Below are 57,494 nucleotides of genomic sequence, written 5' to 3'. Positions count from 1 at the left end.
AGGCATAGGCCTCGCTCAACAGCACCGCTGCATCGACCTTGCCGGCCGACACCGCCGCCGCGCCGACTTGCGGGTTGAGGTTGGCGATCTTGAAGTCGTCGAGCTTGAGGCCCTTGCTCGCCAGGAAGTTACTGAAGGCAAACTCCCAGGGGCGGCCACGGTGCAGGGCCAGGCGCTTGCCCTTGAGGTCCTCGATGCTGTTGGCGCTGGAGCCGGCGGGCACCACCAGGTAGATGTTATTGCCGCTGCCGCCGGGCACGATCAACTTGCCCGGCACGCCACCGGCTCCGGCGATCACCGAGGGCAGGTCACCGCGCACGGCGAAGTCCAGGGTGTTGTTGCTGAAGCCTTCGTTGATCTGCGGGCCGGCGCCGGCGTGGGGCAGGGCGATCCATTGCAGCTTGACCCCGCGCTCGCGCAGTTGCGTTTCCAGCCAGCCATCCTCGATCACCCGCCCGGCGATCCCACCGAATACCGGCTTGCCGCCCTGGGTGTAGGCGACGATGGCGATTTTTACCGAGGCTGGCGGCTGCGCCAGCGCGAGCGTGCTGACCAGCACAGCGAACAATGCGGCGATCCATTTATTCATCGAAATTCCCCTGCCAATTTGAAGACCTGCCCTGGTAGAAGCCCGGCTTGCCGGCGATGAGGCCGTTGAGCCTTGCAGCGTTTAACCGCACGCCATCGCCGGCAAGCCGGCTCCTCCAGGGGAGGGTGTTGGCAGGGAGAGAGCAGATTGCATGCCAGCGTCGCTCGAATGCCCTCAGAGCCCCAACAACCGTGGCCTGTAGCGTTTGGCGCGGGGCGCTGGCGCACGCCCGGTTGTTGATGGATAGACAGGCAACTGCTGGCCGGTTGCTGCTCCAGCAGCAGCCGTGGCGTGCAGTGTTGGTATATGCTAAATGGGAATATATAAATACGAATTAATAATTAAATGGTCTAGAAAACTTCATGCACTATTGAGCACGCGCTTTTATTGCCAGGAATGCACCATGTCGTTGATCACTCATCCCAATGCCCGCGAATTGACCAAGTCGGTGCGTGCCACCGTGCTGGTGTTCAAGGACCCGCGCTCCCAGGAATTGCTGGCGCGGATCGAGCGCCTGGCGCCCAGCGAGGCCAATACCTTGATCATTGGCGAAACGGGCACCGGCAAGGAACTGGTGGCGCGGCACATCCATAACCTGAGCCGGCGCGGCCGCGAACCGTTTGTGGCGGTGAACTGCGGGGCCTTTGCCGAAACCCTGGTGGAGAGCGAGTTGTTCGGCCATGAAAAAGGTGCGTTCACCGGCGCCACCACCCATAAGGCCGGTTGGTTCGAAGCGGCCAACGGCGGCACGTTGTTCCTCGATGAAATTGGCGATTTGCCGTTGAACATGCAGGTCAAGTTACTGCGGGTGTTGCAGGAGCGCGAAGTGGTGCGCCTGGGCTCGCGCACGCCGATCCCGATCAATGTGCGCCTGGTGGCCGCCACCAACGTCAACCTGGCCGACGCGGTGGTCGCCGGGCATTTTCGCGAGGATCTGTTCTACCGCCTGCACGTCGCGACCATCCGCCTGCCGCCACTGCGCGAACGCCCCGGCGACATCCTGCCCCTGGCGGAGTTTTTCCTCGAAGAACATTGCCAGCGCCTGGGCTACAACCGCGCAAGCCTGAGCCCGGAAGCCGAGCGCAAAATGCTCGAGCACAGCTGGCCGGGCAACATTCGCGAACTGGAGAACGCCATCCACCACGCCTTGCTGGTGTGCCGCAACCAACGGGTGCAGCCTGCGGACCTGCACCTGGTGGACATGCGCTCGTCCGGCATCCGCCAGGACGAAGCCAACCACGCCCTGCCGGCCCCCAGCGGCCCGGTGGACCTGGAAGCGGCGCTCAATGCACTGTTCGAGCAGAACATCCCGGACCTTTACGAGCACATTGAAGAAACCGTGTTTCGTGCAGCGTATCGCTACTGCCATGGCAACCAATTGCAGACCGGGCGCTTGCTCAATATCAGCCGCAATATCGTGCGGGCGCGGCTGGAGAAGATAGGGGAGTTGGGCAAGCCGGCGTTGCTTGAGGGGCAGTGATGAGGTTGGGCTGCCTGGCAGCCGAACCTGTGGGAGCGGGCTTGCCCGCGATGGTGGTATTGGTTGACTGACCGCTATCGCTGGCAAGCCCACTCTTGCAAGGGGGATGCAATTTTGCATTCCCCCAACCCTCAGAAATCGGCAATAAACTGCACCCCACCCACCACCGCTCCACGGGTTTGCGTCACCCCACCCGGATATTTCACATATTGCAGGTTAGGCCGCACCATCAGCCACTGGGTGGCCTGCACGCCGTAGTTGACCTCGTAGCTGTATTCGCGCCGCTGCTCAGGCAGATCCCCTATGCCCGTCACACCCGTGCGTGCGTTGAGTGCCTGGGTGTTGTCGGTATAGCGGTCACTGACCTTAAGTTTCGACGCACCGACGCCAAAAGTGTCATGCGGCCGCGCGTCGAAGGGGCCTCGGTAGATCAGGCCGACCTGCACCAGGCTCTTGATCATGCTTTTGTCCGGGTCGTTCATGGCAAGGTTGGCAAACACGTTGAGCCCGCGTTTGTCGTTGCCATCGACAGTGGTCAGTTGCTGTTGGCCCGACAACCACCAGCCGGCATTGCTCGAATACATCCGGTAGGGTTTCTGGCTGCTGGCTGCATAGTTGCCGTCAGCGTCCTTGAGCATGTCCTGGGTGTCGGCATTGGCGTAGTAGTAGCCGGCGTGGTATTCCGAACTCAGGCCGCCGATGCGCCCCTTCCAGATGGCTTCGACAGGGAAGCTGGTGCCTTGGGAGCCGCTGATGAACGGCTTGAAGCCATTGCTCGCCTCGGCGTTGCCAGGGTTTTTGTCGTAGGCGCCAACCTGCACCGCGAACACGTCGGTGAACTGGTATTTGGCACGCACCGCCCATTGGCTGATGGGGAAACTGTTCCACACGCCATTCCAGTTGCCTTCCTGGGAACCGCACAGGGTCACGTTCTGGAACTCGCAGGGGAACTGGTCAAAGTCCTCGCCATGGCCGAAGCGCCCCAGTTTCACGGCCAGCTTGCGCGCGAAGAACTTCTGCTCGTACCAGAACTGTGACAGGCGCCAGGCATTGCCGCCGCCGAACACTTCCATGGTCGAGGTCAGGCCGGTGGCGTCGGGGTGATGTACGCGGTCATTGGTAATGTCCTTGCCATGGCGCTCGCCGATGCCGATGCGCAAGGTTGCGTCCTGCCAGCCCCAGAGTTTTTGCAGGTCCATGGTTACGCCGAGGATCAGTTGATCGCTCCAGCGCGCAGTCATATGGGAGTCATAGCCGCCGCCGAGGTTGGAGCCCACTTCGCCGACGTATTTGAGGGTGAAGTCATAGCCCTGTTCGGCGAGCCGCGGGCGCAGGCCGTTCCAGTCGCCGAGCATGGCCGGGGAGGCAGGGTCCAGCAGGCCGGCGCTCAGGGCGCAGGTGGAAACCGTGCTGCATAGCAGGGCCAGGGGGAGGTTGATGCGCATGAGTGCTCCTTGGTTTTATTGTTGTTATCCGGGGTAAAACACAAATTCCAGGTACACACAGACCTCCAGTGTGGGAGAGGGCTGGCTCGCGATGGCGGTGGTTCAGTGATGAATCGGCTGACTGACACACTGCTATTGCGAGCAAGCCCGCTCCCACATTGGATCTTTGGTGTGTGGGGGCGGTGTCGGGGGTTACTGCAAGTTGACGAACAACCCGCCATCCACCAGCAACGAGGCGCCGGTTACGTAGCGCGCCATGTCCGAGGCCAGGAACACGATCGGCCCGGCGACGTCGTCCGGTTCGCCCAGGCGGCCCAGGGGTGTGCGGGAGGTCATGTAGGCGAGTTTTTCTGCGTCAGCCAGGTCTTGCTTGTTGATGTCGGTGGCGATGGTGCCCGGCAGTACCGAGTTGCAGCGAATGCCATAAGGCCCCAGGGCGATGGCGCAGGATTGCATCAACGAATGCAGGCCGGCCTTGGTCGGGGTGTAGTGGGTCTGCATGCCGCCACCTACCAGGGCGCTGATGGAACTGACGGCAATGATCGCGCCGCCACGGCCCTGGTTCTTCATCTGGTTGGCCGCCGCCTGCACGGCGAAGTAGGCGCCGTTGAGGTTGGTATTGACCGTCTTGAGGTAGACCTCGCGCGGCATGTCGAGGAACGAATGGAACGGGCAGATCCCGGCGTTGTTGACGAACACATCGACACTGCCGAAGGCCTCGACTGCCCCCGCCACCAGCTTGTCGCCGGTGTCCGGGTCGGCGGCATCACCGCCTACTTCAATGGCCTGGCCACCGAACGCGCGGATCTCCTCGATCAACGACAGCGCGGCCTGGGTGCCTTGCGTGCTGGCGCTATGGCCGATCACCACACGGGCGCCCTGGCGTGCACATTCGCGGGCGGCAGCGCGGCCGATGCCACGGGAGGCGCCGGTGATGATCACGGTTTTGTCTGCTAGCAACATGGGAAATCTCCTGGAAAAAATATAACGCTGTTGTAGGAGCAAGCTCGCCCCGACAAAAAGGCATTGCGGCCTCAGCCGAGGTAATTACCGTAGCCAACCATGGCAATGGCGCCGAGGATCACCGCGATCCCGGCCACCAGCACGCCCTTGTTGGCCGTGCTGGTGCCGTGCCATTCGCGAAAGTAGAGGCCCCAGCAATTGGACACAATGATGATGAAAGACATGTGCAACACCCACGAGCTGGCGTCGTTCTGCAGGCGGCTTTCGCCCATGCCGTAGAAAAAGAATTGCAAGAACCACAAGGTCCCGGCGCACGCCACCAGCAGGTAGTTGCGCAATAGCGGGGCGTTGCGGTCGGTGTAGTTGTGGAACGTGCGGTTGCGCCAGTTCAGCCACAGGCACCAGATGCCGTTGGTGGTCAGGCCACCCCACATGATCACCATGAACGTCACGTTGTTCTGGAACAGGCTGTTGGCGCCATGTTCCACGGCGGCGGCGGCCAGTGGGCGCCCGGCGGAAATACCGTAGCTGAAGCAGGCGCTCAACACCCCGGAAATCACCGCCACCAGCATGCCCTTGCCCAGGGCGAACTCGCTGACGCTGGCGAACTTTACCGCCTGGGACACTTCCCGTTCCTTGATCAGCCCGGCCTTGCCGCACACTGCGATGCCGATCAGCGACACGGCCACGCCCCACAGCACCCAATGCCCGCCTTGTGAGGCAAGCATCGAGGTCAGGGTGCCCTCTGTCTCGTGGGTGAACAGGTCGCGGTACAAGGCGGGCATCAGGGCGCCGAGGGCCGAGGTCAGGCCCATGATCAGCGACATGCCCAAAGACAGCCCCAGGTAGCGCATGGTCAGGCCGAACGTCAGCCCGCCGATGCCCCACAGCACACCGAACATATAGGTCCAGAGCAGGGTGCTGGTGTCGGCGTTGCGCAGGATTTCGACCCAGCCGGGCACGGTCAATTGCGCGGCAATCAGCGGCACGATCAGCCACGACACCAGGCCGCCGGTGATCCAGTAGCTTTCCCAGGCCCAGCCACCAACTTTTTTGTAGGGGATGTAGAAACTGCCGGAGGCAAAGCCACCGATCAAATGCAGAATCACACCGAGGAGAATGATTTCCACGTGTTCGAATCCTTTTTATTGTTGTGATGAGGAGCCAATGGCTCAGTCGGGCGTAAGGCTGAACATCGGTTCAAGATCTACGCTGACCGGTGCGTTATCCGCGTGGCTGGGCATGATGTCTTGCATGTATTGCCACCAGCGTTGCATCAGCGCGGTACCGGGCAGGGCATCCAGGCCGTGCTCGTCGGTATGGGTCAACACGGCGAACAGCGCGTTGGTGGACGCGTCGAGGAAGATCCGGTAGTCCAGCACGCCGGCATCGCGCAGGGCCTGGGCCAGTTCCGGCCAGATCTGCTCATGGCGCCGGCGGTACTCGGCAGCCATGCCGGGGTTGAGGTTCATGCGAAAGGCACGGGTCGGCATCAGAGGCCTCCAGGTGGCAGTGTCGGGCTGTAGATACGCACGGCGTTGTGCAGGAAGAATTTTTCCTGCACGGCCTGGGGCTGATCAGCCATGCAGCGTTTGACCAGGCCCAGGGTGGTGGCGAAATCGGCCAGGTGGTCGCTGTTGGGCCAGTCGCTGCCGAAGAAGCAGCGGTCTTCGCCAAACGCGTCCCACAGCACGGCCAGGCGGTCGTTGTAGAACGCGGTGTCGACGATCAAGCCGTCGGGCCCGTGCTGGGGGATTTCTGCCAGTTTGGCGAACACATTGGGCCGTTCGGCCAAGCGCAGCAGGTCGGCGTGGTAGGCCGCTTCCTGGCCCGCAGGGACCTGGGCATTGGGCAGGTGATCGACAATGATGCGCAGCTGCGGCAGGGCGTCGCTCAGGTGCAGCAGGCCCTTGATCAATCGTGGCTCAGGGTTGGCGCTGTCCAGGCACCGCCCGCAATCGGCGAGCTGGCGCAGGCCGTCGATGAACCCTGGACGGGTTTGGTCCACCAGCAAATCACGCTGCCACAGGTTGCCGTAGCGCAGGCCCAGGAACAGCGGCTCGTAGGCGAGCGCGGCAAGGTCGCCGGCAAATTGTGGGTGCAGCGGGTCGAGATTGCCGACAAAGCCAAGCATCCGAGGGTCACTGCGCAGGGTTTGCAGCAACCAATGGTTGTCGTCGCGCCACGGGCTGGCTTCCACGGCGATTGCGCCGATCACCTGGTGTTCGGCGGCCAATGCCCAGTAATCCTCGGGCAGATGCGCGGCGTACAAACGGTTGCCCGGCTCGGGCCACGGGATGCCCTGGGGGCGGCGTGGGTCGAACAGGTGCAGGTGGCTGTCGATGATCGGGCCGTTGTAGAGGTTGGCAATGCTCATTGTGTAATCCTTGTTGGAAGGGGTGGTTGTTGGGGCCGGCACTCGCGTGTCGGCGCCCGTTGCCCCACCTCAGCTCTGCAGGTACACCACATGGGTATGGGTGTATTCGTACAGGCCGTGCTTGCCATCGGCGCCGCCGATCCCGGATTTGCGCACGCCGGCATGGAAGCCCTGCATCGCCTCGAAGTTCTCGCGGTTGACGTAGGTTTCGCCAAAGGCCAACTCGCGCACCGCATGCATGGCCTTGCCCAGGTCACGGGTGTAGATCGAGGAGGTCAGGCCATAGTCGCAGTCGTTGGCCAGGGCGATGGCTTCGTCGAGGTCGTCGATGATTTGGACGGGCAGCACCGGACCGAAGATTTCTTCGCGCATGATATCCATGTCGGCGCGGCCACCGGCCAATACCGTGGGCTGGAAGTGAAAGCCTGCGCCGAGGTCGGCAATCTGTCCGCCCGTGACCAGGCTTGCGCCCTGGGCGAGGGCGGTGCGCACCTTGCGGTTGACGTTGTCCAGGCCCTGGCGGTTGATCAGCGGGCCCATCTCCACATCGGCCTGGGCCAGTGGGTCGCCGTAGCGGGTGGCGGCCATCGCCGCGCTGATGCGCTCGATAAACTGGTCGGCGACGCTGCGCTGCACGTACACCCGTTCGGCGCAGTTGCATACCTGGCCGCTGTTGATGATCCGCGAATCACGGATGGCCTTGACCGCCAGTTCCAGGTCGGCATCGGCCAGGACAATCGCCGGCGCCTTGCCACCCAGCTCCAGGTTGAGCTTGGTGATGTTGGGTGCTGCGGCGGTCATGATCCGCGAGCCGGTGGCGACGCTGCCGGTAAAGCTGATCATGTCCACGCCCTTGTGGGTGGTGAGGGCGCCGCCGACCTGGCCGTCGCCACACACCACGTTGAACACCCCCGCCGGCAGGTCGGTCTCGGCCACCAGCCGGGCGAATTCAAAGCAGTTGTTCGGCGTTTCTTCGCTGGGCTTGATCACGATGGTATTGCCGGTCAACAGCGCCGGGGCCATCTTGCGGGCGATGAGGAAGAACGGGAAGTTCCACGGCAGGATCCCCGCTACCACGCCCAGGGGCTTGCGGAACAGGAAGATGTTTTCGTTGGGCCGGTCGCTGGTGATGATCTCGCCTTCGATGCGGCGCGCCCATTCGGCCATGTAGTCGAGGTAGTCGGCGGTGAAGTTGACTTCAACCTCAGCCAGACTGCTGATCTTGCCCTGTTCCAGAGTGATGGTGCGGGCCAGGTGGGCGACGTTTTCCCGCAGCTTGGCGGCGATGCGCCGCAAGTGCCCGGCGCGTTCGATGGCCGGTTTGCGCGCCCAGTCCTGTTGCGCGGCGCGGGCGGCGGCCAGGGCCTGGTCGACATCCTCGGCAGTGGCGGCCGGCACTTTGGACAGCAGCGCGCCGGTGGCGGGGTTGAGCACGTCGATGTGGGCGCTGCTTGGGGTAAAGCGGCCGTTGATGAAGTTCTGGTAGACCGGAACGGATGACATGGCAGGCTTCTCAGTAAGTGCGCGACGGCGCTTTCGCGTCGGCGGCAGGGCGGTAGCGGGCAAGGGTGCTCAGGGCGCTCTGGCGCAGCAGGCTGATATCGATCGCCACCGCAATGAAGCGACAGCCCCACGCCTGGTAGCGGCGCGCGTCTTCTTCATTGGGCGCGAGGATGCCGCAGGCCTTGCCCGCCGCCAGGGTGGCGTTGACCGCGTGCTGGATGCGTTCCTGCACTTGGGGGTGGCCAGGGTTGCCCGCATGGCCGAGGCCGATGGACAGGTCGGCGGGGCCGATAAAGACCGCATCCACCCCTTCGACTGCGGCAATCGCCTCGACGTTTTCCACGCCTAGGCGCGACTCCACCTGCACGATCAGGCACAGCTCCTGGTGGGCGGTGGTGAGGTAGTTCTCGACGCCATCCCAGCGCGTGGCGCGGGTCAGGCCGCCGCCCACGCCACGTATACCGTGGGGCGGATAACGCATGGCGCGCACCAGGGCCTGGGCCTGCTCGGCTGTTTCGACCATGGGGATCATCAGGGTCTGCGCGCCGATATCCAGCAGTTGCTTGATCAGGTTGGCATCGCCGCTGACCGCACGCACCACGGGCGCGGTGTTGTAGGGCGCCACCGCCTGCAATTGGCTGAGCACACTGGGCACGGTATTGGGCGCGTGCTCGCCGTCGATCAGCATCCAGTCGTACCCGGTACTGGCGACGATTTCCGCGCCGTAGCCGCTGGCGAAACCGGCCCAGATCCCGTATTGGCTGGCGTCCTGGCGCAGGCCGGCCTTGAACGCGTTATGAGGCATGTGCATGGCGAGGCTCCTTAGCGGTTATATGGACGATGCAGTTGGCAATCAGGGTTCAGGTCTACGCCGAAGCCTGGCTTGTCGAGCAACGACAAACGCATGCGGCCATTGACCGGGACCGGTTCGCCGAGCAGTTGCGGGTGGAACATCGGCACCACTTCATCGGCCTTGGGCGCCATCATCAAAAATTCGGCAAACGGGCTGTTCTGGCGGGTGGCGACGAAGTGGTAGCTGTAGACCGAGGAACCGTGCGGCACCACCATGGCGTTGTGCGCATCGGCCAGGGCGGAGATTTTCACCAATTCGGTCAGGCCGCCGCACCAGCCCACATCCGGCTGGATAATGTCGCAGCAGCCCATTTCCAGGAGCATGCGAAAGCCCCAGCGGGTCGCTTCGTGTTCGCCGGTGGTGACCAGCATGCCCTTGGGCACGTTATTGCGCAGGGCCGCATAGCCCCAGTAATCGTCGGGGGACAGGGCCTCTTCAATCCATTTCAGGCCGTATTCGTGGGCGCCAATCGCCAGTTTGGTGGCGTAGTTCAGGTCCAGGCTCATCCAGCAGTCGAGCATCAGCCAGAAGTCCGGGCCGACCCGTTCGCGCATGCTCGCCAGCTCTTCGAGGTTCTTGCGCAGGCCTTCCTCACCTTCGGCCGGGCCGTGGTGCAGGGGCATCTTGCCGCCGATAAAGCCCATCTTCTGCGCCAGGTCCGGGCGCGCGCCGGTGGCGTAGAACTGCAATTCATCGCGCACCGCGCCGCCGAGCAATTGATGCACCGGTTCCTGGCGGATCTTGCCGAGCAGGTCCCACAGCGCCAGGTCGACCCCGGAGATGGTGTTGATCACCAGGCCCTTGCGCCCGTAGTACAGGGTGGACTGGTACATCTGGTCCCAGATTTTCTCGATATCGGTCACCCGCGCGCCCTCAAGGAAGCGCGCCAGGTGTTTCTCGACGATATAGGCCGCAGGCTCGCCGCCGGTGGTCACGGCAAACCCGACAGTGCCGTCGCTGGCTTCTACTTCCACGACCAACGTGCCGAGCACGTTGATGCCGAAACTGCGGCGGCTCTGGCGGTACTCGGGGTATTTGCTCATGGGTGTGGCGATGTGGTCGTCGATCCAGTGGCCGTCGGCCTGGTCGTGGTAATCCGCGCCGCCGCCACGCAAGACAAAGGCGCGCACGTGTTTGATGGTGATGTTGCCCATGGTGTGACTCCTGGAGTTAAACAGTGGCCGGCGTGTTCGACGCTGTGTGGCCGGGGGAGTGGATACCCAGCACCAGCAATGCAGCCAGTACCGTGGTGGCAGACAGTAGGTACAGGCCGGCTGCCGGGGAGTGGAAGGCGGTTTCCGCCCAGTTTTTCAGGACCGGCGCGATAAACCCGCCCAGTGCGCCAAAGGAGTTGATCAGGGCAATGCCCGCCGCCGCCGCGCTACCGGCCAGGTAGCTGGAGGGGAAGGTCCAGAACACCGGCTGCACCGCGATGAATCCGCTGGCGGCAAAGCACAGGGCGAGCATGCCCAGCAACGGGTTGGCGAAGGTGACCGAGCAGGCGATGCCGGCGGCGGCCATCACCAGGGTCAGGGACGCGGTACGCCGGCGCTCGCCGCTGCGGTCCGAATAACCGGGGATCCACCACGCGGCGAACAGCGCGCAGACCCAGGGAATCGCCGAGACCAACCCGACCATCAGGCCGACCTTGGTGCCGAGCAGGCCACTGACCTGGGTTGGCAGGTAAAACACCACGCCGTAGACACTGGCCTGGATCAGCAGGTAGATCAGGCACAGGTACAGCACCGACGGCTGGCACAGCACGCCGAGCAGGCTGCGGCCATGGGAGCCTTTGTGCTGGTCTTCTGCATCCAGCAGGTCCTGGATCTGGCGGCGCTCTTCAAGGCTCAGCCACTTGGCGTCGGCGGGGCGATTGTCCAGGTACCAATAGGCCCAGATGCCCACCGCCGAAGCCATCAGGCCTTCCACGGCGAACAACCACTGCCAGCCGTGCAGGCCGACGAAACCGTCCATTTCCAAGAGCAGGCCAGACAGCGGGCTGCCAAAAATAAAGGCCAGCGGCGCGCCAAAATAGAAGAAGCCCATGGCCTTGCCACGCGCGGCCTGGGGAAACCAATAGGTGAGGTAGAGGATCACGCCGGGGAAAAAACCGGCTTCGGCCACGCCCAGCAGGAAGCGCAGGATGTAGAAGCTGGTTTCGTTATGGGCAAACACCATGGCCGCCGAGACCAGGCCCCAACTGACCATGATCCGGCACATCCACAGGCGGGCGCCGACGCGATGCAGGATCAGGTTGCTCGGTACTTCGAGCAACGCGTAGCCAACAAAAAACACCCCGGCGCCAAAGGCGAAGGCGGCGTCGCTCAGACCGGTGTCGGCCTGGAAGGCTTGCTTGGCGAACCCGACGTTGGCGCGGTCGAGGAAGGCCATGATGTACATCAGCAGCAAGAAGGGCAGGAGCCGCCAGGAAATCTTGGCGAGCAGGGACGCGGGCAGGGTGGTCATCTGGAAATCCTTTTGTAAGGCTTTGTTCTTATGGGCCGGACTGTACGGCGGCCGAGCAATGCGCTACAAATCGAATCTCGCTTACAAGCGATAACCTCAGGGTATCGATAACAAGGAAAAAAATGAGTAGTCCGCTGATTTCCCGCAGCCTGTTCAACCGCCTGCGCTACAAGCATCTGCATATGCTGGTGGCCTTGAGCTCCAGCCAGAACCTGCACCGTGCCTCCCAGGCCCTGAACATGTCGCAGCCGGCTGCCACCCGCATGCTGCGCGAGATCGAGGACATGTTTGCCTGTGACCTGTTCGAGCGCCTGCCCCGTGGCATGCGCCCGACGGCGCTGGGCAAGGAGTTGATCCGCTTTGCCGAATCGGCCCTCAGCGGCCTCGACCGCTGCGCCGAAGACCTGATGGCGCGCCAGCAGGGCGGTTATGGCTACCTGGCAATCGGCACCATCATGGGCGCCGCGCCGGACCTGGTGATGGACTCGATTGCGCAGATCAAATCCCTCAACCCGCAACTGCGCATCCGCATCATGGGCGACACCAGCGACCAGGTGATCCAGTTACTGGAACAGGGGCGCATCGACCTGGCCATCGCCCGGCGCAACGCCGCCACCGACAGCGAACACTACAGCTTCGAGCCGCTGGGCAACGAGCGCTTGCTGGTGGTGGTGCACGCCGGGCACCCGCTGGCGCAGCGTGCGAGCCTGCCGTTGGCCGAGTTGGTCAGCGACTGGCCGTGGATCCTGCAACCGGAAAGCAGCCCGGCACGCATCGGTTTTGACGAAGCGTTGCAGCACCTGGCCCTGCCGCTGCCGGCGGACATCATTGAATGCAGCTCGGTGTATTCCATGCAGCAACTGATCCAACTGACCGACGCGATCATGGTGCTTTCCGAAAGCGCACTGCGCGATTACCTGAAGATGGGCCTGGTGGTGCAGTTGCCGGTGGAGCTGGAGGTGACGCTTGCGCCATTTGGCATCTTGCTGCGCAAGGGTGAACCGGTGAGCCGTGAGTTGGGGTTGTTTATAGATTTACTGCGTTACAAGGCCAGGGCGCTTGATTAACCGCCTCCGCCCGTCTATCCGGGAAAAAGAACATGGTATGCGCCAGGGATATTAAATAGAATGAATCTCATTTGAGACTTACTCGCGCCGCCCAGGGTTCGCTTGCCATGAATGATGCTGTATCGCCAACGATCACCGCCGAACCCAGCCTGAGCACCTTGTACCGCGACCACCGCAGCTGGCTGGAAAGCTGGCTGCGCCGGCGCCTGGGCAATGCCTGGGATGCCGCCGACCTGAGCCAGGATACGTTCCTGCGGGTACTGGCCAGCGCCCAGCCGGTGGCGCAATTGCAGGAACCACGGGCCTATCTGGTGACAGTGGGCAAGCGCCTCCTGGTCAATTTTCATCAGCGCCGCAGCCTGGAGCAGGCGTACTTGAATGCCCTGGCACGCTTGCCCGAAGACTGCGCTCCCTCGCCGGAGCATCGTTGGTTGCTGCTGGAAACCCTGCACGCCCTGGACGAACTGCTCGACGGCTTGGCGGCCCCGGTGCGCCGGGCGTTCCTCTGGAGCCAGCTCGAAGGCCTGGGCTACCGGGAGATTGCCGAGCGTCTCAAGGTTTCGGAACGTACGGTCAAGCGTTATATGGCCCAGGCCTACGAACATTGCCTACTGGTGGAACTGTGAGCCGCACCGCACCGGATGTAGCGCGGGCAGCCGCGCAGTGGTTGGCGTTGCTGGAATCCGGCACGGCCGGCGAGCGTGACCATGACGGTTTGCAGCAATGGCGCGACAGTCACCCCCAGCACGAACAAGCCTGGCAAAAGGCGCAGTTGCTGCGCCAGCGGTTTGCCGAGTTGCCATCCTCCCTGGCCATGGCCAGCCTCGACCGCCCGCAACCTGGCCGGCGCGCGGTGCTCAAGCGCGCCCTGGGCGTGGCGGCACTGGTGCCGGCGGCCTGGTTGCTCAGTCGCCAGTTGCCCATCGACGTGTGGCGTGCCGACCTGCATACCGCCACCGGCGAGCGCAAACGCGTGCCGTTGGCCGATGGCAGCGCCCTGCAACTGAACACCGCCAGCGCGGTGGATGTGGACCTTCCTCGGCGACGCCTGACCCTGGTCGATGGCGAGATGGCGCTGAATGTGCCTGGCCCGTCGGCGCTGACCGTACACACCCGCTATGGCCAGGTCATCGCCAGCCAGGCCGAGGTTTGCGTGCGCCAACTGGCGGACGCGTGCCTGGTGTCGGTGCTCAAGGGCCAGGTGCAAGTGCAAGATGGATCCGGGCGTAGTACCTGGCTGCACAGCGCGCAACAAATACGCTTACAACCGTCGGGGTTAGGCGCGCCGCTGCCGTTCGACGTGCTGCAACTGGGCTGGCGCGATGGGGTGCTGACCGCGCAGAACCAAGGGCTGGGCGATTTCCTGCGCGAGCTGGATCGCTATCGCCCGGGCGTGCTGCGTTGGGACCCGCGCCTGGAAACCCTGCGCGTGACCGGCAGTTTCCGCCTGGACGACACCGACCGCATCCTCAGCCTGCTGGCCACCACCCACGGGCTACACGTGCAGTTTCGCACCCGTTATTGGGTCACGCTGGCATCGCGCAAAACCCCGGTTTGACCACCCCCCAATGTGGGAGCGGGCTTGCCCGCGATCGCGGTGCATCAGTCACCCCATGTATCGACTGACACTCAGCCATCGCGGGCAAGCCCGCTCCCACAGGGTAAGACCGTGTCCCTTTTTTTCGTCTCGCCTGTCATCCAAGGCAAGTGAACGAAAACAGAGAGCCTTTTAATGCCCGTCGTCCCGCCATCGTTGTTGCGCCTGAGTCTGGTGCTGAGCCTGAGTGCCAGCCCGTTGTTCATTCCTGTGAGCTGGGCCGAGGACGCGGCCCGGCGCAGTTACCAAGTGCCCGGCGGTAGCCTGGGCAGTGCCTTGACCCGATTTGCCGGGTTGGCCGGGGTCAATCTGTCGGTGGACCCGGCCCTGGTCAGTGGCCGCCAAAGCGCCGGGATCTCTGGTGAGTTTGCCGTCGAGGAAGGTTTTGCCCGGCTGCTGCAAGGCTCAGGCCTGCAATTGCAGGCAGTGGGGGAGCGTGCCTACACCCTGATCCCCGCCCCCCAGGGCGATGCCTATCAGTTGCCAGCCACCTCGATTCTTGGGCTGGCGAACACACCCGTCGCCCAAACCTACGCCGGTGACCAGGTCACGCGCAAAGGTGCGCAGGGCATGCTCGGCGACGGCGATTTTATGGATACGCCGTTCAACCTCACCTCCTATACCGCCAAGGCCGTGAAAAACCTGCAGGCGCGCACCCTCGGCGAGATGGTTGCCAGTGACCCTTCGGTGCGCATCACCAACCCGGCGGGTGGGCGTTTCGAGCAGTTCTCGGTGCGCGGTTTCAGCTTGTTCAACAGTGATGTGTCCTACGGCGGCCTGTACGGCGTGCTGCCGACCTACGCCATCGACATGGAAATGGTCGAACGCGTCGATATCCTCAAGGGCCCCGGTGCCTTGCTCGGTGGCATTGCGCCCCGGGGCAGTATCGGCGGCGGGATCAATATCGAGCCCAAGCGCGCCGCCGACACACCGCTCACCGAGTTCACCGGCAGTTATGCCTCGGCCGGGCAGTTCGGTGGCGCGGTGGATATCGGCCGGCGGTTTGGCGATGAGCAGCAGTTTGGCGTGCGCTTCAATGGCGTGAAGCAAGCCGGCGATACCGAGTGGGACCATCAGGAGGTCGACCGCGAAATGACGGTGATCGGCCTCGACTATCGCAAGGAGCGGGTGCGCCTGTCCCTCGACCTCGGGCGCCAGGAACGCACCGCCGACGCACCCCAGGAACGCGTGGAGATCGCCAAGGGTAGCGTGATGCCCAAGGCCCGCGATATCCGCGACAACTTCGCCCAGTCCTGGACTTATTCCCATACCAAGGACACTTTTGGCGCGGTGCGTGGCGAGTTCGATGTCAGTGATTCACTGATGGTCTACGCCGCTGCCGGCGCACGCAAAGGCAACTACGACTTCCTGCGCCATGGCGTGCAGGCGACCCAGAGCAATGGCGACTTCACCGTAGTGCCGCGCAGTTTCCGCCGCGACGAATACGTCAAGACCGTCACTGTCGGTGCGCGCAGTTGGTTCGACACCGGCCCGGTGGGGCACACCCTCAATGTCAGCCTCAATCAGTTCAACATGGATTTCGACAATGCCGGCGAGCGCTACACCCCCGGCAAGAGCAATCTCTACCACCCGGTGGTCTTGCCCCACCCAGGCCAGGCTGTGCGCTGGGACACCAGCACCCACACCGAAAACCGCTTCACCAGCCTGGCCCTGGCCGACACCCTGGCGTTGTTCGATGAGCGCGTGCTGCTGACCCTCGGCGCGCGCCTGCAAAAGGTCCAGGTCACCTCCTGGAGCAACGGCATCAAGGATCAGCCGGAGTACGACGAACAGGCGACCTCGCCGGCCCTGGGCCTGGTGGTGAAAGTCACCGACCAGTTGTCCCTGTACACCAACTACATGGAGGGCTTGAGCCAGGGCGAGACCGCGCCTTCGAGTGGGGTGCGCAATGAAAACGCGATCTTCCCGCCGACCAAGAGCAAGCAGGTGGAAGTCGGCGCCAAGTACGACATGGGCAGCTTTGGCCTGACCGCCAGCGTGTTCCAGATCAAACAGCCGGCCTATGGCATCGACAGCCAGGGCTTCTTCAAACCCAACGGCGAGTTGCGCAACCAGGGTGTGGAATTGAACGTGTTTGGCGAGCCCCTGGCGGGCGTGCGCCTGCTCGGCGGGGTGATGCTGCTCGACAGCGAGCAGACCAAGACCGCCCAGGGCCTGACTGACGGCAAGCGCGGCACCGGTTCGCCGATTGCCAACGTCAACCTGGGGGCCGAATGGGACATCCCGCGCCTGCAAGGCCTGACCCTGACCGCCCGGGCGATTCACACCGGCGCGCAGTACCTGGATGCAGCCAACCAGCAGAAGATCGATGGCTGGGAACGCTATGACCTGGGGGCGCGCTATACCTTCAAGGTCAAGGAAAACCCGGTGACCCTGCGCGCTACCGTGGAGAACGTGCTGGACACCACCTATTGGGCCTCGGCTGCAACCTCCAGCGACAGCGCGCCTGGCCTGACCCTGTCTACGCCGCGCACATGGCTGGTGTCGGCAACAGTAGGTTTTTGACCAAACCCATGTAGGAGCCGGCTTGCCGGCGATGGCGTCCTTGAACTCAGCACATGATTCACGGGCCCCATCGCCGGCAAGCCGGCTCCTACAGGGTTTTTCATATATCTATATGGAATAAATAAATAGTTATTTATTCCTTTTGTTGTTGGTGGGAATGGCGCATTTTGAGGGCCTGCGCATTCGTGCGGATTGACCCAACCGTAAAAGGAAAACCGACATGACCATCAAAGCGATCAACGTGCGCAACCAGTTCAAGGGCGTGATCAAGGAAATTCTGCTGGGCGAGGTGGTGTCCGAAATCGACGTGCAGACCGCGTCCGGGATTGTCACTTCGGTGATCACCACCCGTTCGGTGCGCGACCTAGAATTGAAGGTGGGCAGCGAAGTGATTGCCTTCGTCAAATCCACCGAAGTGTCCATCGCCAAGCTCTGAACCCAAACTTGCGCATACCTTTATAGGCGCCGGCAAGCCTGCGCCTACACGGGTGTTCAGCGGTTTTTCAGGCTGCGTTCCAGGCGTGAAATACCTTCTTCGAGCAACGCCCGCGGGCAGCCGAAGTTCAAGCGCACGAACTGCTGGCTGTCATCGCCAAATTCCACGCCTGCACTCAAGCCTACCTTGGCCTGCTCCAGGAAAAACCGCTGCGGGTCTTCCAGGCCCAGGGCGCTGCAATCGAGCCAGGCCAGGTAAGTGCCTTGCGGGGCATGCATGGTCACCCCCGGCAGGCGTTTTTGCACTGCATCCAGCAGGTAGTCGCGGTTGCCTTGCAAGTACGCCAGCAACGCCTTCAACCATTCACCGCATTGGCTGTACGCCGCCCAGGTGGCTTCCAGGCCTAGGGGGCTGACACTGTCGACCATGCCGCAGCGCGCCTTGTTGAAGCGCTCGCGGATGACTGGATCCTGGACAATCGCAAAGCAGGTCTTCAGGCCGGCAACGTTGTAGGCCTTGCTGGCCGACATCAGGGTAATGGTGCGCCGCGCGATCTCTGCGCTCAGCGATGCGGTGGGGATATGCCGGCGCCCGTCAAAGCACAGCTCGGCATGGATTTCGTCAGAGATAATCAGCGTGCCCTGTTCCAGGCAGGCAGTGGCCACCGCCAGCAATTCCTCGCGGGCGAACACCTTGCCCAGGGGGTTGTGGGGGTTGCTCAACAGCAAGGCACCGGCACCTTTCAAGGCCTGGCGCAATGCGGGCAGGGGGGTGAGGTATTCGCCCTGGGCGCTCAGTTCAAACGGCACTTCGATCTTCGGCAGGTTCCAGTTGCCGGCCGCATGGCGCAGCGGCGCGTAGTTGGGAGTCTGCAAGACCACCGACTGGCCCGGTTGGACGAAGGCGTGCAGGGCCATGTTGAAACCCGGCTCGACGCCCGGCAGGAATAACAGTTCATCGGGCTGCACGCGCCAGGCGTACTTGTCCCACAGGTCGCTGATTATCGCTTCGCGCACTTCTGGCCGGGCAACGCTGTAGCCGAGCATTTGCTGGTCCAGGCGCGCGTGCAGGGCCGTGAGGATCGCCGGTGGGGCGGCGATGTCCATGTCGGCAATCCACATCGGCAAGACGTCTTCGGGGTAGCGGCTCCACTTGGTGCTGCCGGTGCCGAGGCGAGGGTGGATCGTGTCGAAATCAAAGCTCATGGGGGCGCTCGTGTCAGGAAGGCGGGCGAAGAATCGCGTCGATTCTAAGTCAGCCGGCCTGATAGGTCATCAACTGCTCCTCGCACAGGATGCGGATGGTGCGCCGTTGCACCTCGATCAGGCCGGCGTCAACCAAACGATGCAGAATCCGCGAAAACGTCTCTGGCTGAATCCCCAGTTTGGAGGCTACCAGGCGCTTGGGCACTTGCAGCACCACATCTCCGCTGGCCAGATCGCGCTCCTGGACCAGGAAGTTGATGACCCGGCGACTGGCATTGGCCAGGCTCAGGGTGTCGATGTCCTTGAGGCGCTGATGCAGGTGGATGCTCATGGTGCCGAGGATCGCCAGGCAGATCTGCGGCTGGTCCTCCAGGGCCTTGCGGTAATGATGGCCCTCGATACTCACCAGCACGCTGTCCTTGAGCGCCGTGGCACTTACCGGGTAGGCCTTGGCCTGGCTGAACAGCAGGGCTTCGGCAAAGGTCTGGCCGGGGCGAATGACCTCCACCAGATGTTCCTGGCCTTCGCCGGTGACCCGGTGCAACTTGATCTGGCCGCTGACCAGCAGGAAAAACCGCTCGGCGGGGTCGCCCTGGTGCATCAAGGTGATGTGGGCGGGCAAGCGCTTGAGATTGGCCAGGGTGCAGATGTCCTGGAAAATCTTCTCCGGCAACGGGCTGAACAGATGATGCCGGCGTAGGGTTAAAACGATGGATGGGTGGGTCAGCATGGCGTACCTCCGCTCCCGTCCATGGTAGAGCGTGAGGCCTGTGGGGCCTATGCCTCGTTGGAGGTAGCCCCGTGGAGGCAGTGGCCCTGCAGCAGTGCCGAAAATGCATCGCGCGCCGGATGGCAACCTGCGTTGGCATGCCAGTAAAACCGGTTGTCGATGCGCTTCAGTTCCGCGAACTCACGGCCTTGCCAGTTGGCGCCCTGGCGATATTGCTCGTAGATCCCCCGGGGCACCAGCGCGGCGCCGCTGCCGGCACTGACACAGCCGATAATCGTGCCGTAGCTGGCGATGCTGATGGCGTGGGTGATATTGGCGCAGCGGCCTCCGGTGATGGTGATGGTGGGGACGGTGAGTGGGGGCGTTGACGGTGAAAGCGAGGCGGCCTTAGAGCCGACCTGATCTTCAAATTGCACGCGTGCTCCTGTGGGAGCGGGCTTGCTCGCGATGGTCGTTAACGATGAAAAATGAATGCCTGACACTCTGATGTTTTCTTGCGGGCGCCATCGCGGGCAAGCCCACTCCCACAGGGGAATGGCTTGCCCGCCGGGCCTGGGCCAGGCTCCGAGTGGTGGGGCAAGAGCGCTTTGCTTCCTTTGGCGCTCTTCCAAAGTGAGCCGCCGTAAGGGCGGAACCAATAGTAGCCGTGACCGCAGCAACGGATATGTACACAACCCTGAGAATCACTAAAGAGATGTGTAGATACCTATGCTGCGATGGCGGTGCATCAGTCCCTACCCAGCCTGACGCAAATGCTCCATCGCCCAAACCGCCGCTTCCACCCGCGAGCGCAGCCCCAGTTTGTGCAGCAGATTCTTCACATGCACTTTCACCGTGCCCTCGGTAATCCCCAGCTTGTGCCCGATCACCTTGTTGCTATAGCCCCCGGCAATGGTCTTCAACACCTGCCGCTCGCGTTCGGTCAGTTCCACCGCCGCGTGGGGCTGGGGCGAGCGCAAGGCCTGGGCCAGCACCCGGGTCAGGCCGGGGCTGATCACCAGGGCGCCGTGCAGCGCATCGCGGATGTACTGGATCAGCAGTTCCGGCTCCATGTCCTTGAGCAGGTAGCCGTTGGCATCCAGGCGCAGGGCGTCGCGGATGTCGTCTTCGGCATCGGACACGGTAAACAGCAAGACCTTGCCGCCATAGGCCATGGCCCGCAGCTGGCGCAGGGTTTCCAGGCCGTTCATCTGCGGCATGTTGTTGTCCAGCAGCACCAGGTCCGGTTGCAGCGACTCGATCAGGCCCAGGGCTTCCTCGCCATTGCCGGCTTCGCCCACCACGTGCAGGTCGTCTTCCAGTTCGAGCATCTGGCGCATGCCGTGGCGCATCATCGGGTGGTCGTCGACGAGCAGGATGCGGTGGCGTACAGATGGGGTGATGAGCGCCGTGTTCATGACAAGCTACCTTCTGGTAAAGAGTGCCCGAGGAATTCCGGGCGAAACAGCAAGTGCACCCGGGTGCCCTGAGGCTCGCGGGAGGAAATGTCCAGTTGACCGTGCAGGCTGCGGGCGCGTTCGTCCATGATGGTCAGGCCGTGGTGTTCGCGCTGGTCCACCGGCTCGCTGAAGCCGCGGCCATCGTCTTCAATGCTCAGGCTCACGGTTTCGCCGTTCTGGCGCAGTTGCAGCCAGGCGTTTTCGGCGTGGGCATGGCGCAGGCAGTTGGACAGCGCTTCGCGGGTTACCTGTAACAGGTGGATCTGTTCACTGGCCGACAGTTGGAAGGCCAGGGCATCCACATGCAGGTGCACCTGGAACTCGCCACGCCGCGAGAACTCCTCGGCGGTGTCTTTGAGCTCCTGGACCAGCCCGGCATCGTGGATTTGCAGGCGAAAGGTGGTGAGCAACTCACGCAATTGCCGGTAGGCGTTGTTCAGGCCTTCGCGCAGTTCACCGGTGACGGTTTCCAGGGTGGCCTTGGGTTCGTCGCGGCGCAGCAGGGTCTGCATGCGGCTGACTTGCAGCTTCATATAGGACAGGGCCTGGGCCAGGGAATCATGCAGCTCGCGGGCGATGATGGTGCGTTCGTCCAGCAGCAATAAACGGTGGTCCTGCTCGCGCTGGCGCTTGAGGGACAGCGAGGTGCCAATCAGGTTGGCCAGGGCCTGGATCAGTTGTTGCTCCCAGGCTTGGGGGGCATGGCCGTCGACAAAATGCGCCTTGAGTTCGCCCAGTTCCGCGCCCTGGTTGCTGATGCTGAACACCTGGGGCGGGGCCACGTGGTGGCGCTCGCAGGTGGCGCAGTCACCGATGGCGCAGACGTTGCGGCTGTTGCCGCCATGCAGCGCGAGCATCTGCTGCGCCGGGGCGAGGAAGTGCCCTTGCAGGCACAGCGACAGGCGCAGGCCCGGCAGGCGTTTCTGGAAACGCCGGATCAATTCGTCGAGGCCTTCGGCGTTGGCCAGGCGCGTGGCCAGGCTGCGGCTGCTCTCGTAGAGCAGTTCCAGGGCGGCGTTGGCCTGTTGCAGGTTGAGGGTTTTGTGCTGCACCTGGCTTTCCAGGGTGCGATGGGATTGCTCGATGGTTTCGGCCAGGGTGTTGAAGCTCAGGGCCAGTTGCCCCAGTTCGTCCTGGGAGCGGTGATTGACCCGGGTCTGGTAATCACCCTCACGAAAGCGCCGGGTGGCGTCCACCAGTTCCTTCAAGGGCGTGACCACGCCGTACTGCAACTCATACAGCCCCAGCAGCAGGATGATCAGGGTGCTGAACAGCGCCAGGCCCTGGATCAGCTGTTGCCAGCCTTGTTTGTGCTCACTCTGTTGCTGCAACAGGCTGACGAACTGGTTCAGTTGCTCGACAAAGGCCGGTGCGCGCTCGCGAAAGAGCGCGCCGTCGCCGCGCTCGATGGCCGGGCGCAGTTCCTGGTTCCAGTGTTGCTGGATCTGCCGGTAGCTCTGTTGCAGGGCGCTGTGGGGGCCGTCTTCGAGCACCGCTTTCAAGGATTGGCTGTCCAGGCGCCGTTGCAGGCTCTGGGTGATGGCCAGGATCTCGTCGGCGGGGGCGTGGTCGGCGAGTTTCCAGCTCAGGTGGTAGGTCTCCATGCGCACCGAGCCTGCGGTGTTGATGGCCGCGCCGTCGCCCTGACTGAACCAGGCGATCAGCCCGGCGCTCAGGGAACTGGCCAGGGCCAGGATCGCAATCAGGATCACCGCGACACCGGCGCGTGCGGGCAGGGAGCTGCGCAGCCAGTTAAACATCACGGCGTAATCGAAGGGGTAAGGACAACAGCATGGCGGCACCTGGCATAGGAAACAGTATTGGATTCTGCATTCCCTGGCGCACTACCTCTAAAGAGTTGCCGGCGAACCCTCCCACGGGAAAAAGCCGGCACAAGAGACCAATCCATTGATAAATAAAGACTTTCTCTTGTTATTTGGTCTACCTCTTAAGAGGTAGATGGGCCAAGCATAGGCCAATACCCCCCAGGTGGACGTTGATCTGGGTCAAGTTCCTGGAGGACGTCGCCCCTAACCTGCGCTCATGGAATCACTTCTGGGAGCGCAAACCGTGACTCAACCCCGTGTAAGACAGGGCCTGGTGCTGGGCATGAGTACACTGGCCTTCACCGTGTGCTTTATGGTCTGGATGATGTTCGCCGTGCTCGGCGTGCCGATCAAAGAGCTGCTGCAACTCAACGAAACCCAGTTCGGCCTGCTGGCCGCCACCCCGGTACTGACCGGCTCCCTGGTGCGCCTGCCCCTGGGCCTGCTGACTGACCGCTTCGGCGGGCGCATCGTGTTCTTTGTCTTGATGCTCGCCTGCGTGCTGCCGCTGTACCTGATCACCTACGCCACCGCCTTCTGGCAATTCCTCGTGCTGGGGCTGTTTGTCGGCCTGGCCGGCGGCTCGTTTTCGGTGGGCATCGCCTACGTCGCCAAGTGGTTCGACAAGGACAACCAGGGCTTTGCCATGGGCGTGTTCGGCGCTGGTAACGCGGGGGCGGCGGTGACCAAGTTTCTGGCGCCGGCGCTGATCGCCCTGGGTACCTGGCACCTGGTGCCAAAGGTGTTCAGCGCAATCTTGTTTATCACCGCGCTGCTGTTCTGGTTCCTCACCAGCGAGAACAAGGCCCACCGCAGTGCCGGTGGCGCCACCTTGCGCGAACAACTGCTGTGCCTCAAGGACCCGGCCGTGTGGCGCTACTGCCAGTACTACTCGATTGTGTTCGGTGGCTACGTGGCCCTGGCGCTGTGGGCGACCAAGTACTACGTGCAGGAATACGGCTTCAGCCTGCAAAGCGCTGCGCTGTTGGCCGCGTGTTTTTCCCTGCCCGGTGGCGTGCTGCGCGCTGTGGGCGGCTGGATGTCCGACCGCTGGGGCGCACAGAGCGTGACCTGGTGGGTGTTGTGGGTCAGTTGGATCTGCCTGTTCCTGCTCAGCTACCCGCAGACCCAATTGCAGGTGCAGACCGTCAACGGCCCGCTGGATTTTCATATCGGCCTCAATGCCACCCTGTTCACCGTGCTGCTGTTTGTGATGGGCATCGCCTTCGCCTTCGGCAAGGCCTCGGTGTTCAAGTACATCGCCAATGACTACCCGCAAAACATGGGCGCGGTGTCCGGCATCGTCGGCCTGGCGGGCGGCCTTGGCGGCTTTGTCCTGCCGATCATGTTCGGCGCCCTGGTGGACCTCACCGGCGTGCGCTCCTCCTGCTTCATGTTGATGTACGGCGTGGTCTGGGTATCCCTGACCTGGATGTACTTCAGCGAAATCCGCAAGCAACCGCTGCTTGGTAAAGCGGCGGCCCAGCCTCTCCAAGGAGAATCTGCATGACTATCGCGCAAAAGCCCGACTCGGGCCCGGTGATCCACGACTGGCGCCCTGAAGACCCGGCGTTCTGGGGCGCCAGCGGCAAGCAGACCGCAACCCGCAACCTGTGGATCTCGATCCCGGCGCTGCTGTTAGCCTTCGCTGTGTGGATGGTGTGGAGCACGGTGATCGTGCGCCTGAACGCCATCGGTTTCAGCTTCACCACTGACCAGCTGTTCTGGCTGGCGGCGTTGCCGGGCCTGTCTGGCGCCACGTTGCGCGTGTTCTATTCGTTCATGGTGCCGATCTTCGGTGGCCGCCGCTGGACGGCCCTGAGCACCGCGTCGCTGCTGATTCCATCACTGTGGATGGGCTTCGCGGTACAAGACCCGAGCACCTCCTACAGCGTGTTTGTATTGATCGCGCTGCTGTGCGGCTTCGGTGGCGGCAACTTCGCCTCGAGCATGTCCAACATCAGCTTCTTCTACCCCAAGTCCCAGCAAGGCACGGCCCTGGGCCTGAACGCCGGCCTGGGTAACCTGGGCGTGTCGGTGATGCAGTTCTGCGTGCCGCTGGTGATTACCTTCGGCGTGTTCGGCCTGCTCGGCGGCCAGCCACAGACCCTGGAAGATGGCAGCCAGTTGTGGTTGCAGAACGCCGGGTTTATCTGGGTGCCGTTCATCATCACCGTGACCCTGTTTGCCTGGTTCGGCATGAATGACCTGTCCAGCGCCCGCGCTTCGTTCAGCGAGCAGGCGGTGATCTTCAAGCGCAAGCACAACTGGCTGATGTGCTGGTTGTACCTGGCCACCTTCGGTTCCTTCATTGGCTTTTCGGCCGCCTTCCCGATGCTGATCAAGACCTCGTTCCCAGACGTCAACGCCCTGAAATTCGCCTTCCTCGGCCCGCTGGTAGGTGCCCTGGTGCGCCCATTGGGCGGCTGGCTGGCCGACAAGCTGGGCGGTGCGCGGGTGACCTTGTGGAACTTCGTGCTGATGATCGTGATGGTGTTCGGCGTCCTGCACTTTTTGCCCCTGAACGGCGAGGGCGGCAGCTTCTACGGCTTCCTCGGCATGTTCATGCTGCTGTTCATCACCACCGGCATCGGCAACGGCTCCACCTTCCGCATGATCCCGGTGATCTTCCGCACCCAGCATGAAAAAGCCAGCGCCGGCAAACCCGCCGCCGTGCGTGAGCAAGCCCTCAAGGATGCCAGCAAGGAATCGGCCGCCGTGCTGGGCTTCAGCTCGGCCATGGGTGCCTTCGGTGCGTTCTTCATCCCCAAGACCTTTGGCTCGTCCATGGCCTACACCGGCAGCCCGGCCATGGCGTTCTACATGTTTGTCGGCTTCTACCTGACCTGCATCGTCGTGACCTGGTGGTGGTATGCGCGCAAAGGCGCCGAGACCCCCTGCTGAGTCGACCCCGAATTCAAACCTTGCGTGGGCGGGGCACAGAACCCCGCGGCAAGCCTGAGAGGAAAGCACCATGAGTCATTTACTCGATCAACTGCGGTTCTTCAATCGCAAGCAAGACGAATTCTCCGAAGGTCACGGCGAGACCCGCAAGGAGTCCCGCGACTGGGAGAACGTCTACCGTTCGCGCTGGCAGTACGACAAGATCGTGCGCTCCACCCACGGGGTGAACTGCACCGGCTCGTGCTCGTGGAAGATCTACGTGAAGAACGGCCTGATCACCTGGGAAACCCAGCAGACCGACTACCCGCGTACCCGCAACGACCTGCCTAACCACGAGCCGCGCGGCTGCCCCCGTGGCGCGAGCTACAGCTGGTACATCTACAGCGCCAACCGCCTGAAGTACCCGAAGATCCGCAAGCCATTGCTCAAGCTGTGGCGCGAGGCGCGCCTGACGCTGTCGCCGGTCGAGGCCTGGGCGAGCATTGTCGAGGACAAGGCCAAGGCCGACTCCTATAAAAGCAAGCGTGGCATGGGCGGCTTCATCCGCTCCAACTGGGATGAAGTCAACGAAATCATCGCCGCGTCCAACGTCTACACCATCAAGCAATACGGCCCGGACCGCATCGTCGGCTTCTCGCCGATCCCGGCCATGTCCATGGTCAGCTACGCCGCAGGTTCGCGTTACCTGTCGCTGATCGGCGGCGTGTGCCTGAGCTTCTATGACTGGTACTGCGACCTGCCGCCAGCCTCGCCGATGGTCTGGGGCGAGCAGACCGACGTGCCGGAATCGGCCGACTGGTACAACTCCAACTACATCATCGCCTGGGGCTCGAACGTCCCGCAGACCCGGACCCCGGACGCGCACTTCTTCACCGAGGTGCGCTACAAGGGCACCAAGACCGTGGCCATCACGCCTGACTATTCGGAAGTAGCCAAGCTCACCGACCTGTGGCTCAACCCCAAGCAGGGCACCGACGCGGCACTGGCCCAGGCCTTCAACCATGTGATCTTCAAGGAATTTCACCTGGATAAACCGAGCGCGTACTTCACCGAATACGCCAAGCGCTACACCGACTTGCCGGTGCTGGTAATGCTCAAGCCCATGACCGGCTTCGCCCCGGGCGCAGGCTTCCAGCCGGACCGCTTCCTGCGCGCCTCGGACCTGGTGGACAACCTCGGCCAGGACAACAACCCGGAATGGAAAACCATCGCCCTCGACGAAAGCGGCGAACTGGTCTCGCCACAAGGCGCCATCGGCTATCGCTGGGGCGAGAAGGGCAAGTGGAACATCCTGGCCAAAGAAGGCGGTGAAGGCCGCGAGATCGACCTCAAGCTGAGCCTGATCGGCGAGGACGTCGCCGAAGTGGCGTTCCCGTATTTTGCCGGTGAAGCCCACGACTACTTCCAGCACGTGGCCGGCGACGCCGTGCAGTTCCGTCGGGTGCCGGTGCACAGCGTGACCCTGGCCGATGGCACGGTGGCCAAAGTGGCGACGGTGTTCGACCTGTCGGCGGCCAACCTGGCCATCGACCGTGGCCTGGGCGGCAGCAATGTGGCCAAGGACTACAACGACGCCAGCGTACCGGGCACGCCAGCCTGGCAGGAGGCAATCACCGGGGTCAGCCGCGAGAAGGCGATCCAGATCGCCCGTGAGTTTGCCGACAACGCCGACAAGACCCGTGGGCGCTCGATGATCATCGTCGGCGCGGCAATGAACCACTGGTACCACATGGACATGAACTACCGCGGGCTGATCAATATGCTCATGCTCTGCGGTTGTGTCGGCCAGACCGGCGGCGGTTGGGCGCACTACGTGGGCCAGGAAAAACTGCGTCCGCAATGCGGCTGGCTGCCCCTGGCATTCGGCCTGGACTGGAACCGTCCGCCGCGCCAGATGAACGGCACCAGCTTCTTCTACGGCCACAGCTCGCAATGGCGCCACGAGAAGATGAGCATGCACGACATCCTCTCGCCGTTGGCCGACAAGTCGCAGTTCCCCGAGCACGCCCTGGACTACAACATCCGCGCCGAACGCGCCGGCTGGTTGCCCAGCGCACCCCAACTCAATACCAACCCGTTGCACATCTGCCGCGACGCGGCGGCAGCCGGTATGGACCCCAAAGACTACGTGGTCAAGTCCTGGCAGGACGGCAGCCTGCGCTTTGCCTGCGAGCAGCCGGACAGCCCGGTGAACTTCCCGCGCAACATGTTTATCTGGCGTTCCAACTTGCTCGGCTCGTCGGGCAAGGGCCACGAGTACATGCTCAAGTACCTGCTCGGCACCAAGAACGGGGTGATGAACGAAGACATCGGCCACAGCACCGAATGCAAGCCAACCGAGGCCGAGTGGGTCGAAGACGGCGCCATCGGCAAGCTCGACCTGGTGACCACCCTGGACTTCCGCATGTCCTCGACCTGCGTGTATTCCGACATCGTGTTGCCGACTGCAACATGGTACGAAAAAGACGACATGAACACCTCGGACATGCACCCGTTCATTCACCCGCTGTCGGCGGCGATTGATCCGGCGTGGGAATCGCGTTCGGACTGGGAGATCTACAAAGGCATCGCCAAGGCGTTCTCGGCCATGTCGGTCGGCCACCTTGGCGTGGAGCAAGACCTGGTGACCGTGCCGTTGATGCATGACAGCGTCGGTGAGCTGGCCCAGCCGTTTGGCGGTACCGACTGGAAAAGCGCCGGCGTGGCGCCGGTACCGGGCAAGAATGCGCCGAACATGGCGGTGGTGGAACGGGATTACCCGAACATCTACAAGCAGTTCTCATCGCTGGGCCCGATGCTGGAAAAACTCGGCAACGGTGGCAAGGGCATCAACTGGAATACCGACGAGGAAGTCGAGTTCCTTGGCGAACTCAACCACCACGAAGGCGACGCGGGCATCAGCCACGGCCGGCCAAAAATCGACACGGCGATTGATGCGGCCGAGGTGATTCTGTCCCTGGCTCCGGAAACCAACGGCAAGGTCGCCTTGAAGGCCTGGGCGGCGCTGTCGGAATTCACCGGCATCGACCACAGCCACCTGGCGATTTCCAAGGCCCACGAAGCGATCCGCTTCCGCGATATCCAGGCGCAGCCGCGCAAGATCATCTCCAGCCCCACCTGGTCGGGCCTGGAAGACGAGCACGTGAGCTACAACGCCGGCTACACCAACGTCCATGAAAACATCCCATGGCGCACCATCACCGGCCGCCAGCAGTTCTACCAGGATCACCCGTGGATGCAGGCGTTCGGCGAGCAGTTGATGAGCTACCGGCCACCGGTCAACACCCGCACCATCGAAGGAGTGAAGGACAAGCGCAGCAATGGCGAGACCGAAATCGTCCTGAACTGGATCACGCCGCACCAGAAATGGGGGATCCACAGCACCTACAGCGACAACCTGCTGATGCTCACCTTGAGCCGTGGCGGCCCGATTGTGTGGCTCTCGGAAATCGACGCCAAGCGCGCCGGGATCGAGGACAACGACTGGATCGAGTGCTTCAACGTCAACGGCGCGCTGACCGCCCGTGCGGTGGTCAGCCAGCGGGTCAAGGAAGGCATGGTGATGATGTACCACGCCCAGGAACGCATCGTGAACGTACCGGGTTCGGAAACCACCAAGACCCGTGGCGGCCACCACAACTCGGTGACCCGCGTGGTGCTCAAGCCGACCCACATGATCGGTGGCTATGCCCAGCAGGCCTACGGTTTCAACTATTACGGCACAGTCGGCTGCAACCGCGATGAATTCGTGGTGGTGCGCAAGATGGTCAAGGTCGATTGGCTCGATGGTTCCAGCGGTGATGATCTGCCGCGTCCATTGCCGACCGATATCGAGGAGAACTGAGATGAAGATCCGCTCACAAATCGGCATGGTCCTGAACCTGGACAAGTGCATCGGCTGCCACACCTGCTCGATCACCTGCAAAAACGTGTGGACCAGCCGCGAAGGCATGGAATACGCGTGGTTCAACAACGTTGAATCCAAGCCGGGCATTGGCTACCCCAAGGAGTGGGAAAACCAGGACAAGTGGAAGGGCGGCTGGATCCGCAACGCCAACGGCTCGATCAACCCGCGCATCGGTGGCAAGTTCCGCGTGCTGGCGAACATCTTCGCCAACCCGGACCTGCCGAGCCTGGACGACTACTACGAGCCGTTCGACTTCGACTACCAGCACCTGCACACCGCGCCTTTGGGCGAGCACCAACCGACCGCACGCCCGCGTTCGGTGGTGTCCGGCAAGCGCATGGAAAAAATCGAGTGGGGCCCCAACTGGGAAGAAATCCTCGGCACCGAGTTCGCCAAGCGCCGCAAGGACAAGAACTTCGACCAGATCCAGGCCGACATTTATGGCGAGTACGAAAACACCTTCATGATGTACCTGCCGCGCCTGTGCGAGCACTGCCTGAACCCTGCGTGCGCGGCGTCGTGCCCCAGCGGCGCGATCTACAAGCGTGAAGAAGACGGCATCGTGCTGATCGACCAGGAAAAATGCCGCGGCTGGCGCATGTGCATCAGCGGCTGCCCGTACAAGAAAATCTACTTCAACTGGAAGAGCGGCAAATCCGAGAAGTGCATCTTCTGCTACCCCCGGATCGAAGCCGGTATGCCTACCGTCTGCGCGGAAACCTGCGTCGGGCGCATCCGCTACCTCGGTGTGCTGCTGTATGACGCCGACCGCATCAGCGAAGTCGCCAGCACCGCCAACGAGCACGACCTGTACGAGAAGCAGCTGGAAATCTTCCTCGACCCGAATGACCCGGCGGTGATCCGCCAGGCCCTGGCCGATGGTGTACCGCAGTCGGTGATCGACTCGGCCCAGCGTTCGCCGGTGTACAAAATGGCCGTGGACTGGAAACTCGCACTGCCGCTGCACCCGGAATACCGCACCTTGCCGATGGTCTGGTACGTGCCGCCACTCTCGCCGATCCAGAACGCAGCTGCCGCCGGCACCGTGGGCATGAACGGGGTGATCCCGGATGTCGACAGCCTGCGCATCCCCCTGCGTTACCTGGCCAATATGCTGACTGCCGGTGACGAAAAGCCGGTCAAGCGTGCGCTGAAACGCCTGCTGGCCATGCGCGCCTTCAAGCGCTCGCAGCAAGTGGACGGCGTCGAGGACCTGCAAGTGCTGGCCGACGTGGACCTGAGCGTGGCCCAGGTGGAAGAGATGTACCGCTACCTGGCGATTGCCAACTACGAGGACCGGTTTGTGGTGCCCAGCGCGCACCGTGAAGACGCGATGAGCGATGCGTTTGCCGAGCGTTCCGGCTGTGGTTTCAGCTTCGGCAGCGGCTGCAGTGGCAGCTCCGACACCAACATGTTCGGCGCCAAGAAGGCCAACCGCCGCGACGTGCTGAAAACCGTCCAGATCTGGGAGGACTGAGCCATGCGCATTCTTAAAGTGATCTCGTTGCTGCTCGACTATCCCACCGAAACCCTGGTGAACGGCCGCGACGAACTGGAGCAGGCGATTATCGAATCGCGGGAAATCAGCCCCAAGCAACGTGGCGCGTTGTTCGAGCTGTTGGAGCTGATCTGCAGCAATGACCTGATGGACGGCCAGGAGCACTACGGCGCGCTGTTCGGCCGGGGCCGCTCGCTGTCGCTGCTGTTGTTCGAACACGTGCATGGCGAGTCGCGGGACCGTGGCCAGGCCATGGTCGACATGATGGCCCAGTACCAGGAAGCCGGGTTTGCCATTGGCGTCAAGGAGCTGCCGGACTACATCCCGTTGTACCTGGAGTTTTTGTCCACCCGCGAAGACATCGAGGCCCGCGAGGGCCTGGCGGATGTGGCGCACCTGCTGGCCCTGCTGGCGGCGCGCCTGGATGAGCGTGAAAGCGCTTACGCCAGTTGTTTCCGTGCGCTGTTGCAGATCAGCGGCGCCGAGCCGCACCAGGCGATTGCCGAGTTGCGTGCCCAGGTTGCCGCCGAAGTACGCGACGACTCCCTCGAAGCCCTGGACAAGGTCTGGGAAGAGGAGGCCGTGGACTTTATGCAGGCCGAGCAGCAGGACCGTTGCAGCGCAATGCCCAGCGCACCGGGCAAGGCCCGCGAAGAAAGTGCGGTGCCCTTGCACTGGGTGGATTTTCAGCACGAGGGGCTGGCCGCCGTGCCAGCCAAGGAGGTGGGTAATGTCTAAGTGGAATTTGCTGGTATTTGGCGTGTATCCGTATGTCGCCCTGGCCATTTGCCTGTTGGGCAGTTGGGCGCGGTTTGACCTGTCCCAGTACACCTGGAAGGCCGGCTCCAGCCAGATGCTCAATAACCGTGGGATGCGCGTGGCGAGTAACTTCTTCCATATCGGCGTGCTGTTCGTGCTGGCCGGGCATTTTGTCGGCCTGCTGACCCCGGCGTCGATCTATCACCATGTGATCAGCACCGAGCACAAGCAACTGCTGGCGATGGTCTCCGGGGGCTTCTTCGGCCTGCTGTGCCTGGTGGGCCTGCTGATGCTGGTCAAGCGCCGCCTCACCGACCCACGGGTTCGGGCTACGTCGAGCCCGTCGGACATCTTGATCCTGCTGGTGTTGCTGGCGCAGCTGGTGCTGGGCTTGCTGACCATCGTCGCCTCGACCGGGCATATGGACGGCTCGGTGATGGTGATGCTCGCGGACTGGGCGCAGAACGTGGTGTTGCTGCGGCCGGTGGAAGCGGCAGCTTCGATTGCCCCGGTCAGCCTGATCTACAAGTTGCACGTGGCGCTGGGCCTGACCCTGTTTGTGTTGTTCCCGTTTACCCGGCTGGTGCATATGGTCAGCGCGCCGATCTGGTACCTGGGTCGTCGTTATCAAATCGTGCGGCAGAAGTGAGGAGAACGTCATGACTACAGGATGCGGATGTGGTGGCGGCGGTGCTGGCGGTGGCGGTTGCAGTTCTTCGGCCAAGGCTGTGGACGTGGTGGTGCCCGAGGTCGAGGTGGCGGTTGAGCCGCAACTGATCGCCAGCAGCGAGCAGGAATGGCCGATTGTCAGCGTCAACGGGGTGCTGATCACCCCGGAAAACATGGCCCAGGAGTTGCAATATCACCCGGCCGAAAGCCGCGAGGAGGCGGTGTTTCTCGCCGCCCGCGCGCTGGTGATTCGTGAGCTGTTGCAGCAGCGGATCCGCGAGCTGGGTGTGCAACTGGAAGTCGGCGCCGGCGAGAACGAGGAAGAGGCGGCGACCCGCCTGTTGCTGGAGCGCGAAGTGACGGTGCCGGACTGCGATGAGGCCACCTGTGTGCGCTACTTCGAGAGCAATCGCGGGCGCTTTCACAGCGCGCCGTTGCTGGCCGTGCGGCATATTTTGCTGGAGTGTGCGCCGGACGATGCCGAGGCGCGCCATCAGGCCCATGCCCAGGCCGAGGTGCTGTTGCTGAGCCTGGAAGAGTCGCCCGGTGCCTTTGGCGAACTGGCGCTGAAGTATTCGGCGTGCCCGTCCAAGGCCCAGGGCGGCTCGCTCGGGCAAGTCAGCAAGGGCCAGACCGTGCCGGAGTTGGAGCGTCAGTTGTTCACCCTGGCACCGGGGTTGGCCAGTAAGCCTCTGGAAAGTCGCTACGGCTGGCATGTGATCTGCGTCGATCAGCGCATCGAAGGCCAGCCGCTGCCGTACGAGGCGGTGGCCACGGCGATCCGCACCCAGTTGCAGCAAGGGGTGTGGCAGAAGGCTCTGGTGCAATACCTGCAAACCCTGATTGGCGCGGCCGATGTGCGTGGCATCGCGTTGCAGGGCGCCGACTCGCCGTTGGTGCAGTGACATGAGCCTGGTGGATGGTGTGGGCCGTTCCATTGACTACCTGCGGCTGTCGGTGACCGATCGTTGTGATTTTCGCTGTGTGTATTGCATGGCGAAGAACATGACCTTCCTGCCACGCCAGCAGGTGCTGACCCTGGAGGAACTGCAACGGCTGGCGACGGTGTTCGTCAGCCAGGGTGTGCGCAAGATCCGCCTGACGGGGGGCGAACCGCTGATCCGTCCGGGCATTGTCGAGCTGTGCCGCCATATCGCTGCGTTGCCCGGCCTGCGCGAACTGGTGATGACCAGCAACGGCTCGCAACTGGGCCGCCTGGCGCGGCCGCTGGTGGAGGCCGGAGTCAAGCGCATGAACATCAGCCTCGACAGCCTCGATCCCGAACGCTTTCGCGCGATCACCCGCAACGGTGACCTGCGCCAGGTACTGGACGGCATCGAGGCGGCGCAGGATGCCGGGTTCGAGCGGGTCAAGCTCAACTGCGTGGTGATGAAGGGACGCAACTTCAATGAAGTCCCGGCGCTGGTGCAGTACGCCATCGACCAGGGCATCGATATCAGCTTTATCGAAGAGATGCCGCTGGGGGATGTGGGGCGCTCGCGGGGCGAATCCTTTTGCTCCAGCGAGCAGGTGCGGGCGGTGATCGCCGAGCATCATGGCTTACTCGACAGCACCGAAAACAGCGGCGGCCCGGCGCGCTACGTACGCCTGGCCCGGCATCCGCGCACGCGCATAGGCTTTATCTCGCCCAACTCCCATAACTTCTGTGCCAGCTGCAACCGGGTGCGGATGACAGTGGAAGGGCAGTTGCTGCTGTGCCTGGGGCAGGACAATGCGGTGGATTTTCGTGCGTTGTTGCGCCGCTACCCGCTGGACGACCGGCCGCTGGTGGAGGCACTGCACAAGGCGTTGCGGGGCAAGCCATTGCGCCATGATTTCACCGGGCAGGGCGAGGTGCAGGTGGTGCGGTTTATGAATATGAGTGGGGGGTGAGGCTGGCCAACAGTAGTTCCCATTGTTTTGTATCAAGGGCATTGTGCTGGCCCGCGTGGCTTTTTTCGGTCGTTACCATTGCCGGTTTCTACAACGTGCAATATCGACAAGGAACCCGGAATGAATCGATCAGATGATGGCCTCACCACACCACCTGAGGGATATGGCGACTGGTTGAAAGAACTGAAAAACCGCATCCACTCTGCCCAACTGCGTGCATCCCTGGCGGTAAACCGTGAGCTGGTGCTGCTGTACTGGCAGATTGGCCAGGACATATTGACCCGACAGGCGCAGCAGGGGTGGGGAGCCAAAGTCATTGAGCGTCTGGCGCGGGATTTGCGTTCGGCTTTTCCTGATATGAAAGGTTTTTCGCCGCGTAACCTCAAGTACATGCGTGCATTTGCCGAGGCTTGGCCTGATGTTCAATTTGTGCAACAGGCTGCTGCACAATTGCCGTGGGGTCATAATTTGGTCCTGCTGGATAAACTGCCAGGCCCCGAAACCCGCCGCTGGTACGCCGCCCAAGCCATTGAACACAACTGGTCACGCAACATTCTGGTGATGCAAATCGAGACCCGTTTGCTGGAGCGTAATGGCAATGCTGTCAGCAACTTCGAAACCCTGCTGCCCAAGCCCCAGTCGGACCTGGCCCGCGAGTCGCTGAAAGATCCCTATCGTTTCGACTTTCTGGGACTGACCCTGGACGCGCAGGAGCGCGAGATCGAAAGCGCACTGATCAGGCATGTCACCGACTTTCTACTGGAGTTGGGGGCAGGCTTTGCCTTTGTCGGCAAGCAGGTACTGCTGGATGTGGGCGGCGAGGAGTTCTTTATTGACCTGCTGTTTTATCACCTGAAACTGCGCTGTTACGTCGCTATCGAACTCAAGGCCGGCAAGTTCAAACCAGAGCATCTGGGGCAGTTGGGTTTTTACCTCGCGGCCGTGGATGCCCAACTCAAGCACCCACAAGACAGCCCCACCATTGGCCTGCTGCTGTGCAAAAGCAAAAACAAAATAGTGGCTGAATATGCCTTGCGTGACAGCGCTCGACCCATCGGGGTGGCGGAGTACCAGTTGGTCGACTCCCTCCCGGCAGAACTCCAAATCAGCTTGCCCAGCATTGAACAGATTGAACGTGAACTGGCCTGTGACGATACGTCTTCGCAAACTTGACCCCGATCAATTGCAAGTCCCCGTTCACTGCGTACCATCACTGCATATTGTGTTTATACGAACTATTAAATCTATATGTAGTGTTTGGAGCCCCCAATGCAGATCACCTCAAGCCCGTTGGTCAGTACCCGCCTACACAAGCGCGATGGCACTCAGGTCGCCTTTGACGCCGAGAAAATCCGCCAGGCGATGATCGCCGCCGGTAACGCCACCGGCGAGTATCAGGACGCCGAGGTCGACCTGTTGTTGGGCGCGGTGCTCGCTCGGTTGCGTGGGATCACCCGGCTGGATGTGGAGCAGATCCAGGACAGTGTCGAGCGGGTCTTGATGGATGCCGGGTACTTTATGGCGATGCGCGCCTATATCGTCTACCGCGAGCAGCATGGGCGCCTGCGCCGGGATCGCAAGACCCTGGTGGAGGTCGCTACGTCGATGAACGAGTACCTCGACCGTGAAGACTGGCGGGTGCAGGCCAATGCCAACCAGGGCTACTCCCTGGGCGGGCTGGTGCTTAATGTGTCGGGCAAGGTCACCGCCAATTACTGGCTGGACGAGGTCTACAGCCAGGAGATCGGCCAGGCCCATCGCGAGGCGGACTTGCATATCCATGACCTGGACATGCTCGCTGGCTACTGCGCCGGCTGGTCCCTGCGCACCCTGCTGCACGAAGGCCTCAATGGCGTGCCCGGCCGCGTCGAAGCCGGGCCGCCCAAGCACCTGGGCAGTGCCCTGGGGCAGATGGTCAACTTCCTCGGCACCCTGCAGAACGAGTGGGCCGGCGCCCAGGCGTTCAGCTCGTTCGACACCTACCTGGCGCCCTTTGTGCGCAAGGATCAACTGACGTTCCCCGAGATCCGCCAGGCGGTGCAGGAGTTCATCTACAACCTCAACGTGCCGTCGCGCTGGGGCACGCAAACGCCGTTTACCAACCTGACGTTCGACTGGGTTTGCCCCGAGGATTTGCGCGAGCAGATCCCGATCATCGGTGGCGAAGAAATGCCGTTTGCCTACGGTGACCTGCAAGCGGAAATGGAGCTGATCAACCGCGCCTATATCGAAGTGATGCAGGCGGGTGACGCCAAGGGTCGGGTGTTCACTTTCCCGATCCCCACCTACAACATCACCCATGACTTCCCGTGGGACAGTGAAAACGCCGACCGCCTGTTCGAGATGACCGCGCGCTACGGCCTGCCGTACTTCCAGAACTTCCTCAACTCGGATATGCAGCCCAACCAGGTGCGCTCGATGTGCTGCCGCTTGCAGTTGGACGTGCGCGAGTTGCTCAAGCGTGGCGGCGGGTTGTTCGGCTCGGCGGAGCAGACCGGTTCATTGGGCGTGGTGACGATCAACTGCGCGCGCCTGGGTTACCTGTTCAAGGGCGACACCAGTGGCCTGTTGCAGCGCCTGGACCACTTGATGGAACTGGCGATGGAGAGCCTGGAGGTCAAGCGCAAGGTGATCCAGCACCACATGGACGCCGGTCTGTATCCCTACACCAAGCGCTACCTGGGCACTTTGCGCAATCACTTCTCCACCATCGGCCTCAATGGCATGCACGAGATGCTGCGCAACTTCACCGGGGACGAGGAGGGCACGCATACCGCCCGTGGCCGCGAGTTTGCGTTGCAGGTGCTGGACCATGTGCGCGCCACGTTGCTGCGCTTCCAGGAAGACACCGGCCACCTGTACAACCTGGAAGCCACGCCGGCCGAAGGCACCACCTACCGGTTTGCCAAGGAAGACCTCAAGCGCTTCCCCGCGATCCTCCAGGCCGGCAGCCTCGACGCGCCGTATTACACCAACTCTTCGCAACTGCCGGTGGGCTACACCGAAGACCCCTTCGAAGCCCTGGAGCTGCAGGACGAGCTGCAGTGCAAATACACCGGCGGCACCGTGCTGCACCTGTACATGGCCGAACAGATTTCCTCGGCCCAGGCCTGCAAGCAACTGGTACGCAAGGCCCTGGGGCGCTTCCGCCTGCCGTACCTGACGGTGACGCCGACGTTCTCCATCTGCCCGGTACACGGCTACCTGGCGGGCGAACATGAATTCTGCCCCAAGTGCGACGAGGTTATAGCCCTCGACAAAACCCTGTAGGAACCGGCCAAGGGCCCAACGTATTCCAACCCCAAGGAGATTCACCATGCAAACCACCCAGCCACAACGCCAACGCTGTGAAGTCTGGACCCGTGTCATGGGTTACCACCGACCGGTTTCGGCCTTTAACCCCGGCAAACAATCGGAGCACCGTGAGCGCGCGCACTTTACCGAAAGTGCCGCTGCGGCCGGGCGCCAATGAGTCGAGCGCTACGGGTCGGGGGCATGGTGCCCCTGACCACCCTCGACTACCCCGGCATGCTCGCCTGCGTGCTGTTTTGCCAGGGTTGTGCCTGGCGCTGTCGGTATTGCCATAACCCGGACTTGATCCCCCCTCGCGGCAGCGATGAGGTGGATTGGCGCCGGGTTTTGCTGTTTCTGCAACGCCGCCAGGACCTGCTGGACGCCGTGGTGTTCAGCGGTGGTGAACCGACCTTGCAGGAAGGCCTGCCGGCCGCCATGGACGAAGTGCGCGAGATGGGTTTTCGTATCGGCCTGCACAGTGCCGGGATCAAGCCCAGTGCATTCGGCCATGCCCTGGCCCATGCCGACTGGGTTGGCTTCGACGTCAAGGCCCTGGCCGAGGACTGCCAGTTGATCACCCAGGTCAAGGGCAGCGGCGCCGCCAATTGGCGCAGCCTCGACCTGCTGCTGCACAGCGGCGTGGACTATGAATGCCGCACCACCGTGCATTGGCACCTGATCGACCCGCAGCGCCTGTTGCAGCTGGCCCAGCGTTTGCAAGAACGGGGAGTCAAGCGCTTCGCCGTACAGTTGGTGCGCACCGCGCGCATGCTCGATGAGCAACTGCCGAGCGTTTCGGCACAGGCCTTGCTGCCTGAACTATGGGAGAAAATGCGGGCATTGTTCCCGGCATTTGTTTTACGGGGCTGATCCCTTCGCGGAGCCCTTTCAAGCGTGGCGATTGAACTCCCACCGGATTATCAAAGATGCTGCCCCTCGTGGGCAGGTATTCATCAGGGAGCTTATGACATGACTCGATTAACCACCGCCCGCCGCATCGCGATCGGCTTTGCCATCGCACCCTTGGCCCTGGCTGGCATGGCGTTCTATGCCTTGCACGACCTGGGCACCCTTAAGGAGCAATCGGAACTGATCGTGCAGCAGGACTGGCCGAAAATCGCCCCGATCATGGTGATTGCCACCGGTGTGCGCGACAACGGCCGCAACACCCGTGACTTGCTGATCGACCAGGACAACCAGGCCGCGCAACAGGCCATTGCCACCACCCGGCAACGCATCACCGATGCCTTCACCCAGTTGGAGCCATTGTTCAACACGCCGACCGGCCAGGCGGCCTATGCCGATCTGAAACAGCGTCGCGAAGCTTATGTCGGCGCCTTTACCCAGGTGCAGGCGCTGATCCGCCAGGGCGCCCATGCCGAGGGTGTGGCGCAGCTCAAGCAGAACGTACAACCTGCCGAGCAGGCCGTCTTCAAGAGCCTGGAGGCGATGATGGCCCTGCAGGGGCAGATCTTTACCGAGCGCGAACACGCGGCGCAGACCCTGTACAGCGAGGCACGGCGCAACATGCTCGGGCTGTTCCTGCTGTGCGTGGCCCTGGTGGTGGCGGCAGCGGTGATTGTCACCCGCAGCGTGACCCGGCCCCTGGGCGGTGAGCCCGACGAGGCGGCGCGGGTGTTGAGCCAGATTGCCCAGGGCGACCTGACCACCCCGGTACCAACGGCGGGCAGCGCTGACGGCAGCGTGATGAAAAACATGCAGCAGATGCAGCACAACCTCAACGAAATGGTGCGCCAGATCGCCGCGTCAGTGGATCGTGTGGCCAGCTCTTCCGAGGAGTTGAGCGCGGTCAGCAGCCAGACCAGCAGCAGCTTGCAGTTGCAAGGCATGGAGATCGAACAGGCCGCCACGGCGGTCAACGAGATGACGGCGGCGGTCGATGAAGTGGCGCGCAATGCAGTTAGCACCAGTGAAGCCTCGCGCTTGTCGGCGCAGACCGCCCAGTTGGGGCGCGATCAGGTGCAGGAAACGGTCGCCTCGATCAACACCCTGGCCGACGGCGTCAGTGGCACCTCGGTGCGGATCCAGCAACTGGCCGGGCGGGTGCAGGACATCAGTGGCGTGCTGGAAGTAATCCGCAGCATTGCCGACCAGACCAACCTGCTGGCGCTCAACGCGGCCATCGAAGCGGCACGGGCCGGGGACGCCGGGCGCGGGTTTGCGGTAGTGGCCGATGAGGTGCGGGCCCTGGCCCATCGCACCCAGGCCTCGACCCAGGAGATCGAGCAGATGATCGGCAATATCCGCCAAGACACCGAACAGGCCGTGACCGCGATGCAGGGCAGCAGTGACCTGGTACGGGCCACCTTGGGCGTGGCACAGCGTTCGGGCGAAGCCCTGGAAGCGATTACCCAGTCGATCTCGCAGATCAACGAACGCAACCTGATGATCGCCAGCGCCACTGAAGAGCAGGCATTGGTGGCGCGGGAGGTGGATCGCAATCTGGTGGGCATTCGCAACCTGTCCGAGCAGGTGTTGCTGGGGGCCCGGCATACCGATACGGCGGGGCATGAATTGGCACAGATGGCCAGCGAGTTGCACCTGACGGTCGCCAGGTTCCGCGTTTAGCGCGGGGCCATCTAATGTCGTTCAGTTAAGCGCAGATCCCCTGTGGGAGCGGGCTTGCTCGCGAAAGCAGTGGGTCAGTCAACATCAATGGTTGCTGGGCCGACGTCTTCGCGGCGATGCGGCGATCCGACAAGCCCGTTCCCACATTTGATCTTCGCTGCTTTGAGCATTGCGTTCGCTTAACTGAACGGCGTCCTACAGGCTCCAGCCCCAGAACTGTAGCCACCAGCCATACGCTACCAGCCCATTAGCCAGTAGCAGGCAAGCCGAGGCCGCGCAGCGTCGCGCCAAGGGTGTGTCGGCCAGCTGTTGCCACGCCAGCCACACACACCAAGCGACAGCCCCGGCCAGCAATGCGCCGCGCGCCGGTTGCACCCATTCCAATAACAACCCTTCATAACGCAACAACTTCACCGTGGTTGCCGACAGCCCGAGGAACAGCCCCGCACCGCCAAGGGGCGTCAAGGTCAGCGCCAGGGCCCAATACCGTGCACGATCACCGCTGATTCTTGCGGCCAGGCGCACCAGCCCCATTAAGGCGCCGCCGATCAGCAGGCTGCTGGCGCCCAGGTACGCGACGATGCAAAAGCCGTCCAGCCAACTGAAGCTGTCGTTGGCTTGGGGGTAATGGGTCAACAGCCACCAGGGCGCGCTGTCCTGCAACGGCCATAGCCAATCGTGTTCCACCAGCCACTGTGCGACGAACTGTTTGAACGTGATGAACCAAGGGCTGACGGTCCACTGGAAGGCGCCCATCGCCAGGCCGATCACTCCAAATAGCAACAAGCGCGTATCCCAGGGCTGCGCGGGTTTGCGCGGGGCCTGGAGGATTTCGCTGTTGCATGAACGGGCAATCAACTGCACCGCGCCGCGTTGCCCGCTACAGCGCCCGCACGCGTGGCAATCGCTGGCGCCTTGCAGGCGGCGGATGTCCAGCAGCGGCGCGCAGTTGGGCAAGGGCAGGCGCGGGCCGTCGTTGGCTTTCCAGCGTTGCTCGTCGACCTGGAAGTGCACCGGCGCCAGGCGCGCGAGCAGGGCGAAAACACCGCTGACCGGGCACAGGTAGCGGCACCACACCCGTTTGCCGCGCACAAACAGCAGGCCCACCAGCACTGCGGCCACCGTTGAGCCGCCGAGGATCAGCAAGGCGGCCTGGGCGTAGTCGTACACACTGATCAACTGGCCGTAGAGGGTGGTCAGGCAGAAACCCACGGTGGGCCAGCCGCCCCAGCGGATCCAGGTGGGGATACCCAGGCCGCGCCCATGGCGGCTGGCCCATTCGCTCAAGGAGCCTTCGGGGCAGAGCACGCCGCACCACACACGGCCAAACAGCACGATGGACAGCACCACGAACGGCCACCACACACCCCAGAACAGGAACTGTGCCAGTAGGGTCAGGTTGTCCAGCAGGCGCGCCTGGCTGCTGGGCAGCGCGAGCAACGCGGGCACGACCAGCAGTCCCGCGTAGAACAGCACCACCGCCCATTGCACACCGCGAATCAACCGCCCATGGCGGCGCATGCCATCCCCCAGGCGTTGCAGCCAGGGGCTGTTCACAACGGCGCTCGTCGGGCGCGATACAGCCCTTGGCCGACCAGCAGCCAATAACCTGCCAGCACCAGCAGGGTGACTGCGCTGGGCGTCGCGCGGTACCCGGCAAAGCCGGCGAGCACTGCGCCCAGGCCGTGGCTGTCACTGAGCAGGGCAGTGCTGTCCCACCAGGCTTCGCCCACCAGGGTGTAGACCCAATCGGGCATGTCCATGGCCAACAGCTGCCCGCCAATACGTTCCACGGCGGCCACCAGCAGGGCAGCCGCCAACAGCAGCAACAGCACCTCGCTGAGAGCAAAAAACCGCGACCAGGAGATCAGCCGCCGCGTGCTGCGCAGCAGCATCACCGTCAGCCCGGCCAACACCAGGCCGAGCACGCCGCCAACGGCGAACAGGCCCAGTGCCGGGCCGTGTAGCTGGGCACCGGCACCGTACAGGAACACCACGCTTTCGCTGCCTTCGCGGCTGACCGCCAACAACGCCAGCAACAACAACCCCAGGCCGCCCTGGCGCGCCGCGCGCTGGTCGGCGTCGCGCAGCAGGGTATGGCGCAGGTTTGGCCCGTGGCGGTGCATCCAGAACACCATCTGTACCATCAACAGGCTTGCCAGCAAGGTCATGCCGGCCTGGAACCATTCGCCGCTGGGGCCGCTCATGGCTTCGCCGGCCCACAGCATCAAGCCGGCCAACCCGGCGGAACACAGCAGGCCCAGCGCCACGCCGGCCCACAGGAAGCGCCCCAGGCGCGAGCCCTCGGGCTGTTGGCTGATCCAGGCCTGGAGAATGCCGATCACCAGCAACGCCTCGACGCTTTCTCGCCAGACGATAAACATCGATTGATTCATCTAATGCTCCCGGGCCGTTATTCGGCGAGGATGCTGCCCTCGGGCAGCTGTGAGTTGAATTCGTCGAAAAACGGATAGGCGCCGGGCTTGAGCGGGTGGATCACGACAAAGGTGGTCACCCCCGGCGACAGCACTTTTTCCACGCGCAGCGGCGTGCTCTCGAACTCGGCCGGGCCCTGGCCGATATTCTTCAGCACGATCTTGAAGCGCTGGCCGGCCGCCACCTTGAGTTGCGCCGGGTTGAAGTGGCCGTCTTGCAGGGTTAATTCATAGGTGGGCAAGGGCGCTGCCAGAGCCGTGCCACAGGCCAGCAGCGCGCACAGGGCGAGGGGATTGCGCATTCAGTAACCGCCTTTCTTGCCGATCCCCGCATAGACGAATTCGTAATGCACTTCGCAGCGCTCGAACCAAGGGGCTACGCCGGTTTCCTTGTCGGTATGCCGCCCCAGTGAGCCATGACCGCTGGGCGGCATCACCGTGAAGGTCAGTTGGTATTTGCCAGGGCCGAGCAGTTTGACGTTGTCGCCGTAGTGCGGCCCGTCGTTGGCCACCATGGCGTGGAATTCACCGATGATCGGGCTGGCACCGCCTTGTTTCTGCAGGCGGAACGTTACGTTCAGGTAGGGTACGAAACTGCCTTCCTGGAAGCCCTGCTGGTTGTCGGCGGTGGCGCGGATGTCGGCCTCCAGGTGCACATCCGAATCGGCAGTGGCGCGCATCATGCCCGGTGGCGCCATTTCGATTGGTTGCAGATAGACCGCGCCGACTTCCAGGCCGGGACACATTTGTGGCTCGCCGATCGGGTATTCCTTGGCGACGGCCGCGCCAGTCGACAGCAGCAGGGCCAGTGACAGCGTGAAGGGGATGCGCATGGGTGTTTCCTGACAGAGCAAATGAGAAGCCGAGTCTAGAAAGCTTTGCTGTAAATAATAATGATTCCCGTCAAGTTTCCAGGTCTGTGGCCACAACCATTCTTGACGTTGGTCAAGGCTGTGGGCAGGCGCTGGCCGTAGGATCAAATCACCGCCCACCGCTGTGGAGCCTACTCATGGCCAAGCCGTTCCCGCTCAACCCCAAACACCCCGAGCGTATCTGCTGGGGCTGCGACCGTTATTGCGCGACCACTGCGCTGGCCTGCGGCAACGGCGCCGACCGCACCATGCATCCGGCCGAGATGATCGGTGAGGACTGGTACCTGCATGGCGACTGGGGCATTGAGTTGCCGATTGCCACGGATAAGGTGGCGCAGGGCAACTGACCGCGAAGGAGGCAATGTGCGGCGCCGTTGCCGGGTATGCAGGTGGTGGCGGATAAAAAACGGTTAAATGCAAAAAGAGTTGTCCACGAAAACCGTGGGTATCTCTGTGGATAACCTTGCGTGGCCCCGGCAGCACTGGCGATTCTAGCTGCGGTCAATATTTGATCAGGATCGTTTGCAAGCCTTTTGGCGCGCGGCTTGCGCTTGACACGCATCGTTGAAATCGGTGCCGGATTCGCACTTTTACAGCAAACCCTGCAGTGCCTGGCGATAGCTGCGCCCCCCCAGGCTCAGGCTGTTGTTGTGGCTGGCTCCCGGCACCAGCAGCAAATGCTTGGGCTCTTGGGCGGCATCAAATAATTGCTGGCTGAAACGCGGCGGTACGTAGCGGTCATCGAGGCCGTGTACCACCAGCAAGGGCATGTGGATATCGGCGATTTTGTCGATGGAATCAAACTTCTGCGACAGCAACCAGCGCACCGGCAGCGAGGTGTTGGCCACCGCCGCCGCAACATCGGCCAGGGAGGTAAAGGTGGATTCGATCACCAGCCCACGTACCGGTGGCGGCAGCTGTTGCGCGGCGGCCTGCTGACCCAGTTCGGCCGCGAGGTCGATGGCTACGGCGCCGCCCAGGGAGTGGCCGTAGATCAGGCGCTTGCCCGGGTCCGGTTGCAGCACCTGGAAGCGCTCCCAGGCAATCCGTGCATCCTGGTAAACGCTGGTTTCTGATGGCAGGTCGCCCCGGCTCTGGCCAAAGCCCCGGTAGTCGATGGCCAGCACGGAGTAGCCCTGGGCGTGCAGTTGCTCGATGCGAAACAACTGGCCGGTGAGGTTCCAGCGCACCCCGTGCAGGTAGAGGATCGCCGGTGCGTCTTTTTTCGCCGCCGGCCACCACCAGCCATGCAGGCTCTGCCCGGACTTGAAGCTGGCCGGCTTGAGTTCGAACTCCTGCACATCGCTGGGCAGGCCGCGATACCAACTGGCAGTACCGGGCTCGATACGAAACACCAGTTCCCGCTCCTTGTGTTGCAGCACATTGCACCCCACCGGCAGGCCCAGGATCAGCAGTGCCATGCACAGCAGGGGCAGCCAGCGCAGACGCAGGCGTGAGAGAAAACGTGAGGACATGGCGGTTCCAGGACAGGCGCAAAGCAGGATTTTTACCAGATGCCTTGCCAGTGAAGGGATTATTCAGACAGCCGTCAGGGAGCGATTGCTTGCAAAGTGTTGCAGGCGGTCTGCACGCGGTTGCGTCCCTGGTCCTTGGCGCGGTACAGCGCCTGGTCTGCCTGGGACAACAGCCGCGACAGATCGTGGCAGCCCGCAGTGGTGGCCACCACCCCGATACTCACACTGAGGAACCCCGGCGCCAGCAGGTCCAGTTCGGCAAACCGCTGGCGAATGCGTTCGGCGACCTGCACGGCGCCTTGCTCATCGGTATCGGCCAGCAGGCAGGCAAACTCTTCGCCGCCGATGCGCGCGAACAGATCGTGCTTGCGCAGGATCGACGAGGTCAGTTGGCTGAAGGCAATCAACGCCTGGTCGCCCATGGGGTGCCCGAAACTGTCGTTGAGGCGCTTGAAATAGTCGAGGTCGCATAACAGCAAAGTCACCGGCTTGCCGTGTTGCTGGCTGTCGGCCAGAAGTTTTTCGCCATGCAGCATGAAGGCCCGGCGATTGTCGATACCGGTCAGTACGTCGGTGAAGGCGGCGGCCTTGAAGTTGAGCTCGGCGCGCTCCTTGACCATCGCCAGGGTGACGTAGGCGATGCCGATCGCATACAGCATCGATTCGAACAACATGAACGAGAAGAACGGCACGCCTTCGCCCACCAGCGTGTTTTCATTCTTGATCGGCATGCCGGGGTCGATCACTGCGCGCACGCAGTAAAACGTCGTGTGAAACAGCATCAGCCCCACCGCCGGCAGATAGGCCACTTCCAGGTGTCGGCGATGACGCCACAACTCCAGCGCCGACAGCACGCCATAGCTGGCGGCTACCAGGGAGTACAGGGTCACCCGGCTGGACATCGAGCCATAAAACGGTGGCACCAGGCACATCACCAGCCACAGCGCCGGGCCTGCGAGGATGCCCGGCAGGTGCGGCTTGCCATGGACGAACAGGCGCATGGCGGTCCAGTTCATGGCGGCGCTGAGCAACAGCACCACATTGCCCAGGACCAGCGCGACAAAATCCACGCCCACGCCGCGCACCACGATCAAGGCGGTGCCGAGGGACGCCAGCAACAGCATCACCCCCAAATAGCCCAGGGTGGGCTCGCGCACACGGTGCCAGGCGTGGACAGTGAGCAGGCCCATCAGGCAAAAAACGAAGACCGCGACCATCAAGAGCGTCGGTATGTGCAGCATCATGTCCTTGACCCCGCAAGATGCACTGTCGAGATAACCCCCGGCAGACACACGCCAAAGCGGTCATCCGGTGCAGAAAGGGCGCAATTGTAGCCGGATAACGCGGATCAATGCTGGCCTAAGGACAGCTTGACGCTGAGCGCACGTCCCCGACATGCTGCGCCCCCCCTGCGACCAAAAGGACTTCCCATGGACAACAGCCCCGTACGCATCACCGGCGAAGAGCTGCTCTCGGACAACTGGTACCTGCTGAAAAAGTACAGCTTCGACCTGCGCCGCCGCGATGGCAGCTGGCAAGCCCAGACCCGCGAGGTGTACGACCGTGGCAATGGTGCGACCATCCTCTTGTACAACACCTTGCAGCGCACGGTGTTGCTGATTCGCCAGTTCCGCATGCCGACCTTCGTCAATGGCCACGACGGCTACCTGATCGAAACCGCCGCGGGCCTGCTGGACAACGCCAGCCCTGAGGAGCGTATCCGCCTGGAAGCCGAGGAAGAGACCGGCTACCGCATCGGCCATGTCGAGAAAATCTACTCGGCATTCATGAGCCCGGGTTCGGTGACCGAGCGCATTCATTTCTTTATCGGTGAGTACCAACCCGGCGACCGTGTGGGCGAGGGCGGCGGGCTTGAAGAGGAAGGCGAGGATATCGACGTGCTGGAGCTGGGGTTTGACGAGGCCATCGCCATGGTAACGCGCGGAGAGATTGTCGATGGCAAGACCATCATGCTCCTGCAATACCTGGAGCTGCGGCTGCTCAAGGCGACCCTGACGCTTGCGTAGACGCCGGCTTTCCGGCTCCTGCAGGGGCATTTTCTTCAATACGCACTGGCTACAGGAACGTAGCGTACAGGCCTCGTCCCCCTGTCATTACAAAAAGGAAGTGCAATGAGTGTGCTCATGTCCATGGCCGCCTTCGCCCTGGCGACCTCTATCACCCCCGGCCCTGTCAATATCGTCGCCCTTGGCTCGGGTGCGCGCTTTGGTTTTGTCGCCAGCCAGAAGCACGTGGCCGGCGCGGCGCTGGGGTTCACGGTGTTATTGGTGTTGATCGGCCTGGGCCTGCACGAATTGCTAATGCGCTGGCCGGTCTTGACCCAGGGCATTCAGTGGGGTGGGGTGGTATTCCTGCTGTACATGGCCTACAAGCTGGCGATCGATGACGGCCGGCTGGATGCCCAAGAGGCCGCCGTTGCGCCGTCGATGCTGTACGGCGCGGTCATGCAATGGCTCAACCCCAAGGCCTGGCTGGCGTGCGTGGCGGGCATGGGGCTGTTTGCGGCCGATGGTGAGGCCACGCGGGTCTGGCAACTGGCGGCGGTGTACCTGGTGATTTGCTACCTGTCGGTGGCGTGCTGGTCGTATGTGGGCACGTTCTTGCGTCGTTACCTGAGCAATGCCCAGGGCATGCGCCTGTTCAACCGGACCATGGCACTGTTGCTGGTGCTCAGTGTGGCGTACCTGTTGCTGGGCTGAGTCAGCCGCGATATTGCCCAGGCGTGGCGGCCAGGTGTTGCTTGAACGTGCGCTGGAAGTGCGCCTGGTCGGCAAAGCCTGCGGCCAGTGCCACATCGGCAATCAACTGGCCGTTGCGCAGTTGGTTGCGGGCAAACTGGATCCGCTGGTTGACCAGGAATGCATGGGGTGTCATCCCGTAAGACTGCTTGAACGCACGGATCAGGTACGACGGCGACAGCTGCGCAGCCTGGCAGATCTCGTCGAGTTTCAGCGCCTCGGTGCAATGTTCGCGGATGTACTCGGCGGCGCGTTCGAGCTTGTGATTGATCTCCCGTAGCCGCGTCGCAGCGGGGTTCAGGCGCAGCTGTACCTCAGTGAAAAAACTCACCACGGCACTGTGTTTGTGCAGCTGTTCGGCGTGCTCGTCGGTCAGCACGGCGTACAGCTCAAGCAGGCCGGCAAACAGCAGCGGGTCATCGGTATGGGTGGTGCTGAAGCGGCGAAAGTCCAAGTCGCAGGCAAACCCCAACTGGTGTTGCAGGTCGGTCAGCCAGGGTGTGTCGATATAAAGCATGTGATACGACCAGGGCTGGTCGTCGATGGGATTGCAGGCGTGCACGTCGCCGGGGTTCATCAGCACCACGGTGCCGGTGTGGATTTGGAACGTGTCCGGGCCATGGATATACAGGCTCTGCCCGGCGGTGATCGCACCAATCGAGAAATGATCGTGGGCATGCCGGGTGTAGCAGACCTTGCGCCCGTCATCGATAGTGCGCGCCTCGATAAACGGCAGGCTGGCATCACGCCAGAAGCGCGGGGCGGCCAGGTCGGGCAGCGACATGATGCAATCTCCGAAGATCTTGTAGGAGCCCGATGATTGCACATAAATACAGCGCCGACCTTATGTAGGATCCGGTTTGCCTGCGATGGCGGTGGTTCAGTCGGGGGATTTGGCGACTGCTCTACCGCCATCGCGGGCAAGCCAGCTCCTACATTTTTAGGGGGCGTATCCAGGGCTTAGAAGTCCCAGCGCGTCGCCAGTTGCAGGCTGCGCGGCTCGCCGTAGAAGCCGGTGCCGAAGTTGCCCAGGCCGGTGTAGTACTTTTTATCCAGGGCATTTTTCACGTTCAAGGTGGCACTCAGGTGCTCGTTGAAGCGATAGCGCGCCATCAGGTCTACCAGGTAGTAGCTGTCCTGGGTGATGCGTGTGTATTGGCCGAAGTTGACCGTGTCATTCGGGTTGGGCTGGAACACATTGCCGAAGAACTCGCTCTGCCAGTTGACCCCGGCACCGAGCGTCACCTTGTCCAGCGCGCCAGGCAGGCGGTAGGTGTTGAACAGGCGCACCACTTGTTGCGGCGTGGTGGTTTGCAGCACCGAGCTGTAGACGTAATCGTCGTTGGCATCGCGGGTGTGCTGGTAGGTGTAGCCGGCCGAGACATTCCAGCCGTCCAGCACTTCGCCGGCCAGTTCCACTTCAAAGCCCTTGGTGGTGGCACCGGCAATCGGGCGATAGATCGAGTCGCTTTCAAAGCCCGAGACGTATTGCGCGACATTGTCCTGTTCGATGCGGAACGCGGCGAAGCTGGCATTCAGGCGGCCATCGAAAAAGGCCGCCTTGAGCCCGGCTTCGTAGGTGTCGCCTTCAATTGCGTCGAGCAACTTGCGATCGGCGTCCTTGCTGTTCTGTGGCCGGTAGATCTTGGTGTAGCTGCTGTACACCGACCAGATATCGTTGAGGTCGTAGACCACTCCGGCGTAGGGCGTCACCACCCCGGTTTGCTTGTAGCTGCTGCGGGCATCGGCGGTCGTCGCAGCGTAGAAGTCGGTGGTGTCGGTGTTGCTGAAATTGCTGACGCGGGTACCCAGGATCACCGACAGGTCATCGGTAGGTTTGAGGCGGGTCGCCAGGTAGGCGCCGGTCTGGCGTTGCACGATATCGTTCTGGCCGCTGCGCGGGATGTCCGGCTTGGCGTATTCGCCACGCCAGTCATAGATGCTGCCGCCCACTGGCGGGTAGATCGAGCCGTAGACCGGCACATCCTGTTTTGAACGGGTCGCCATAAAGCCCATGATCAACTCATGCTCGCGGCCAAACAGGCTGAACGGGCCGTTGAGGTTGACGTCGAGGGTGTTCTGCACCTGGTCGCCCTTGTACTTGCCCATGAACATGTACATGCCTTCGCCGGTAACCTGGTCCGGGTTGCCGCCGCTGGCGGAGGCGAGCAGGGTGTCGTGCTGGCTGCGCTTGCGGTCCAGGCTGACTTTGAGCGACCAGTCGTTGGCCAGCTTTTGCTGGACCGAGGCGAAGATCGTCTGGTTCTGGAAGTCGCGGCGGCTCCAGTCGGCAGCCGGGTTGAACGAGCGCGAGAAATTCGTGCGATTGCCATTGCTGAAATACATCGGGAACCCGGTCCAGCTGGCGCCACGGGAGCGGGTGTCCTGCTGGTCGATGCCGAAGGTCAGCAGGGTGTCGGGGGTCAGATCGGCTTCGAGGATGCCGTAGGCAATGTCCTTGGTGTGCTGGTAGTGGTCCAGGTACGACGAGCGATCCTGGTAAACCCCGACAAAGCGCCCGCGCACATTGCCCGACTCGGTCAGCGGCCCGGAGATATCGCCTTCGGTGCGGTAGTTGTCCCAGGAACCCACGGTGCCGGTGACCGAGGCCTTGAAGTCCTTGGTGGGCTTTTTGCGGATCAGGTTGACCGTGGCCGAAGGATCGCCTGAGCCGCTCATCAGGCCCGATGAGCCCTTGATGATTTCCAGGTGGTCGTACACCGCCATGTCGGTACTGGTGGTGCCGTAGTCGTACACGCCGTCATAGGTGGAGTTGACGCCGTCGTACTGGAAGTTGGTGATCGGCAGGCCGCGGCTGGAGAACTCCCAGCGCTCGCTGTCGTAGTTCTGCACGCTGACGCCAGGGGCGCGGCGCAGGGTGTCGGCGATGTTGTTGGAACCCTGGTCATCCATCTGCTGGCGGGTGATCACGGTGACCGACTGCGGTGTCTCGCGGATCGACAGCGGCAGGCCGGTGGCCGAGGCCATCGAGCCGGTGGTGTAGGAGTGGCTGTCTTCGGTGGTGGCACCCAGGGCCACGCCGGAGATGGTGGTGGCGCCCAGCTCCAGTTCGCCGGTATTGAGCGGCGCCAGTTCCAGCACATAGCCATTGTCGCCCTGGGGCTGGGCCTGCAAACCGCTGCCTTGCAATAACCGCTGCAACCCGGCGGCCGGGGTGTAGCTGCCACTGAGTCCAGGGCTGGTCTTCCCGGCTGCCAGGCTGTTGTGGCCGGCGATAAACACCCCGGACTGCTCGGCAAAGCGATTCAGCACGCTGACCAGCGACCCAGCGCCGATGTTGTAGCTGCGCGTGGTTTGCTGGGTAGACGGCGTTTCCACCGCCTGCACATTGAGCGGGCCCAGGCAGAGCAGGGTCGCGGTGATGGCCAGCGCCAGGGGGCGCAGCGTGAAAGCAGCGGGTTGCGGCATGGAAGGTTCCCTACGGATTCGGCGAATGTGAAAGCGTCTGCTGGGTTAACCGAACGAACGTCGAAAAGGGGAACTGCGGGAGTGAAAAAATGTTGCCCCGATCAATCTTTTGTAGGAAGCGGCAAGCCAGCTCCTACAAGGCGGTGTGTCTGGGGCCTACGTTGACCCACCAAGGCAGCACTCTGTCTACCTGGATCGGCAGCGCCGCCTCAAGCAGCCGCAACGCATGCTCGCTGTCCTTGAGCGGGAAGGAGCCCATCACTGGCAGGTGGGCCACGGCCGGATCACAACCCAGGTGGCCGGGCCGGTAGCGGTTCAGTTCGCCAATCAATTGGCCCAGGGGCAGGTTGTCGGCCAGCAGCACACCCCGGCTCCATGCCTCTCGGGTGGCGGATGCTGCGACCGTACTGCGGATCGTGCGCCGATCGAACACCGCCTGTTGCCCGGTCTCGATAATGCGCACCTGCTGGCTATCGGCGGTGCGCACTTCTACCCGGCCGTCGAAGACATTCAGGTGGGTGCCGTCCTCGCCTTGCAACACACTGAAGCGGGTGCCCAGGGCGCGCAGGCGGCCGTGCTCGGTGTCGACCAGGAACGGGCGCTGGAGGTCCTTGGCGGTGTCGATCAGCACTTCGCCAAAACGCAGTTGCAGCAGGCGCTGCCGGGCGTCGAACCGCACGTCCATGGCGCTCAGGGCGTTGAGCCAGATATGGGTGCCGTCGATGAGCACGGCATCGCGGATCTCGCCGCTGGCCGTGGCGTAGTCAGCGCTCCAGCCGCCGACCACCCGGGGCAGGGCGGTGCTGCGCCAGGTGCCCCAGGTCAATGCTGAACCTGCGCCCAGCACCAGTAGCGTCTTGAGGGTTTGCCGCCGGCTGCTGCGCAGGGCGCGGCCAGCGCCGATGGGTTCGTCGGTCAGGGGCGCGAAGCGTTGGCTGACGCGCTCGACGTAACGCCAGGCGGCCTGGTGCTCGGGGTTCTGCCCCAGCCATATTTGCCAATGCTGTTGCGCCTGGCTGTCGCCTTGCGGGTCTTGCAGGCGCACATACCATTGGGCTGCCTGCTGCAGGCTGGCGTGACTGAGTTTTGCGCTGGAGTTCATTCCACCAGCAACCCGTCGAGTTCGGCTTCCAGCACCGCACAGTGCAACAGCGCCTGGGCCATGTATTTTTTCACCATGCGCTCACAGACCCCCAGTTGCACGGCGATTTGCTTGTAGGTCAGGCCATGCAGTTGCGCCAGCAGGAAGGCGTCGCTGACCTTGCGCGGCAGGCGCGCGAGCATGGCGTCTACTTCGTACAGGGTTTCGACGATGATCGCCCGCTGTTCCGGCGATGGCTGTACCGCTTGCGGGCGCTCGGCGAGGCTTTGCAGCCAGGCCTGTTCCAGTTGACGGCGGCGCCAATGGTCGATGCACAGGCCTCGGGCGATGGTTGCCAGGTAGGAGCGCTCACGCACGGCGTCGGCCTGGTCGGGCGGGCGCTTGAGGACGCGGATAAAGGTGTCTTGCGCCAGGTCGGCGGCATCCCAGCGATTGCTCAGGCGCCGGCGCAACAGGCCGAGCAGCCAGGAGTGGTGGCTGCCGTAGAGCTGACTGAATGGCGTGGGGGAAGTCGACACAATATCCAACCGGCGCTGATGCCATGACGTGAATAGGAATTGGTCGCGATTAAAGCAAAGGCCTGCGGCCAGCGCAAATGATATTGGTTTGCTTTTGCGAAAGAGGTTGCCTGCAGATCTGCACAGATCAAATTGATGCCGAGCGCGAAAAACTCGCGCTTTAATCTGAGATAAATGACTTCAGATTTTTTTGCACCCATTGCAACAGAATATCAAAACAGGCCGGCAGGCTCGGCCTGAATATCCCAGCTAAAGATCAGAACCTCCTTTGCATCACTCCCCGCACCACCCCCCGACCGTGTACTTGATATCGGTACTCTCCATGTGAAAGCCGGCAAATACCCTGCGAATGTCAGGATGATCATTGAGGCTAATAATGGCCTCATACTGTTCCAGACCGAAAGGAACACCCTAGCCCCGCGTCTGCCAGTACGGAGGGTCGCAGTAGAACAGCGTATGTTCACGGTCACACTTCTTCATTACCTCCTGCCAGCCAAGATGCGCTGCTGATAGAGTCTCCTCGCTCCGTAGCAAGTTCAGTCCTGGTGACGTGGTAGTCGCCGTACCGTAGGTCTGACCATCAACGCGGCCCCCGAGGGCAGACTGCTGTAGGTAATAGAATCTGGCGGCCCGCTGGATATCAGTCAGCGTTCCCGGTCTGGTTATTTGCAACCACTTAAACACCTGGCGGCTCGACAAAGCCTACTTGAACTGCCTGACAAACTCTTCCAGTTGGTTCTGTACAACTCGGTAAAGGTTGATTAGATCGCCGTTAACGTCATTTAGCACTTCGACGTCTGCCGGTACCGGCCGTAGGAAGAACAGTGCGCTGGCTGGAAGTGATGCGCACAGCCTGGGCCAATGAGTGGCCCAGGGCGTTTAAACGAGTTTAAAGAGTGTTGATATTTCTTAGAAAACTGCCGGTTAAAGGTGACTAAATTTTCCGTAATGAATTAGGTATAGCGCCTAAAGGTCCATCTGTGATGATAAAGCTCACTCGAGCTCCTACCTTAAAGTAACTACTGCGCAAGCTAGGCCAGGGTGATATAGAGCCTTCCACAGTGGGCCGTCCTAAATCGGACTTTGTAATAACACTCGGTTCTTCTGGTAAAGGAAATGGATCTATAGCGTCGCCATCAAAATCCTCCGGTCCATAGTTGGAACCTATATCGAAAATCACATCTTTACTTCCTCCATCGGGTTTTACGAGCGCAGACTTCGTAGGAGGTTTTTCTGGCTCTCCCCAAACTATAGCTATCTGAGGGTAGTCACCAATTGATGTAATGACGCCAGTGTAATTAGTCGTTGTAGTAGGCTTTGCCATGCTCGCTCTCCTTGCCAAAACTGGATTCGTGAGTATTGCCTGCAAAAATGAGGCACTGCAGGAGAGATGACACAACACTAATGGAAAGCCGGCTACTGTCAAAATTGACAGGCCAGGCTGTTATTTTGAGCAAATTCCCTACCATTCGTCTCTTTCAGCGTTGGTCTGGCTGGCCAGCTCGGCGGCAATGCTGCGCATCAGCAGCTCCGGCAGGCGGGGGCTATTGAGTTCGACAGTGATCATTGCAGTCTCCTAGGCGGCCTCTTGTTTGCGTTTGAACATGTCCGCCAACCCGGTACCAGGGGCATGGTTAAAGCCTGGGTCCGTGCGGAACGTGATCGGTTTTCCCGCTGCGTCGGTGGTGCGCACCAGCGTCACCTGGGCGGTTCTGATTTCGCCCGTGCGTTTGTCGGTGCCGGTATCGACGGTTTGGCGGCGGCCTCGTTACGTAGCGTGGTCATTTTCATTGCACTGGCTGCAACTCTATTTCAGAACTCCGCTCACCATGGACCGTTTTATCCCGGAGTGTCCCAGGTTTATCTCACACCACCCCTGGTATTTATCTCAGTCCTAAACATCAAATGTGGGAGGCAGCGGTGGATCCCGCCCCCCAGCATCAAGCCAGATCAGATACGCGAAGTTGGCACCAGAAACGCGGCCTCCAGCAGCTGCCGGGTATAGGCGTGCTGCGGATCGGCGAAGATCGTCTTGGCATCCCCCTGTTCCACCACCTGGCCCTGCTTGACCACCATCAACTGATGGCTCAGGGCCTTGACCACCGCCAGGTCGTGGCTGATGAACAGGTAGGTCAGGTTGTACTTGGCTTGCAGGTTGCGCAGCAGTTCCACCACCTGGCGCTGTACCGTGCGGTCCAGGGCCGAGGTCGGTTCGTCCAGCAGGATCAGGCGTGGCTTGAGCACCAGGGCGCGGGCGATGGCGATGCGTTGGCGTTGGCCGCCGGAGAATTCGTGGGGGTAACGGTGGCGGGTCTGCGGGTCCAGCCCCACTTCCTCGAGCGCCGCGATAATCGCCGCTTCCTGTTCGCCAGCGGTGCCGATCTTATGGATGCGCAAGCCTTCGCCGACGATCTCGCTGACGCACATGCGTGGGCTCAGGCTGCCAAACGGGTCCTGGAACACCACCTGCATTTCCCGGCGCAATGGCCGTACCTGTTGTTGGGTCAGTTGGTCCAGTTGCTGGCCTTCAAAACGGATCCCGCCCTTGCTGCCGATCAGCCGCAGGATCGCCAGGCCGAGGGTGGATTTGCCCGAGCCGCTTTCACCGACAATGCCCAGGGTCTGGCCCTGGGGCAGGCTGAAGTGGATACCGTCCACGGCCTTGACGTAGTCGACGGTGTTGCGCAAAAAGCCTTTTTTGATCGGGAACCAGACCTTGAGGTCGTCGACTTCCAGCAGCGGCGGGCCAATCGCATTGGTCGCCGGCCCACCGCTGGGCTCGGCGGCCAGCAGTTCCTGGGTGTAAGGGTGCTGCGGGGAGCGGAACAGCGCCTCACAGGACGCCTGCTCGACAATGCAACCGCGCTGCATCACACACACGCGGTGGGCAATGCGCCGCACCAGGTTCAAGTCATGGCTGATCAGCAGCAGCGCCATGCCCAGGCGCGCCTGCAACTCCTTGAGCAGTTCGAGGATCTTCAACTGCACGGTCACGTCCAGGGCGGTGGTCGGCTCGTCGGCGATCAGCAGTTCCGGCTCGTTGGCCAGGGCCATGGCGATCATCACCCGCTGGCGCTGACCGCCGGACAATTCGTGGGGCAGGGCCTTGAGGCGCTTGTGCGGTTCGGGGATGCCCACCAGGTCGAGCAGCTCCAGGGTGCGCAGGGTTGCGGCCTTGCCGGTCAGGCCCTTGTGCAGGCCCAGTACTTCGTTGATCTGCTTTTCGATGGAGTGCAGCGGGTTCAGCGAGGTCATCGGCTCCTGGAAGATCATCGCAATGCGGTTGCCGCGAATCTGGCGCAAGGGCTTTTCTTTCAGGGTCAGCAGATCCTGCCCGGCATACTCGATGGTGCCGGATGGATGCCGCGCCAGGGGGTAGGGCAACAGGCGCAGGATCGAGTGGGCGGTCACCGATTTGCCGGAACCGCTTTCGCCGACCAGGGCCAGGGTTTCACCACGGCGAATATCGAAGCTGATGTTTTCCACCACGCGCTGATGCTGCTCGCCGGTGACGAACTCGACGCTGAGGTCGCGGACTTCGATCAGATTGTCCTGATTCATCTCATTTCCTCGGGTCGAAGGCATCGCGAGCGGACTCGCCGATAAACACCAGCAAACTCAGCATGATCGCCAGCACCGCAAAGGCGCTGATGCCCAGCCACGGCGCCTGCAGGTTGGATTTTCCCTGGGCCACCAACTCGCCCAGGGACGGCGAGCCGGCGGGCAGGCCGAAGCCCAGGAAGTCCAGGGCAGTCAGGGTGCCAATCGCGCCGGTGAGGATGAAAGGCATGAAGGTCATGGTCGAGACCATGGCGTTGGGCAGGATATGGCGGAACATGATCGCGCCGTTCTGCATGCCCAAGGCCCGGGCCGCGCGCACGTATTCCAGGTTGCGCCCGCGCAGGAACTCGGCGCGCACCACGTCCACCAGGCTCATCCAGGAAAACAGCAGCATGATCCCCAGCAACCACCAGAAGTTCGGTTGCACGAAGCTCGCAAGGATGATCAGCAGGTACAGCACCGGCAGCCCCGACCAGATTTCCAGGAACCGCTGGCCGGCCAGGTCGACCCAGCCGCCATAGAACCCCTGCAAGGCCCCGGCCGCCACGCCGATGATCGAACTCAATACCGTAAGGGTCAGGGCAAACAGCACCGAGACCCGAAAGCCATAGATCACCCGTGCGAGCACGTCGCGGCCCTGGTCGTCGGTGCCCAGCAGGTTGTCGGCCGACGGCGGGGCCGGGGCCGGGACTTTCAGGTCGTAATTGATGCTCTGGTAGCTGTAGGGGATCGGCGCCCAGAGCGTCCAGGCATCCTTGGCCTTGAGCAGTTCGCGGATGTACGGGCTTTTGTAGTTGGCTTCCAGGGGGAATTCGCCGCCGAAGGTGGTTTCTGGGTAGCGCTTGAGCGCCGGGAAGTACCAGTCGCCGTCGTAATGCACGGCCAGCGGCTTGTCGTTGGCGATCAACTCGGCACCCAGGCTCAGGCCAAACAGGATCAGGAACAGCCACAGCGACCACCAGCCGCGTTTGTTGGCCTTGAAGCGTTCGAAGCGGCGGCGATTGAGGGGGGATAGATTCATCTCAATGCTCCCGGCTTTCGAAGTCGATGCGTGGGTCGACCAGGGTGTAGGTCAAATCGCCAATCAGTTTCACCACCAGGCCTAGCAGGGTGAAGATAAACAGGGTGCCGAACACCACCGGGTAATCGCGATTGATCGCCGCTTCAAAACTCATCAGGCCCAGGCCGTCGAGGGAGAAAATCACCTCCACCAGCAGCGAGCCGGTAAAGAAGATGCCGATAAAGGCCGAAGGGAACCCGGCGATCACCAGCAGCATGGCGTTGCGGAACACGTGGCCGTAGAGCACGCGGTGATTGGTCAGGCCCTT

Annotated in this window: 50 protein-coding genes and 2 pseudogenes (2 of these 52 cut by a window edge); 22 read left to right on the top strand and 30 right to left on the bottom strand. The window is 62.4% G+C overall.

Features of this window, described 5'->3' with window-relative positions:
• Window positions 1-589, bottom strand: partial view of an ABC transporter substrate-binding protein gene (locus HBO05_RS02700; RefSeq protein WP_172311563.1) — the 5' portion only. 470 nt of this gene lie to the left of the window's left edge; 589 of the gene's 1,059 nt are visible here — the first part of the coding sequence; its start codon is at window positions 587-589; its stop codon lies beyond the left edge, outside the window.
• Between the two features lie 403 nt (window positions 590-992).
• Here HBO05_RS02700 and HBO05_RS02695 point away from each other — a divergent pair, with 403 nt between their 5' ends.
• The gene (locus HBO05_RS02695) at window positions 993-2,069 is read left to right on the top strand and encodes a sigma-54 dependent transcriptional regulator (RefSeq protein WP_169953164.1); all 1,077 of its coding nucleotides are present in this window, start codon (window positions 993-995) and stop codon (window positions 2,067-2,069) included.
• Window positions 2,070-2,200: 131 nt separating this feature from the next.
• On the opposite strand, the gene HBO05_RS02690 is transcribed toward HBO05_RS02695, so the two are convergent.
• The 9 genes from HBO05_RS02690 to HBO05_RS02650 all read right to left on the bottom strand — a co-directional run bounded on the left by HBO05_RS02690 (window position 2,201) and on the right by HBO05_RS02650 (window position 11,676).
• Window positions 2,201-3,514: a carbohydrate porin gene (locus tag HBO05_RS02690; RefSeq protein ID WP_172311561.1), complete on the bottom strand. Its 1,314-nt coding sequence runs from the start codon at window positions 3,512-3,514 to the stop codon at window positions 2,201-2,203.
• A 192-nt stretch (window positions 3,515-3,706) separates the two neighbouring features.
• The gene (locus HBO05_RS02685; RefSeq protein WP_169953168.1) at window positions 3,707-4,477 is read right to left on the bottom strand and encodes an SDR family NAD(P)-dependent oxidoreductase; all 771 of its coding nucleotides are present in this window, start codon (window positions 4,475-4,477) and stop codon (window positions 3,707-3,709) included.
• A 71-nt stretch (window positions 4,478-4,548) separates the two neighbouring features.
• Window positions 4,549-5,607, bottom strand: coding sequence for an L-rhamnose/proton symporter RhaT (gene rhaT, locus HBO05_RS02680; protein WP_169953169.1), 1,059 nt, complete (start codon window positions 5,605-5,607; stop codon window positions 4,549-4,551).
• Window positions 5,608-5,649: 42 nt separating this feature from the next.
• Window positions 5,650-5,970: an L-rhamnose mutarotase gene (rhaM, locus tag HBO05_RS02675; protein ID WP_170041283.1), complete on the bottom strand. Its 321-nt coding sequence runs from the start codon at window positions 5,968-5,970 to the stop codon at window positions 5,650-5,652.
• Window positions 5,970-6,854, bottom strand: coding sequence for an amidohydrolase family protein (locus tag HBO05_RS02670; protein ID WP_170041284.1), 885 nt, complete (start codon window positions 6,852-6,854; stop codon window positions 5,970-5,972). Before HBO05_RS02670 ends, rhaM begins: the two co-directional genes overlap by 1 nt.
• Before the next feature lie 69 nt (window positions 6,855-6,923).
• Window positions 6,924-8,357 carry an aldehyde dehydrogenase gene (gene aldA / locus HBO05_RS02665; protein ID WP_172311559.1) on the bottom strand — a complete coding sequence of 478 codons (1,434 nt, stop codon included), beginning with the start codon at window positions 8,355-8,357 and terminating at the stop codon, window positions 6,924-6,926.
• Window positions 8,358-8,367: 10 nt separating this feature from the next.
• A complete protein-coding gene (locus tag HBO05_RS02660) occupies window positions 8,368-9,168 on the bottom strand; it encodes an HpcH/HpaI aldolase/citrate lyase family protein (protein WP_169953173.1) in 801 nt (266 codons plus the stop codon).
• Between the two features lie 11 nt (window positions 9,169-9,179).
• A complete protein-coding gene (gene rhmD, locus HBO05_RS02655) occupies window positions 9,180-10,364 on the bottom strand; it encodes an L-rhamnonate dehydratase (protein WP_172311557.1) in 1,185 nt (394 codons plus the stop codon).
• Between the two features lie 16 nt (window positions 10,365-10,380).
• Window positions 10,381-11,676, bottom strand: coding sequence for an MFS transporter (locus HBO05_RS02650; RefSeq protein ID WP_169953175.1), 1,296 nt, complete (start codon window positions 11,674-11,676; stop codon window positions 10,381-10,383).
• Between the two features lie 122 nt (window positions 11,677-11,798).
• Between HBO05_RS02650 and HBO05_RS02645 the strand changes: the two genes are divergently transcribed.
• The 5 genes from HBO05_RS02645 (at window position 11,799) to HBO05_RS02625 (ending at window position 17,302) form a co-directional block, all read left to right on the top strand.
• On the top strand, window positions 11,799-12,743 hold the full coding sequence (locus HBO05_RS02645) for a LysR family transcriptional regulator (protein WP_169953178.1): 945 nt from the start codon (window positions 11,799-11,801) through the stop codon (window positions 12,741-12,743).
• Window positions 12,744-12,850: 107 nt separating this feature from the next.
• On the top strand, window positions 12,851-13,369 hold the full coding sequence (locus tag HBO05_RS02640; RefSeq protein ID WP_172311555.1) for a sigma-70 family RNA polymerase sigma factor: 519 nt from the start codon (window positions 12,851-12,853) through the stop codon (window positions 13,367-13,369).
• On the top strand, window positions 13,366-14,301 hold the full coding sequence (locus HBO05_RS02635; RefSeq protein WP_169953183.1) for a FecR domain-containing protein: 936 nt from the start codon (window positions 13,366-13,368) through the stop codon (window positions 14,299-14,301). Before HBO05_RS02640 ends, HBO05_RS02635 begins: the two co-directional genes overlap by 4 nt.
• 174 nt (window positions 14,302-14,475) lie before the next feature.
• A complete protein-coding gene (locus HBO05_RS02630) occupies window positions 14,476-16,866 on the top strand; it encodes a TonB-dependent receptor (RefSeq protein ID WP_172311553.1) in 2,391 nt (796 codons plus the stop codon).
• A gap of 220 nt (window positions 16,867-17,086) precedes the next feature.
• Window positions 17,087-17,302, top strand: a complete 216-nt coding sequence (locus HBO05_RS02625; RefSeq protein WP_003173733.1) for a TOBE domain-containing protein — start codon at window positions 17,087-17,089, stop codon at window positions 17,300-17,302.
• Window positions 17,303-17,358: 56 nt separating this feature from the next.
• On the opposite strand, the gene HBO05_RS02620 is transcribed toward HBO05_RS02625, so the two are convergent.
• The 5 genes and pseudogenes from HBO05_RS02620 to HBO05_RS02600 form a co-directional block, all read right to left on the bottom strand.
• A complete protein-coding gene (locus HBO05_RS02620) occupies window positions 17,359-18,507 on the bottom strand; it encodes a PatB family C-S lyase (RefSeq protein WP_172311551.1) in 1,149 nt (382 codons plus the stop codon).
• A gap of 49 nt (window positions 18,508-18,556) precedes the next feature.
• Window positions 18,557-19,237 (bottom strand): Crp/Fnr family transcriptional regulator, encoded by a 681-nt coding sequence (locus HBO05_RS02615; protein WP_169953191.1) that lies wholly within the window; start codon window positions 19,235-19,237, stop codon window positions 18,557-18,559.
• Between the two features lie 47 nt (window positions 19,238-19,284).
• A pseudogene (locus HBO05_RS02610) lies at window positions 19,285-19,536 on the bottom strand (LysR family transcriptional regulator); the annotation flags it as partial.
• 435 nt (window positions 19,537-19,971) lie between these two features.
• Window positions 19,972-20,619 (bottom strand): two-component system response regulator NarL, encoded by a 648-nt coding sequence (gene narL, locus HBO05_RS02605; protein ID WP_169953316.1) that lies wholly within the window; start codon window positions 20,617-20,619, stop codon window positions 19,972-19,974.
• 11 nt (window positions 20,620-20,630) lie between these two features.
• Complete coding sequence (locus HBO05_RS02600; protein WP_170041289.1) at window positions 20,631-22,436, bottom strand: ATP-binding protein; 1,806 nt, start codon at window positions 22,434-22,436, stop codon at window positions 20,631-20,633.
• 310 nt (window positions 22,437-22,746) lie between these two features.
• Here HBO05_RS02600 and HBO05_RS02595 point away from each other — a divergent pair, with 310 nt between their 5' ends.
• From HBO05_RS02595 to HBO05_RS02535, 13 genes are all read left to right on the top strand, one after another.
• The gene (locus tag HBO05_RS02595) at window positions 22,747-24,012 is read left to right on the top strand and encodes a nitrate/nitrite transporter (RefSeq protein ID WP_169953196.1); all 1,266 of its coding nucleotides are present in this window, start codon (window positions 22,747-22,749) and stop codon (window positions 24,010-24,012) included.
• A complete protein-coding gene (locus HBO05_RS02590) occupies window positions 24,009-25,406 on the top strand; it encodes a NarK family nitrate/nitrite MFS transporter (protein ID WP_169953198.1) in 1,398 nt (465 codons plus the stop codon). The genes HBO05_RS02595 and HBO05_RS02590 overlap by 4 nt, the downstream gene beginning before the upstream one ends.
• A gap of 70 nt (window positions 25,407-25,476) precedes the next feature.
• On the top strand, window positions 25,477-29,250 hold the full coding sequence (locus tag HBO05_RS02585; RefSeq protein WP_169953201.1) for a nitrate reductase subunit alpha: 3,774 nt from the start codon (window positions 25,477-25,479) through the stop codon (window positions 29,248-29,250).
• A gap of 1 nt (window position 29,251) precedes the next feature.
• Window positions 29,252-30,790, top strand: a complete 1,539-nt coding sequence (gene narH / locus HBO05_RS02580; RefSeq protein WP_029291316.1) for a nitrate reductase subunit beta — start codon at window positions 29,252-29,254, stop codon at window positions 30,788-30,790.
• A gap of 3 nt (window positions 30,791-30,793) precedes the next feature.
• Window positions 30,794-31,549, top strand: a complete 756-nt coding sequence (gene narJ, locus HBO05_RS02575; protein ID WP_170041292.1) for a nitrate reductase molybdenum cofactor assembly chaperone — start codon at window positions 30,794-30,796, stop codon at window positions 31,547-31,549.
• Window positions 31,542-32,219 carry a respiratory nitrate reductase subunit gamma gene (gene narI, locus HBO05_RS02570; RefSeq protein WP_169953205.1) on the top strand — a complete coding sequence of 226 codons (678 nt, stop codon included), beginning with the start codon at window positions 31,542-31,544 and terminating at the stop codon, window positions 32,217-32,219. The genes narJ and narI overlap by 8 nt, the downstream gene beginning before the upstream one ends.
• Window positions 32,220-32,229: 10 nt before the next feature.
• Window positions 32,230-33,144 (top strand): peptidylprolyl isomerase, encoded by a 915-nt coding sequence (locus HBO05_RS02565; protein ID WP_170057239.1) that lies wholly within the window; start codon window positions 32,230-32,232, stop codon window positions 33,142-33,144.
• A gap of 1 nt (window position 33,145) precedes the next feature.
• Entirely contained in the window at window positions 33,146-34,132 is a 987-nt protein-coding gene (moaA, locus tag HBO05_RS02560; protein ID WP_172311549.1) for a GTP 3',8-cyclase MoaA, read from the top strand.
• A gap of 120 nt (window positions 34,133-34,252) precedes the next feature.
• Window positions 34,253-35,305, top strand: coding sequence for a PDDEXK nuclease domain-containing protein (locus HBO05_RS02555; protein WP_172311547.1), 1,053 nt, complete (start codon window positions 34,253-34,255; stop codon window positions 35,303-35,305).
• Window positions 35,306-35,401: 96 nt separating this feature from the next.
• A complete protein-coding gene (locus HBO05_RS02550) occupies window positions 35,402-37,402 on the top strand; it encodes a ribonucleoside triphosphate reductase (protein ID WP_170041295.1) in 2,001 nt (666 codons plus the stop codon).
• 46 nt (window positions 37,403-37,448) lie between these two features.
• Window positions 37,449-37,604 (top strand): anaerobic ribonucleoside-triphosphate reductase, encoded by a 156-nt coding sequence (gene nrdD / locus HBO05_RS02545; protein WP_029291331.1) that lies wholly within the window; start codon window positions 37,449-37,451, stop codon window positions 37,602-37,604.
• A complete protein-coding gene (locus tag HBO05_RS02540; protein ID WP_262380983.1) occupies window positions 37,601-38,296 on the top strand; it encodes an anaerobic ribonucleoside-triphosphate reductase activating protein in 696 nt (231 codons plus the stop codon). Before nrdD ends, HBO05_RS02540 begins: the two co-directional genes overlap by 4 nt.
• A gap of 99 nt (window positions 38,297-38,395) precedes the next feature.
• The gene (locus tag HBO05_RS02535) at window positions 38,396-40,015 is read left to right on the top strand and encodes a methyl-accepting chemotaxis protein (protein ID WP_170041296.1); all 1,620 of its coding nucleotides are present in this window, start codon (window positions 38,396-38,398) and stop codon (window positions 40,013-40,015) included.
• A gap of 195 nt (window positions 40,016-40,210) precedes the next feature.
• Here HBO05_RS02535 and HBO05_RS02530 read toward each other — a convergent pair whose 3' ends face one another.
• Genes HBO05_RS02530 through HBO05_RS02515 form a run of 4 tightly spaced genes read right to left on the bottom strand, consistent with a single transcriptional unit; the run spans window position 40,211 to window position 43,283 of the window.
• Window positions 40,211-41,536: a 4Fe-4S binding protein gene (locus HBO05_RS02530; protein WP_172311859.1), complete on the bottom strand. Its 1,326-nt coding sequence runs from the start codon at window positions 41,534-41,536 to the stop codon at window positions 40,211-40,213.
• Window positions 41,537-41,568: 32 nt separating this feature from the next.
• A complete protein-coding gene (locus HBO05_RS02525; protein WP_169953216.1) occupies window positions 41,569-42,411 on the bottom strand; it encodes an FTR1 family protein in 843 nt (280 codons plus the stop codon).
• A gap of 17 nt (window positions 42,412-42,428) precedes the next feature.
• Window positions 42,429-42,752 carry a cupredoxin domain-containing protein gene (locus HBO05_RS02520; RefSeq protein ID WP_169953218.1) on the bottom strand — a complete coding sequence of 108 codons (324 nt, stop codon included), beginning with the start codon at window positions 42,750-42,752 and terminating at the stop codon, window positions 42,429-42,431.
• On the bottom strand, window positions 42,753-43,283 hold the full coding sequence (locus tag HBO05_RS02515; protein WP_169953220.1) for an iron transporter: 531 nt from the start codon (window positions 43,281-43,283) through the stop codon (window positions 42,753-42,755).
• 176 nt (window positions 43,284-43,459) lie between these two features.
• Between HBO05_RS02515 and HBO05_RS02510 the strand changes: the two genes are divergently transcribed.
• Window positions 43,460-43,669: a DUF3079 domain-containing protein gene (locus HBO05_RS02510; RefSeq protein WP_172311545.1), complete on the top strand. Its 210-nt coding sequence runs from the start codon at window positions 43,460-43,462 to the stop codon at window positions 43,667-43,669.
• A 243-nt stretch (window positions 43,670-43,912) separates the two neighbouring features.
• Here HBO05_RS02510 and HBO05_RS02505 read toward each other — a convergent pair whose 3' ends face one another.
• Together HBO05_RS02505 and HBO05_RS02500 are read right to left on the bottom strand one after the other, a co-directional pair.
• Complete coding sequence (locus tag HBO05_RS02505; RefSeq protein ID WP_169953225.1) at window positions 43,913-44,797, bottom strand: alpha/beta fold hydrolase; 885 nt, start codon at window positions 44,795-44,797, stop codon at window positions 43,913-43,915.
• A 74-nt stretch (window positions 44,798-44,871) separates the two neighbouring features.
• Window positions 44,872-46,041, bottom strand: a complete 1,170-nt coding sequence (locus HBO05_RS02500) for a GGDEF domain-containing protein (RefSeq protein WP_172311543.1) — start codon at window positions 46,039-46,041, stop codon at window positions 44,872-44,874.
• A gap of 186 nt (window positions 46,042-46,227) precedes the next feature.
• Between HBO05_RS02500 and HBO05_RS02495 the strand changes: the two genes are divergently transcribed.
• Window positions 46,228-46,824: an NUDIX domain-containing protein gene (locus HBO05_RS02495; protein WP_169953230.1), complete on the top strand. Its 597-nt coding sequence runs from the start codon at window positions 46,228-46,230 to the stop codon at window positions 46,822-46,824.
• A 105-nt stretch (window positions 46,825-46,929) separates the two neighbouring features.
• Window positions 46,930-47,517, top strand: a complete 588-nt coding sequence (locus HBO05_RS02490; RefSeq protein ID WP_172311541.1) for a LysE family translocator — start codon at window positions 46,930-46,932, stop codon at window positions 47,515-47,517.
• Window position 47,518: 1 nt separating this feature from the next.
• Here the strand turns inward: HBO05_RS02490 and HBO05_RS02485 are convergent, their stop codons facing one another.
• The 9 genes and pseudogenes from HBO05_RS02485 to HBO05_RS02450 form a co-directional block, all read right to left on the bottom strand.
• Window positions 47,519-48,340: an AraC family transcriptional regulator gene (locus HBO05_RS02485; RefSeq protein ID WP_172311539.1), complete on the bottom strand. Its 822-nt coding sequence runs from the start codon at window positions 48,338-48,340 to the stop codon at window positions 47,519-47,521.
• A 176-nt stretch (window positions 48,341-48,516) separates the two neighbouring features.
• Window positions 48,517-50,985, bottom strand: a complete 2,469-nt coding sequence (locus HBO05_RS02480) for a TonB-dependent siderophore receptor (protein WP_170041301.1) — start codon at window positions 50,983-50,985, stop codon at window positions 48,517-48,519.
• Between the two features lie 133 nt (window positions 50,986-51,118).
• Window positions 51,119-52,087, bottom strand: coding sequence for a FecR domain-containing protein (locus HBO05_RS02475; RefSeq protein ID WP_172311537.1), 969 nt, complete (start codon window positions 52,085-52,087; stop codon window positions 51,119-51,121).
• On the bottom strand, window positions 52,084-52,614 hold the full coding sequence (locus HBO05_RS02470; protein WP_169953240.1) for a sigma-70 family RNA polymerase sigma factor: 531 nt from the start codon (window positions 52,612-52,614) through the stop codon (window positions 52,084-52,086). The genes HBO05_RS02475 and HBO05_RS02470 overlap by 4 nt, the downstream gene beginning before the upstream one ends.
• A gap of 203 nt (window positions 52,615-52,817) precedes the next feature.
• A pseudogene (locus HBO05_RS29170) lies at window positions 52,818-53,436 on the bottom strand (DNA adenine methylase); the annotation flags it as partial.
• Between the two features lie 103 nt (window positions 53,437-53,539).
• A complete protein-coding gene (locus tag HBO05_RS02465) occupies window positions 53,540-53,929 on the bottom strand; it encodes a hypothetical protein (RefSeq protein ID WP_172311535.1) in 390 nt (129 codons plus the stop codon).
• A gap of 626 nt (window positions 53,930-54,555) precedes the next feature.
• Window positions 54,556-56,166 (bottom strand): ABC transporter ATP-binding protein, encoded by a 1,611-nt coding sequence (locus tag HBO05_RS02460; RefSeq protein ID WP_172311533.1) that lies wholly within the window; start codon window positions 56,164-56,166, stop codon window positions 54,556-54,558.
• 1 nt (window position 56,167) lies between these two features.
• Window positions 56,168-57,187, bottom strand: a complete 1,020-nt coding sequence (locus HBO05_RS02455) for an ABC transporter permease (protein ID WP_029291368.1) — start codon at window positions 57,185-57,187, stop codon at window positions 56,168-56,170.
• 1 nt (window position 57,188) lies between these two features.
• Window positions 57,189-57,494 carry the end of a microcin C ABC transporter permease YejB gene (locus tag HBO05_RS02450; RefSeq protein WP_169953246.1) on the bottom strand. Its footprint extends 768 nt past the window's final position, so only the last 306 of its 1,074 coding nucleotides appear in the window; its start codon lies beyond the right edge, outside the window; it ends in the stop codon at window positions 57,189-57,191.

Source organism: Pseudomonas sp. WS 5079 (assembly GCF_012985465.1).
Lineage (GTDB): Bacteria > Pseudomonadota > Gammaproteobacteria > Pseudomonadales > Pseudomonadaceae > Aquipseudomonas.
Note: the sequence above shows the minus strand (reverse complement) of the source record. Positions and strands in the feature narration are given on the sequence as shown.

Excerpts from the sequence above, each read along its gene's own strand:
- aldA (WP_172311559.1), bottom strand. The coding sequence starts at position 8,357 with ATGTCATCCGTTCCGGTCTACCAGAACTTCATCAACGGCCGCTTTACC.
- HBO05_RS02510 (WP_172311545.1), top strand. The coding sequence starts at position 43,460 with ATGGCCAAGCCGTTCCCGCTCAACCCCAAACACCCCGAGCGTATCTGC.
- HBO05_RS02620 (WP_172311551.1), bottom strand. The coding sequence starts at position 18,507 with ATGAGCTTTGATTTCGACACGATCCACCCTCGCCTCGGCACCGGCAGC.
- HBO05_RS02625 (WP_003173733.1), top strand. The coding sequence starts at position 17,087 with ATGACCATCAAAGCGATCAACGTGCGCAACCAGTTCAAGGGCGTGATC.
- HBO05_RS02630 (WP_172311553.1), top strand. The coding sequence starts at position 14,476 with ATGCCCGTCGTCCCGCCATCGTTGTTGCGCCTGAGTCTGGTGCTGAGC.
- moaA (WP_172311549.1), top strand. The coding sequence starts at position 33,146 with ATGAGCCTGGTGGATGGTGTGGGCCGTTCCATTGACTACCTGCGGCTG.
- HBO05_RS02650 (WP_169953175.1), bottom strand. The coding sequence starts at position 11,676 with ATGACCACCCTGCCCGCGTCCCTGCTCGCCAAGATTTCCTGGCGGCTC.
- rhaM (WP_170041283.1), bottom strand. The coding sequence starts at position 5,970 with ATGCCGACCCGTGCCTTTCGCATGAACCTCAACCCCGGCATGGCTGCC.
- HBO05_RS02490 (WP_172311541.1), top strand. The coding sequence starts at position 46,930 with ATGAGTGTGCTCATGTCCATGGCCGCCTTCGCCCTGGCGACCTCTATC.
- narI (WP_169953205.1), top strand. The coding sequence starts at position 31,542 with ATGTCTAAGTGGAATTTGCTGGTATTTGGCGTGTATCCGTATGTCGCC.
- HBO05_RS02535 (WP_170041296.1), top strand. The coding sequence starts at position 38,396 with ATGACTCGATTAACCACCGCCCGCCGCATCGCGATCGGCTTTGCCATC.
- HBO05_RS02465 (WP_172311535.1), bottom strand. The coding sequence starts at position 53,929 with ATGGCAAAGCCTACTACAACGACTAATTACACTGGCGTCATTACATCA.
- HBO05_RS02600 (WP_170041289.1), bottom strand. The coding sequence starts at position 22,436 with ATGTTTAACTGGCTGCGCAGCTCCCTGCCCGCACGCGCCGGTGTCGCG.
- HBO05_RS02475 (WP_172311537.1), bottom strand. The coding sequence starts at position 52,087 with ATGAACTCCAGCGCAAAACTCAGTCACGCCAGCCTGCAGCAGGCAGCC.
- narJ (WP_170041292.1), top strand. The coding sequence starts at position 30,794 with ATGCGCATTCTTAAAGTGATCTCGTTGCTGCTCGACTATCCCACCGAA.
- HBO05_RS02480 (WP_170041301.1), bottom strand. The coding sequence starts at position 50,985 with ATGCCGCAACCCGCTGCTTTCACGCTGCGCCCCCTGGCGCTGGCCATC.
- HBO05_RS02585 (WP_169953201.1), top strand. The coding sequence starts at position 25,477 with ATGAGTCATTTACTCGATCAACTGCGGTTCTTCAATCGCAAGCAAGAC.
- HBO05_RS02460 (WP_172311533.1), bottom strand. The coding sequence starts at position 56,166 with ATGAATCAGGACAATCTGATCGAAGTCCGCGACCTCAGCGTCGAGTTC.
- HBO05_RS02550 (WP_170041295.1), top strand. The coding sequence starts at position 35,402 with ATGCAGATCACCTCAAGCCCGTTGGTCAGTACCCGCCTACACAAGCGC.
- HBO05_RS02640 (WP_172311555.1), top strand. The coding sequence starts at position 12,851 with ATGAATGATGCTGTATCGCCAACGATCACCGCCGAACCCAGCCTGAGC.
- nrdD (WP_029291331.1), top strand. The coding sequence starts at position 37,449 with ATGCAAACCACCCAGCCACAACGCCAACGCTGTGAAGTCTGGACCCGT.
- HBO05_RS02660 (WP_169953173.1), bottom strand. The coding sequence starts at position 9,168 with ATGCACATGCCTCATAACGCGTTCAAGGCCGGCCTGCGCCAGGACGCC.
- HBO05_RS02500 (WP_172311543.1), bottom strand. The coding sequence starts at position 46,041 with ATGATGCTGCACATACCGACGCTCTTGATGGTCGCGGTCTTCGTTTTT.
- HBO05_RS02555 (WP_172311547.1), top strand. The coding sequence starts at position 34,253 with ATGAATCGATCAGATGATGGCCTCACCACACCACCTGAGGGATATGGC.
- HBO05_RS02590 (WP_169953198.1), top strand. The coding sequence starts at position 24,009 with ATGACTATCGCGCAAAAGCCCGACTCGGGCCCGGTGATCCACGACTGG.
- HBO05_RS02455 (WP_029291368.1), bottom strand. The coding sequence starts at position 57,187 with ATGAATCTATCCCCCCTCAATCGCCGCCGCTTCGAACGCTTCAAGGCC.
- HBO05_RS02685 (WP_169953168.1), bottom strand. The coding sequence starts at position 4,477 with ATGTTGCTAGCAGACAAAACCGTGATCATCACCGGCGCCTCCCGTGGC.
- HBO05_RS02645 (WP_169953178.1), top strand. The coding sequence starts at position 11,799 with ATGAGTAGTCCGCTGATTTCCCGCAGCCTGTTCAACCGCCTGCGCTAC.
- HBO05_RS02485 (WP_172311539.1), bottom strand. The coding sequence starts at position 48,340 with ATGTCGCTGCCCGACCTGGCCGCCCCGCGCTTCTGGCGTGATGCCAGC.
- HBO05_RS02520 (WP_169953218.1), bottom strand. The coding sequence starts at position 42,752 with ATGCGCAATCCCCTCGCCCTGTGCGCGCTGCTGGCCTGTGGCACGGCT.
- HBO05_RS02615 (WP_169953191.1), bottom strand. The coding sequence starts at position 19,237 with ATGCTGACCCACCCATCCATCGTTTTAACCCTACGCCGGCATCATCTG.
- HBO05_RS02565 (WP_170057239.1), top strand. The coding sequence starts at position 32,230 with ATGACTACAGGATGCGGATGTGGTGGCGGCGGTGCTGGCGGTGGCGGT.
- HBO05_RS02540 (WP_262380983.1), top strand. The coding sequence starts at position 37,601 with ATGAGTCGAGCGCTACGGGTCGGGGGCATGGTGCCCCTGACCACCCTC.
- narH (WP_029291316.1), top strand. The coding sequence starts at position 29,252 with ATGAAGATCCGCTCACAAATCGGCATGGTCCTGAACCTGGACAAGTGC.
- HBO05_RS02515 (WP_169953220.1), bottom strand. The coding sequence starts at position 43,283 with ATGCGCATCCCCTTCACGCTGTCACTGGCCCTGCTGCTGTCGACTGGC.
- HBO05_RS02690 (WP_172311561.1), bottom strand. The coding sequence starts at position 3,514 with ATGCGCATCAACCTCCCCCTGGCCCTGCTATGCAGCACGGTTTCCACC.
- rhmD (WP_172311557.1), bottom strand. The coding sequence starts at position 10,364 with ATGGGCAACATCACCATCAAACACGTGCGCGCCTTTGTCTTGCGTGGC.
- HBO05_RS02530 (WP_172311859.1), bottom strand. The coding sequence starts at position 41,536 with ATGCGCCGCCATGGGCGGTTGATTCGCGGTGTGCAATGGGCGGTGGTG.
- HBO05_RS02670 (WP_170041284.1), bottom strand. The coding sequence starts at position 6,854 with ATGAGCATTGCCAACCTCTACAACGGCCCGATCATCGACAGCCACCTG.
- HBO05_RS02695 (WP_169953164.1), top strand. The coding sequence starts at position 993 with ATGTCGTTGATCACTCATCCCAATGCCCGCGAATTGACCAAGTCGGTG.
- HBO05_RS02495 (WP_169953230.1), top strand. The coding sequence starts at position 46,228 with ATGGACAACAGCCCCGTACGCATCACCGGCGAAGAGCTGCTCTCGGAC.
- HBO05_RS02505 (WP_169953225.1), bottom strand. The coding sequence starts at position 44,797 with ATGTCCTCACGTTTTCTCTCACGCCTGCGTCTGCGCTGGCTGCCCCTG.
- HBO05_RS02525 (WP_169953216.1), bottom strand. The coding sequence starts at position 42,411 with ATGAATCAATCGATGTTTATCGTCTGGCGAGAAAGCGTCGAGGCGTTG.